This window comes from Achromobacter sp. 1014246743 (genome assembly GCF_059760725.1).
This window is the reverse complement of sequence record NZ_JCBANA010000018.1, coordinates 1-56,977: the sequence shown is the minus strand read 5'-3', so window position 1 is coordinate 56,977 and position 56,977 is coordinate 1. Positions and strand designations below refer to the sequence as shown.

Genomic DNA, 56,977 nt, shown 5'->3' with positions numbered 1-56,977 from the left:
TGACGCTGCGCGCCTGGTACTTGCACATCGACGGCGGCGGCAGGCTGGAACGGCTGTTCAACGACCCTGAACGTCTCAAGCCCTATCACCTGCCGCCGGACGGCACGCTGGAGCGCGATGCCTATCCGTTCCTGGTGTTCGACGACGGCCCGCGGTTGCGGCTGGGCGCCATCACCCGGGAATTCTGGGACGTGGTGCGCTTTATGGACAACGCGCAACATGGCTGATCCGATGCGTGACCTGACTTTCAGGCTGGCCCCGGCGCTGGCCGCCACGCTGCTCGCGCTTGTCCCGACGCCGAGCTGGGCCGCCTGCCCGCCGCTCACCGCGCCGTTCAACACCGACCCTGCCGCCGAAGGCCTGCGCGCCCAGCCCCTGGCGTTGCTCCTGGACGGCGAAGGCATCCTGCTGGGCCTGCGCGGTGAACGCGTGCCGGCCCGCAGTGAATTGATCTCGGTCGCCAACGACGGCGACCCCACCCCGCGCTTCTGGACCGAGGCCGTGGACTGGCGCGTCTACGCCAGCGCCGCCGGGCAGCCGGCCACCGCCGTGCTGCAACGCGACGCGGATGGCCGCCTGTGCCGCATCGACCGCAACGAGATCGTGCGCGGCCGTCTGCTGGATGCCGGCGGCTACCGGCTGGCCTATGACGCCCAGGGGCGCCTGTCCGCCTACGCCGAGTTTTCGCCCGGCCACCACCTGGTGCGCCAGGCCTGCGTGACCCGCGATGCGCACGGCGCCATCAACGCCGTGTACGCCGATCAGTGCGACGCCACGCCCACGCGCCCCGTCTATTTCGTTCGCGGCGACGACGGCCAGCTGCTGCGCACCATCGACCTGCGCGCCGGCACGGCCGGCGCGGTGGTGCGTGACTTGAATGCGGATGGCACGGTGCGCGCCCTGTACCGCTCGCGGCCCGATCCCGACCGGCCCGACGCGCTGCTTACCTACGCCGTGCCGCCTTCGAAGGCGGACCGCGTGCTGGCGGTGCCGGCCGGTGCCTCGCCCATCGTCACCACCGAGGTCCCCGACGAGCCTTGGCGCGTGGTGCGCGTGCCAGCCGACACGCTCGACGACGACGCCTTGCCCTCTTGGGACCCCGCCGTGCAGACCGTGCTGCTGCAAGGCCGCAGCAACGCGCAGGGCCAGGTCGTGCTGGCGCCTGAGCAGATCGCGCCGTTTCACCAGGCGCTGCGCGAAACACCCGGCCGGGTGTTCCTGTATGTGCATGACATGACCCGCTTCCTGCCGGTCACGGCGCTCGGTGACAAGACCTGGCAAGCGTGCATCGACCCGTCACGGCGCGACGCCCAGGCCTGCGAATAGAGTCTGGGGGTTCGCGTCAGACCGCCTGGGTTTCGACCGTCAGGTGCGACAGCCCGGTGATATGCGCCAGCCGAGCCTTGTAGTACGCGCTGTCGCGAGGCTGGCGCACCGCCAGCGACACGATCGCCGCGAAATGGCCCGGCCCGACCTGCCATACGTGCAGGTCGGCGATCTGGCAATCACCCGCCCGTAACGCCTGGTCGATCTGCCGGCGAATTTCACCGCCTTCGACCGGCGCGTCCAGCAGCACATTGCCCGCGTCCCGGATCAACGACCACGACCAGCGCGCGATCACCACGGCGCCGACCACGCCCATCGCCGGGTCGGCCCATTGCCAGCCGTAACTGCGCCCGGCCAGCAGCGCACCGATGGCGAGCACCGAGGTCAGTGCGTCGGCCAGTACGTGGACGTAGGCGGCGCGGAAGTTGTTGTCGTGGCCGGATTTGGCGTGGGCGTGCGCGTTTTCCTGGCTGTGGGCATCATGTTCGTCGTGGACGTGCACGTCGGCATGAGCGTGGTTATCCTCGTGAGCATGGCCGTGCTTGTCATCATGGGCGTGCCCATGATCATGCGAATGCGCCTGCGACCGCGCATGGGCATGCCCATGTCCATGATGCGCCCCATGCGACCCACGCAGCAGCCACGCCGACACCAGGTTCACCGCCAGGCCCGCGGCTGCCACGGCAATGGCTTGATCAAAGTCGATATCCACCGGATTGGCCAGCCGGACCACGCTTTCCCAGCCGATGAACAGCGCAATCAGCGCCAGGACCACGGCGCTGGCAAAGCCCGCCAGGTCGCCCAGCTTGCCGGTGCCAAACGTGAAGCGCGGATTCCTGGCCTGCCGGCGCGCGTAACCGTAGGCCAGCGCCGTGATGAGCATTGCCCCCGCGTGCGTGGACATATGCCAGCCGTCGGCGACCAGCGCCATCGACCCGTAAAGATTGCCAGCAATGATTTCGACAACCATCATGGCGGCAGTCAGCGCAATTACGAACCACACTCGGCGTTCGTTGCGTTGGTGGTCCTGGCCCAGGAACAAGTGATCGTGAGTGGTGGAGGGATGCATGGGAGGCTCCTGGTGTCCGCGACGCCCCGCCCGGAAAACGGGCGCGCCGCGCGTGGGGACGGCTGCCAGGTCAGCGGCAGCCGCTATTTCAGGTAGGCCCGGATCACGTCCATCATTTCCGCCGCGCCCTGCTCGCGCTCTGCCTCGGTCGCCGCATGAACGACGTGCTCGTCCAGGTGCCCCTGCATGACTTCGGCCGTCAGGCCGTTGAGCGCGCCGCGGGCGGAGGCCAGTTGGCGCAGGACTTCGCCGCAGGCCGTTTCGGCCTCCAGCGCCCGCTCCAGGCCGTCCAGCTGGCCCCGGATGCGGCGCACGCGCGCAATCAGCTTTTCCTTCTGGCGGATGGTGTGTGCCATGGTCTACCTGTTCAATATAATATGGGGGACTATATTATGCTAGTCCCAAAAAACCTGCAATTCCCAGGGCAATGGCCGGCCATCGTTGGGGCGGGCCTGAGCCCGCCCCCATTTTCCATCAGAACCGGTAACGCACGTCCAGCATGCCCGAGTGCTGCTGGTTGCCTTCGCCAAACTGGCCGCCGTAGCTCACACCCACGGTGGTGCGCTTGCTGACCGCCATGTTCACGCCCAGCTCGACCAGCGCGGCATCGCGCGCGATCGGCACGCCGTTGGTGGTGAAGGACTGGCCGCCCTGCACGAACGACATCGTGCTGGCCGGATCGACGTCGCCGAAGGCATGGCGCCAGCCCAGCGTGCCGAACAGCTGGCCCTGCGCGCCGGCGCTGTCGAAGGCGCTGCGCGCGTGCAGGCCGAGCGTGGTGGTGGTGACGTTGTTGCGGCCGGCATCGCCGCGCAGTGCGGCGTCGCCGCCCGACTCGGTGAAGCCCTGCGTGCGCAGGCTGCTGAAGCCGGCGCCCACGAATGGTTCCAGCGTGACGCGGTCGGTCAGCGGCATGGCGTAGCCGAGCTCGCCGAACACCTGGCTGGTGTTGCCGTCGTAGTCGGCCTTCAGCGTCTGCGGCAGGCCGGCGGCGTTCGCGTAGCGCTGGGTCTTCATGTCGTGCCAGGTGTAGGACGCGCCCAGGCTCAGATTGAGCTTGGCGCTGCCGGCGTCGAACGCCTTGCCGCCATAGACGGTCACGCTGTAGCTGTCGGCCTGCGAGCTGGACGCGCGGTCGCCGGTGCGGCTGCGGCTGTTGGCAAAGCCCAAGGCCCCGCCCAGGCGCCAGCCGCCGCCGACGGCCACATCGCCGCCCACGGACACGCCGCTGTCGCTCTGCGTGGTGCGGGCCGCGTTGCCGTTGCCGCTCAGCGAGCTCCAGTTGCCAAAGACCTGCGCCCACAGCGGCTGCGCCGACGATTGCGGCAAGGCGGCCGCGTTGCCCAGGCCCAGTTGGGCAGTGGGCACGCCAGGCAGCATGCCTGCCGCCAGGTTGGCGCGCAGGCGGTTCATCGGCACCTGCACGAAGGTGTTGGCCACCCCCTGCGCCACCGACACGTTGGTCGCGTGGGCCTCGCCGGACAGGGCGTTGAAGACATCGAGCGGCTCACCGGTGGACAGGTTCAACACGCGAAGGCGCAATGGGCTATTGGCAGGCAGGCTTTGCAGCGCATCCGCCACCGAACGCTGGTTGCTGGTGACGGCAACGTCGGCGAACTGGATCGGACGCGTGCCGCCGCCGCTCTCGCCATTGCCGCCATTGCCGTTTCCGTTGTTGCCGCCCGTGCCGCCGTTGCCGGTGTCCGGCACCTGTTTGAGCTGCATCGACAGGTCCACCTGGTTCGCGCCATACGCCAGCGACGGCGTCAGGAAGGCCAGGTTGCTGGACACATCGCCAAAGCGGCCTTGCACGCCCGCGCCCGCGGTCAGGATCGTATAGGTCGTGGACGGCGCATAGGAGCCGTTCTGGCCCACGTGCAGCACCGAGCCGGCCAGGCTGGCGATGCCGCCGACATGAACGGCGCTGTGCTGGCCATCGGCCGTCGCGGCCACGCGCAGCGACGAGCCCGGCTGCATGCTCAGGTTGCCCTGTACGTTCAACGTGCCAAACGGCGTGGCGGCATTGCCCGGCGCCAAGGTGGCGCCCCCGCCCAGCATCAGATGGTTCAGCGTGCCGGTGCCCGACACCGTGTTGTCCTGCGCGGTCGTGATCACCGTGCCGCCGAGCTTGCCGTCGACCTGCAGCCCGCCCGTCGACATCAGCGTCGTGCCGGTGAACGCGCTGCTGTCGCCCGTCAGGGCCAGCGTGCCGGCGCCCACCTTGAAGACCGAGCCCGTGCCGGCGAATGCCCCCGCGAACGTCGAATCGGTCGCGCGGTTGAAGGTCAGGCTGCCGTTGTTGATGACGGTGCCGCCCAGCGTGCCGCTGTTGGCGCCGTCGCCGACCTGCAGCGAACCCGAGGCGATGGTGGTGATGCCGGTGAACGTGCTGTTGCCCGTCAGCACCAGCGTGCCGGTGCCTTCCTGGCGCAGGTTGCCCGAGCCCGAAATGGCGCCGTCGTAGACCACGCGATCGCTGCGCTTGAAGGCCAGCGTGCCGCCGGCCTGGACGTCGGCGTTGCCGGCGATGCTGCCCGACGTGGCGCCATCGCCCACCTGCAGCTTGCCCGCGGCCACGGTGGTGGAGCCCAGGTAGGTGTTGGCGCCGGTCAGCACCAGCGTGCCCGCGCCCAGCTTGGTCAGGCCGCCGTTGCCCGACAGCGATTGCGACACCGTGAAGGTGTTGGCGACGTCGGCAATGTCCAGCCCGCCGCCCGCCGTGCCCAGCGAGATCGCGCGGGCCGTGTTCTGGAAGGCCGTGCCGGTGACGCGCAGCGTGCCGCCCTGGAAGTCCAGGCCGCCCAGGGCCGTGCCCAGGTTGGCATCGGACGACACCGACAGCGTGCCCGCGGACAAGCGCGTCTGGGCGTAGCTGTTGGCGCCGTTGAGCACCAGCGTGCCCGCGCCCGTCTTGTTCAGGCCATTGCCGGCGATGGTGTTGTCCAATGTCGTGGTCCAGCCCGCCGACGGCGCGCTGCCGTCGCCCACGCGCACCTCGCTCAATGCACCGGCAGACGGCGCCACCAGGTTGAGCGCGTCGCCGTTCAGGCGGTAGCCATCGGCGATGAACTGCGCACCGCTGGCGTCGACATCGCCCTGCGCCGCATCCACCGTGACCGTGCCCGGTGCGCCGCCGAAGATGGCAAAACCGTTCGAGGGCGAGAACGCCGAGGTCAAGGCGGCCGTGGCGTCCGTCCAGTTGGCGCTGGTGCGGGACCAGGTGCCGGACCCGCCACCGAACTGCGAGGGCGTGGCCTGCCTGTCGGCGTTCCAGATGTTGAGCATCAGGTTGCCTGAATTGATCAGGTTGACCTGCTTGGCGGAACCCAGGTACTGCACGGTCTGCCCGGCCGGCAAGCCGGTGATACCGTTGTTGGCTATTGTCAGCGCCCCGGCGTAGTCGAACAGGCGATACACCCCGACGCCGAAGCCGCCCGCGTCGTTGGCATTGAGCTGGGCGCCGTTCAGGGTCAGGTCACCATTGACCTGCACACTGTGGCCCGCGCCGGCCGCGCCGGAAGTGCCCGGCGCGCCGAAGGAATAATCCATCTGGCTGCCCGATGCCAGCGTCAGATTGCCATTGATGGTGAAGGTGCCGCCAGGCGCCCCCGGCGTCAGGCGGCCGCCGGACTGCACGGTGACGTTGCCGAGCACCTGGCCGAAGCCGCCGATCGACGCACCGCTGGCCACGGTGACCGCGCTTTGCAGGATGGCGCCGGCATTGGCAGATGCGCCCCCCACCCACAGGGTGCCGCCGTTCACCTGGGTCGGGCCGGAATAGATATTGACGCCGTTCAGGGTCAGGGCGGCGGCCGTATTCTTGGTCAAGCCGCCAATGCCGGTAATCATGCCGTCGTAGGCGCCGGCGCCAAGCGTCAGTGTGTCGGCCCCAAGGGTCACCACGCTGCCGACGGCGCCGTCCAGCTTGCCGAAACTGACATTCGAGGCCGCCGAAAGGTCGAGCAGGCCCTGGGCCCCCACCGTCACTGGGGACACGGCCGCCAGGCTGCCCATCCCGCTCAGCGCCAGTATGCCGGACTGGATCTCGACGCCGCCCGTGAAGGTATTGATGCCGGTGAGGGTCTGCTTCAGCAGTCCGGTCTTGATCAAGCCGCCCGTGCCGTCGATCATGCCGCCAAAGACCGCCGCGCTCGTGTTCTGCAGCGTCAACGTATTGGCGCCCAACGACACCACGCCTCCCGAGCCGGCCAGGCCGTTGACGGTCTGGCCGGAGCCGCTCGAGATATCCAGCACCGCCCCCGCGTTCAACGTCACGCGCGACGATCCGGCCAGCGAACCGCCCGGCGCGACCCGCAGGACGCCGGCCTCGATGGCGGTGTTGCCCTGGTGATTGAGCGTGGCGGCAATCGACAGCGTGCCGCTCCCTTGTTTGGACAGGTCGCCCGTGCCGGACATCATGCCCGCATAGGTGCCATTGGCCGCGCTGGAAAAGACGACCGTGCCGTTATTGACGAACGAACCTCTCAGGCTGTTGGCATCCCCCTTCAGCGTGGCGCCCGACATGACCGTCGTCCCGCCAGCGTAGTCGTTCGAGCCGGTCAGCGTGACCACACCGGTGCTCGCCACCGTCAGGCGGCCACTGCCGGTCAACAGGCCCGACAGCGTGAAGTCCTGGTTGCCGCCCGCCGTCAGCCCGCCAGCCCCGAGCACGAAGGTATTGCCCACCGACACGCCCGCGCTCGACGCGCCGACGCCCCCGCCGGCCGCCGAGATCTGGCCGGTGCCCAGGCCGCCGCTGTTGTCGACCAGCACCGTGCCGCCATTGAGCGCAATCGTGCTGCCCGCGGGCAGCAGCGCACCGCCCGACAGGCTCCACGTGCCGCCGGTCACGGTCAGGCTGTTGAAATTCACGTAGGTGCCGGCGGTGACAGAGGTCGTCAGGCCGCGGTTGGCGGTATCGGCGAACCTCAGCGAGTTGGAGCCGCCCGCGCCGCCATCCACGGTACCGGGCGCCGCGAACGTCAGCCCCGGCACCGCGGCGACCGTGATGGGAATCGTCGCGCCGCTCAGGCCAGGGGCGCCGATCGACGAGCCGGACTCCGCCACAAAGAGGTTGTTGCTGTTCGCGCCCATCGACACGCTGCCGTTGATGATGCCGGCGTTGGTGAACCGATTGCTCGAGCCCGTGGCCGCTTCGAAGGCAACGCGGCCGGTGACGGTCCCGGTGGCGCCGTTGGTGAAGTTGGCCACGCCGCCGCCGTAGATCGCCACGGCCGCGATATCCGCGCCGGCCCGGGTGCCGTTGGCGAGGACCTTGGCGGAGATGGTGCCGTTGTTGGTGACGATGGTCTGGCCGCCCTCGCCGTTGTGGACGGCCAGCGCCATGCCCGTCAGGTCGGCCATTTGCGCCGAGTAGCTGTCGGTGCCCGAACCCCGGATCAATCCGGAGGCTTCGTTGCGTACGTTATAGATGCTGAACCCGGGCGTCGACGCTTCGGGCAGGCCGAGCACCAGGCCCGACGACAGGGCGGACAGGCCGTCGCCCAACACGTGCGCGTCGATCTTGCCGAGGTTGGTCACGGACAGATTGCTGCCTTGCAATAGCATGGCCGTGCCGCCCGTGCCCAGCAGGACGCCTACCGAGCCGCTTTCGCTCAGTGACACGCTCAAGTTGTTGACCGCGTTGGAGTAATAAGGCATCAAGGGATTGGCCGACGTGGTGCACGTTACCGTCAGACCCGCCGTGGAGCACGCCGCCAGGGACGCAGGCCCCCAACCTGCCAGACCCAGGCCCAGGGCCGCGGCGACCGCGTGCAAGCGCCACCGCACCGGTGCGTACACCGCCGCTGGCGCCGCGCCCCCGCGCGGCTGGGCCGCCAGTTCCGACACGGGCTGCCACATGCGCATAGCGCGGTTCCATACCAAGCGGTACACGTGATTCAAGGCCTGATCCTCCTGGGGTGCGGCAATCGATGCTGGGGCGTTCGCGACGCGAAATGACAATGGGCGGCGACGGCGATAGCGCCATCGGCTTGCGCCAGGGGCGTGACTATAACGCCTTGCAATTATTTTTTACAATTTGGCTTGCAAACAGGGCTAACGCCCCCCCCGGGCATGCCACTGCAGGCGGATGCCGGGGTGATCGCGTCACCAATCCTACCGGTGAGTAACATGCAAGCCGAATCGGTTCCCTGCCGCAAAAAGCCCTCGGCCGATGGCGCGCTGGCGCGCGGCATCGGCCGACATGGCTATCTCTGTATCGGCAGGGGTGTGCCCGCCACCCCGCCGGGGGGGTCAGGCGGCCTGCCGCGCCGCCGCCGCGTCCGGGTCCCAGCGGCGGCCCGGTACCGCGGCCAGCAGCGCGCGGGTGTAGGGATGCGCGGGGGCCGCGAAGACCTCCGCGCAGGGCCCTTGTTCGACCACCTGGCCGTTCTTCATGACGGCGATGTGGTCGCAGACCTGCGCGGCCACGCGCAGGTCGTGGGTGATGAAGACGATGGACAGGCCCAGTTGTTCGCGCAGGCGGGCCAACAGGGCCAGCACCTGGGCCTGCACCGACACATCCAGCGCCGATACCGGTTCGTCGGCGATCAGCACCCGCGGCCGCATCGCCAGCGCCCGGGCCAGCCCGACACGCTGGCGCTGGCCGCCGGAAAACTCGTGCGGATAGCGGCGCAGGGCGTCCGGCGACAGGCCCACCAATTCGAACAATTCGCGCGCCTGCGCCCAGGCCTCGCGCCGCGCCATGCCATGCACGATGGGGCCGCGCGCCACGATCTCGCCCACGCGCTGGCGCGGGTTCAAGGAACCGTAGGGGTCCTGGAACACCATCTGCACGCGCCGCGCGTGCTCGCGCCGGGCGCGGCTGCCTTTGAACGTCACGGTGTCGCCGGCCAGCGTGATGGCGCCGGCATCGGGCGCCAGCAAACCCAGCAGGGTGCGCGCCAGGGTCGACTTGCCCGAACCGCTTTCACCGACGATGCCCAGCGTGCTGCCTTCGCGCAGCGCCAGCGTCACGTCGTCCAGTGCCTGCGTGACGCGGCCCGGCTGGCCGAACCAGCCGCGCTTGCGATAGGTCTTGGACAACGCCTGGGTGGTCAGGATATTGGGTGCATCCGCCGCCACGGCTTGCCGGCTGGCGACGGGTGCCAGCGGCGGCACGGCGGCGATCAGTGCGCGGGTGTAGGGATGGCGCGGGCGTTCGAGCACCTCGTCGGCCGCACCGCTTTCCACCAACACGCCGCGCTGCATGACGGCAACGCGGTCGGCAATTTCCGCCACCACGCCAAAGTCGTGCGTGATGAACAGCACCGCGGTGCCGCGACGCCGCTGCAAGTCGTGAATCAGGTGCAGGATCTGCGCCTGCGTGGTGACGTCCAGCGCGGTGGTCGGCTCATCGGCGATCAGCAGCGCGGGCTCCAGGGCCAGCGCCATGGCGATCATGGCGCGCTGGCGCTGGCCGCCAGACAGTTCGTGCGGGTAGGCGCCCAGCGCATGCGCCGGATCCGGCAGGCGCACGGATTCCAGCAGTTCCAGCGTGCGACGGCGGATCTCGCCACCCGCCAGGCGGGTATGGGTGCGGAACACTTCGGCAATCTGGTCGCCGATGGTGCGCAAGGGGTTCAGCGCCGTCATCGGTTCCTGGAAGATCATGCCGATGCGATGGCCGCGCAGGCGCCGCAGCGCGTCAGGAGGCAGGCGCAGCAGGTCCTGCCCTTGCCACAGCACCTGGCCGCCGCTGGCGCGCACGCCCTGCGGCAACAGGCCCAGGATGGCGCCCGCGGTCAGCGACTTGCCGGATCCGCTTTCGCCGACCACGCAGACGATTTCGCCGGCGTTCACCGACAGGGACAGGTCGTGCAGCGCGTGCGGGCGGTCGGCGCCCGCCGGCAGGTCGACGGTGAGGTTCTGGATGCGGAGCAATTCGGTCATGAGACCGCCGATGGTAAGACGCTGCGGGCGCACGCCTAACGACCGTTCGGCGATAAGCAAATCACCGCTCGGAATCCGCATATCGACATGCGGAAAACGTCCTTCTGGTCGCCGCCTCAACTGCTTAGGATCAGTGTTTTGCATACCCGGCGCCCCGGCGCCCCGCGTTTCCTCTTCGCATTCTCTCTTTCCGCCCCCATGTCCCTATCCCCTTCCGAGACCGCCTCGACGGCGCCGGTTCGCGTTGCCGTCGACGTCGGCGGCACGTTTACCGACATCGTCCTTGAACAAGAACCCCGCCGCTGGTCCACCAAGCTGCTGACCACGCCCGACACGCCCGAAACCGCCGTGCTGCAAGGCATCGAAGCGCTGCTGGACCAGGCCGGGCTGGCCTGGCCGCAGGTCAGCCTGCTGATCCTGGGCACCACCCTGGCCACCAACGCGCTGATCGAACGCAAGGGCGCGCGCACCGCGCTGCTGACGACGGCCGGCTTTCGCGACCTGGTCGAAATCGGCCTGGAAGACCGCTTTGCGCAGTACGACATCTTCCTGGACAAGCCCGAACCGCTGGTGCCGCGCCCCTGGCGCCATGGCATCACCGAACGCGTGGACGCCCACGGCCAGGTGCTGACGCCGCTGGACGAAGCCCAGGTGGTGGCGCTGGCCGGCGAGCTGACCCGAGCCGGCGTCGAAAGCGTGGCCGTCTGCCTGCTGCACAGCTACGCCTACCCCGACCACGAACGCCGCATCCGCGAGCTGCTGCGCGAACATGCTCCGCAGCTGTGGGTGTCGCTGTCGTCCGACGTGTGCGCCGAAATCCGCGAATACCCGCGCCTGTCCACCGTCAGCGCCAATGCCTATGTGCAGCCCCAGGTGTCCGGCTACCTGCGTCGCCTGAACGAGGCCGCGCGCCAACGCGGCCTGCGCGGCGAGCCGTTCCTGATGACGTCCGGCGGCTCGATCGCCACCTTGCAGACTGGCGTGGACGAACCCGTGCGCCTGGTGGAATCCGGCCCGGCCGGCGGCGCGATCCTGGCGCAGCACATCGCCGAGCAGACCGGCGCCGCCCGCGCGCTGTCGTTCGACATGGGCGGCACCACCGCCAAGATCTGCTACATCGACGACTTTGAACCACAGGTGAGCCGCAGCTTCGAATTCGGCCGCGTGCACCGCCACCTGAAGGGCTCCGGCCTGCCTATCCGCATCCCGGTCATCGAGATGGTCGAGATCGGCGCGGGCGGCGGCTCGATCGCGCGCGTCAACCACCTGGGCGTGGTGCAGGTCGGCCCCGACAGCGCCGGCTCGTCGCCCGGCCCGGCCGCCTACGGCAACGGCGGCGAACTGCCGACGGTGACCGATGCGCACGCCTTGATCGGCACCGTCACCCCCGACCGCTTCGCCGTGGGCAAGGTCAGCCTGCAGCCCGAACGCGCACGCCACGCCATCGAGACCCACCTGGCCGCGGCCGCCGGCCTGGACGGCCCGCAGGCCGCGCAGGCCATCATCGACGTGGTGACCGAGAACATGGCCAACGCCGCACGCGTACACGCATCGGAACTGGGCAAGGCCGCCGAGGAACACACGTTGATCGCCTTTGGCGGCGCGGCGCCCCTGCATGCCGCGCGGCTGGCGCGCAAGCTGGGCATCGGCCGCGTCATCATCCCGGAATCGGCCGGCGTGGGCTCGGCGGTGGGCTTCCTGTGGGCGCCCATTGCCTACCAGGCGGTGCGCAGCTTTCATCAACGCCTGGCCACGATCGACCACGCTGCCGTGCAGCGCCTGCTGGACGAACTGACCGCGGGGGTGGACACCGTCGTGCGCCGCGCCGCGCCCGATGCGCCGCTCACCCACAAGCGCGTGGTGTTCATGCGCTACAGCGGCCAGGGCCACGAGATCCCCGTCGACCTGCCGGACGGTCCCTTCGATGCCGCCGCCAGCCGCCAGCTGGACGTCGCGTTCGCCGAACGCTATGCACAGCTCTATGGCCGCAGCCTGCCGCACGTGGCGCCCGAAACCGTCAGCTGGTCGGTCGCCGCCCAGGCCGGCGCGCGCCGCGAGCGGCCGCGCGACCACATCGCCAGCGGCCCGGCCACCGCGGCGCGCTCGTCCGGCACGCGCGCGCTGTACGACTTCGAGCAGAACCGCTGGGCCGACGTGCCCACCTATGAGCGCCAGGCGCTGGACGCGCAGCAGAAGCTGAGCGGCCCCGCGCTGGTCGTCGAAGACGAGACCACCACCTTTGTGCCCTCGGGCTTCGAGGCGCGGCGCAGCCGGCTCGGCTCGCTGGTGCTGGACGACATCCAGGCGGCCTCCGCGCCGCGCGCCGGAAAGGAACACGCAGCATGAGTACGCAACAACACACGCCCCAGGAACGCATCCGCTTCCAGCTGGCCTGGAACCGCCTCTTGTCGGTGGTGGAAGAACAGGCCCAGGTCCTGATCCGCTCGGCCTTCGGCACCGCCACGCGCGAAGCGGGTGACCTGTCCGCCGGCGTCTTCCTGCCGGATGGGCGGATGATCGCCCAGGCCGTCACCGGCACGCCGGGCCACGTCAACGCCATGGCCGAGTCGGTCAAGCACTTCCTGAAAGTGTTCCCGCCCGACACGCTGAAAGACGGCGACGTGCTGCTGACCAACGACCCCTGGAAAGGCACCGGCCACCTGTTCGACATGACCATGGTGTCGCCGGTGTTCCACGACGGCGCGCTGGTGGCGCTGTTTGCCTCGACCCTGCACGTGATCGACATCGGCGGCATCGGCAGCAGCGCCGACGGGCTGGAGGTCTATCACGAAGGCCTGTTCCTGCCGATCCTGCGGTTCTTCCACCAGCACCAGGTCGACCCCGGCGTGCTGGCCATCATCCGCGCCAACGTGCGCGAACCCGAACAGGTCGAAGGCGACCTGTATGCGCTGGTGGCCTGCAACGATATCGGCGGACGACGCCTGAAGTCGCTGCTGACGGAATTCCGGCTGGCCGACCTGGACGCGCTGGGCGGCTACATCATCGAGCAATCGGCCAGGGCGATGCGCGAGGCGATCGCGCAATGGCCCCAGGGCACCTGGCACAACACGCTGGTGATCGACGGCTACGACGCGCCCATCACGCTGGAGGCCAGCGTCACCGTGCAGGCCGGCAAGATCCTGGTGGACTTCGACGGCACCTCGCCCAGCGTCACGCGCGGCATCAACGTGGTCAAGGCCTACACCGACGCCTACACCTCGTTCGGCATCCGCTGCCTGATCGGCGCCGACGTGCCCAACAACGCCGGCTCGCTGTCGCTGGTGGAGGTGTCCGCGCCCGAAGGCTCCATCCTGAACGCGCGCTTTCCCGCCGCGGTCACCGCCCGCCACATCATCGGGCAGATGCTGCCCGACGTGGTCTTCGGCGCCCTGCGCCAGGCCCGCGCCGACCAGGTGCCCGCCGAAGGCGCCTCGTCGCTGTGGAACCTGCACCTGGTGGGCGGCGAGCCGCTGGCCGGCGCCACGCAGGCAGAACAACAAAGCCTCTTGGCCGGCCGGCGTTTCAATGCCACCAGCTTTTCTACCGGCGGCACCGGCGCGCGGCCCGGCAAGGATGGCCTGTCGGTCACCTCCTACCCCAGCGGCGTGCGCAACGTGTCGCTTGAAATCCTGGAAAGCGCCAACCCGCTGGTGTTCGAGCAAAAGGAATACCGCCAGGATTCCGGCGGCCCGGGCACGGTACGCGGCGGCCTGGGCCAGACTATCGTGGTGCGCCACGCCGATCCGCAGGCCGGCATGATCATCGCCGCCGCCTTTGACCGCGTGGTGCATCCGGCCCGCGGCGCGCTCGGCGGCCAGGCCGGCGCGGGCGGCAAGCTGGAGCTGTCGTCCGGCGCCGTGCTGCGCGCCAAGGGCCGCCAGCTGATTCCGGCTGGCGAACGCCTGGTGGTGCACACCCCCGGCGGCGGCGGGCTGGGCGATCCTGCCGAACGCCCCGACGCCCGCCTGCAACGCGACGTGCAGTACGGCCTGGTCAGCGCCGCGCAGGCCGAAGACGCCTATGGCCGACCCGTCGCCCCCACCTGATCCCTTGAACCCCGGCCCGTCGCGCCCGTGCGCCGGGCGCCCCTCCTCTTTCACGACGACCATGACACCGCAACGCCGTCCCTTCCTGAAACTGCTGCTCTCCGGCCTGCTGCTGGCCGCCGCGCCCTACGCCCACGCCGAGCCCACTCGCGGCGGCACGCTGACCCTGCTGCTGCCGTCCGAACCCACCGCGCTGGTCACCGTGGGCAACGTCGCCACGCCCATCCTCAGCGTCAGCGCCAAGGTCACCGAAGGCCTGCTGAAATACGACTACGACCTGAAACCCGAGCCGCAGCTGGCCACCGCCTGGACCATCAGCCCAGATGGCACGGTCTACACCTTCACGCTGCGCCAGGGCGTGACGTGGCATGACGGCAAGCCGTTCACGTCGGCCGACGTGGCCTTCTCGATCGACCTGCTCAAGAAAATCCACCCGCGCGGGCGTAATACCTTCGCCAACGTCACTGCCATCGAAACGCCCGACGACCACACCGTGGTGCTGCGCCTGTCCAAGCCCGCGCCCTACCTGATCCGCGCCTTCGTCGCCACCGAAACGCCGATCGTCCCCAAGCACATCTACCAAGGCACCGACCCGCTGACCAACCCGGCCACGTCGGCGCCGATCGGCACCGGCCCCTACAAGTTCAAGGAATGGGTGCGCGGCAGCCACATCGTGTATGAGCGCAACCCCGACTACTGGGATAAGCCCAAGCCCTACATCGACCGCCTGATCGTGCGCGTGGTGGCCGACCCCGCCGCCGCGGCCATCGCCTTCGAGACCGGCACGGCGGACCTGGGCTACCGCACGCCGGTTCCGCTGGCCGACCTGGCGCGCCTGAAGGCCGTGCCGACGCTGCGTTTCGAGACCAAGGGCAACAGCTATTCCTACAACGTCACGCGGCTGGAATTCAACCTGGACGACCCGTTCTTCAAGAACGAGAAAGTGCGCCAGGCCGTGGCCCACGCCGTCGACCGCAACGTCATCCTGAAGGTCGTGAACTATGGCGTCGGCCAGGTGGCGTACTCGCCCATCGCGCCCGGCCTGAAGGCGTACAACGACCCGGCCGTCACGCCCTACCCCTTCGACCTGAAGCGCGCCAACGCGCTGCTGGACGAAGCCGGCTACCCCAAGGGCGCCGACGGCGTGCGCTACCGCGTGACGCTGGACTACAACCCGATCGGCGCCGACGGCCCGCGCCTGGCCGACTACCTGCGCACCACGCTGGCGCGCGTCGGCATCGCCGTGACCGTCCGCGCGCAGGACGCGTCGGCCTTCATCAAGCGCGTCTACACCGACCGCGACTTCTCGTTCACCACCAACGGCGCCAGCAACCTGTTCGACCCCACCGTGGGCGTGCAGCGCCTGTACTGGTCAAAGAACTTCATCAAGGGGGTGCCCTTCTCCAACGGCACGCACTACAACAACCCCAAGGTGGACGAACTGCTGGAAGCGGCCGCCGTCGAAAACGACCCGACCCGCCGGGTGCAGCTGTTCAAGGAATTCCAGCAGATCGTGGCCCGCGAGGTGCCCGACCTGAACCTGTACCAGCCGGAATTCATCACCATCGCCAACCAGCGCGTGCACGACCACTCGCTGACGGCCGACGGCGTGGAATCCAACCTGGCCGACGTCTACCTGCAACCATGAGCGCACGCACCCTGCGCGTCCTGGGACGCTCGCTGCTGCAGGCCGTGCCCACGGTCATCGGCGTCGTCCTGCTCAGCTTCTTCCTGCTGCAGGCCGTGCCGGGCGATGCCGCCGACGTGATCGCGGCCGAGTCCGGCTCGGCCACCGAAGCCAGCATGGCGGCGCTGCGCACGCACTTCGGGCTGGACCAGCCCGTGCTGCAGCAGCTGGGCGACTACCTGCGCAACCTGGCCACGCTGAACCTGGGGGTGTCGCCGCGCTACAACCTGCCGGTGTCGGACCTGATCTTCAGCCGGCTGGGCAACACCGTGCTGCTGATGGGCAGCGCACTGGCCTGCGCCCTGGCCGCCGGCATCGCGCTGGGCGCGCTGATGGCCAGCGTTGCCGGCCGCTGGCTGGACCGGGCCTTGTCGCTGGCCGCGCTGCTGCTGTATTCCACGCCCGGCTTCTGGCTGGGCCTGATGGCCATCATCCTGCTGTCGGTCAAGCTGGGCTGGCTGCCACCGGGCGGCGTGTCCACCATCGGCTCGGGCGCCACGGGTCTTGCGCACGCGCTGGACGTGGCGCGCCACCTGGTGCTGCCGACGCTGGCGCTGGCCAGCTTCTATGTCGCCATCTTCGCGCGGCTCACGCGCGCCTCGATGCTGGAAGTCAACCGCCAGGACTTCGTGCGCACCGCCCACGCCAAGGGCCTGACGCCGCGCGCGGTGGCGCTGCGCCACGTGCTGCGCAACGCGCTCATTCCCGTCACCACCGTGGCGGGGTTGAACGTCGGCACGTTGCTGGGCGGCGCGGTGGTGGTCGAGACCGTGTTCAGCTGGCCCGGCCTGGGCCGCCTGGCCTATGACTCCGTCATGGGTCGCGACTACGTCGTGCTGCTGGGCATCCTGGTGCTGTCGTCGCTGCTGGTCATCGTGGCCAACATCCTGGTCGACCTGCTGCAGACCGTGCTGGACCCGCGCATCCGCGCGCGCTGAACGGCGCATGCTGCTTGCCCTGGTCTCTTGTGTCCCGTCCTACGACGCCGCTTCTTTCCTGAGTTCCCTCATGTCCGCTTCTATCGAATCCGCGCCGGGCGCCCCGCCCGCCCGACTGCCCTGGCGCCGCCGCGGCGCCCTGGGCCGCCTGCTCGCCAACCCTGCCGCGGTTGCGGGCGGCGTGCTGCTGCTGTTGATCCTGCTGGCCGCGGTGACCGCCCCGTGGGTGTTTCCGAACGACCCGCTCGACATGGTCGGCCCCCCCATCCTGTGGCCCGGCCAGGACCCCGGCTTCTGGCTGGGCACAGACACCATGGGCCGCGACGTGGCCGCGGGCCTGGCGCACGGCGCGCGGGTCTCGCTGACGGTGGGCTTTACCGCAGCGCTGCTCAGCCTGGTCATCGGCATCGCGGTCGGCTCGGCTGCGGGCTATTTCGGCGGCTGGGTCGATGTGGCGCTGATGCGCGTCACCGAACTGCTGCAGACCATTCCGTCGTTCCTGCTCGTGGTGGTCATCGTCGCCATCGCCCGGCCGTCGGTGGCGGTGATCGCGCTGTCCATCGGCGTGGCGTCCTGGCCCGTGATCGCGCGGCTGGTGCGCGCCGAATTCCGCACCCTGCGCGAATCGGAATTCGTGCAGGCCGCGCGCAGCCTGGGCTACAGCCATGCGCGCATCGCCCTGCTCGAAATCCTGCCCAACGCCCTGCCGCCCGTCATCGTGACGACCTCGGTGCTGGTCGCCAACGCCATCCTGATGGAATCGGCCTTGTCGTTCATGAACATGGGCGACCCCAACGCCGTGTCGTGGGGCAGCATGATCGGCAGCGCCCGCGAAATGCTGCGCACCGCCTGGTACCTGACCGCGCTGCCGGGCGTATCCATCATCCTGACCGTGCTGTCGCTGAACCTGCTGGGCGATGCGCTGAACGACGCCTTCAATCCCCGGCTATCCCGGTAGGCCCGAAACTGAAGTAGACAAAACATTCTAGAAAATTTATTCTAGATGGATTCTTTGTCTATGTCGTTTCCGATGCCACCCAACGCTGCCAACGCCAAGCCCACCAGCGCCGAACTCGACGTGCTGCGCGCGCTCTGGGAAACCGGCCCCGCCACCGTCAAGCAGGTCCACGCCGCCATGGCCGCTCAGCGCGACGACCTGACCTACGCCAACGTGCTGCGGCAGATGCAGCTCATGCACGGCAAGGGCCTGCTGACGTGCGACGAAAGCGAGCGTTCCCACGTCTATGCGGCGGCGCAAAGCCAGGCCGCCACGCAGGGCGGCCTGGTCAAGGACCTGATCCGCCGCGCCTTCGCCGGCTCGGGCAAGGCGCTGGTGCTGGCGGCGCTGCGCGACGGCCACGTCAGCAAGAAAGACCGCGCCGAAATCGAAGCCTTGCTGCGTAAAGACAAGCCGTGAACGCGTTCCTGCTTGACACGGCCTGGGCCATCGGCGGCAGCCTGCCGGCCGTAGCCTGGAAGATCCTGTGCATCCATGCCGTCGCCGCGGGCCTGCTGGCGCTGGCCCGCCCCTGCGACAATCGGCTGCGCTACGCGCTGCTATGCGCCAGCCTGATCGCCTGCGTGGCGATGCTGGCCGTCGACGTGACGGCAGCCTGGCGCGCGCTGCCGGCCGCGGGCAATGGCACGCACGCACAGGCGTTCGCCGCGCCGGCGGCGGCCACGTGGCCACTCTGGCTGGCGCTGGCCTGGCTGATCGGCAGCCTCGTCGCGTCGGTGCGTGTCTTGCTGGGCATCGGCTGGCTGCGCAGCCAATTGCGCCGCAGCCAGGTGTGGGCCGACCCCGCCTGGCAGGCCCGCGCCGCCGACCTGTCGCGCCGCCTGGGCCTGGCGCGCGGCGTCAGCCTGCGCGTGGCGCATCACCTGGCCACGCCCGTCACCGCCGGCTGGCTCAAGCCCGTGGTGCTGATGCCCGCCACGCTGGTGACCGGCATGCCGGCCGATCTGCTCGAAGCCCTGCTGGCGCATGAACTCGCCCACGTACGGCGCCACGATTACCTGGTGAACCTGCTGCAGCACGCCGCCGAGGCGCTGCTGTTCTTTCACCCCTCGGTATGGTGGCTGTCGCGTCGCCTGCGCATCGAACGCGAGCGCATTGCCGACGCCATGGCCGCCTCGGTGCTGCCCAGCCCCTTGACGCTAGCCCGCGCCTTGCATGGGTTGAGCGACGCCCCCCGCCCACCCGCGGCGGTCGCCCCCGGCGCGCGTGACGGCGATCTGCTGGACCGCATCCGCCGCCTGGCCGCGCCCGCCAGCGTGCCCGCGCGGCGCACGGCCGCCGGGCCCATCCTGGCGATGACACTGGCGCTGACGGGGTTCATTGCCTGGCCCGCGCTGCAAGCGGCCCGGCCCGGTCAAGCGCCCACGGCCACCGAGGCCCGCCACATCCTGGCCCAGCTACCCGGCGTCCAGGCCCTGATCGCCTCCAGCGGTGCCACGCACGTGCTGCTGCAGGACGACGCGTCCGGCGCCACCTTGCTCGGCCGTGCCGAGAACGACGCCGTGCCCATCGCGTCGCTGACCAAGCTGATGACCGCCATGGTCGTGCTGGACACCGCGCCCGACCTGGACCGCCGCATCGTGATCGACGAACAGGACGCGCAGGCTACCGCGGCATCCGCCTCGGCCCTGCCGGTGGGCACCGCCACCACGCTGGACACTCTGCTGAAACTGGCGCTGATGTCTTCCGACAACCGCGCCGCCCATGCGCTGGCGCGCAGCTACCCGGGCGGCGAAACCGCATTCAGAATCGCCTTGCAGCGCAAGACCGCCGCACTGCACCTGCAACACACGACGCTGGAAGAACCCACCGGCCTGTCGGGCGCCAACCGCGCCAGCGCCGTGGACATCGGCAAGATCATGGCCGCCGCGTCCGCCTACCCGCAGATTGCCCGCGACACCACCGCGCTGGCCGAGACCGTCGCCACGGCCGGCGCCTCGCTGCACTACCGCAATACCAATCCGCTGGTCGGCGCGCGGGGCTGGGACATTCGCCTGTCCAAGACCGGGGCCTCGACCGAGGCGGGCCGCTGCCTGGCCATGCGACTGCATATCGACGACCGCGACCTGACGCTGGTCTTGCTCAATGGGCGCGCGCCTGCCGCCTGAGCGTTCGCTTTTTTCCCCTGATGACTGCATCGATCATGACCGTTCGACTCTCCCGCCACGCCCTGGGCGTCGCCTTTTCCCTGACGGCTTTGGCCACCGCGCCAACCCAGGCACGTGAACTCTGCACCGTGGTGGCCGATGCTGCCACGGGCAAGATCGTGTTCCAGCAAGGCACGCCCGAGGCCTGCGGCGCGCGCTACACGCCCGCCTCGACCTTCAAGCTTGCCATCGCCCTGATGGGCGCGGACGCCGGCATCCTGCAAGGCCCGCACGCGCCCGTGCTGGACTACCAGCCTGACTACCCCGACTGGGGCGGCGACGCCTGGCGCCAGCCCACCGACCCGGCGCGCTGGATCACCTATTCCGTGGTCTGGTATTCGCAGCAGGTCGCGCAGCGCCTGGGACCGCAGCGCTTCCAGCAGTACACGTCCGCCTTCCACTACGGCAATGAAGACGTGTCGGGCGAACCCGGCAAGCACAACGGCCTGCAAGGCGCCTGGATCATCTCGTCGCTGCGCATCTCGCCGCTGGAGCAGTTGGGCTTTCTGCGCCAGGTCGTCAATCGGCAACTGCCCATCAAGCCCGCCGCCTACGAACTGGCCGACACCCTGTTCGAGGCCGGCAGCGCCGACGGCTGGCGCCTTTACGGCAAGACCGGCACCGGGTCGCCCGGCAACGCCGGCGTCTACACCCCCGCCAACGCCTACGGCTGGTTCGTCGGCTGGGCCCGCAAGGACGGCCGCCAGCTCGTGTTCGCCCGCCTGATCCAGGACGAGCAAGCCACGCGGCCCAACGCCGGCCTGCGGGCGCGCGACGAACTGATCCGCCAGTGGCCGGGGCTGAGCGCCCCGGCGGCGCAGAAGTAGGCCCCGCCCATGCTGACCGATGCGCGCGAGGGCGGCATCGACACGCTGCGCGGCGTGTCGATCCTGCTGGTGCTGCTGCACCACTTCAATATCGCCTATCCCCTGCAAGACACCCTGCTGGCCGGCCTGCTGGGCTGGCCGCTGCTGCACGCCATCGCACGCAACGGCAACTATGGGGTGACGATGTTCTTCGTCATTTCCGGTTTTCTGGTCACGCGCAACGCGCTGGACCGCTGGGGCAGCCTGGACGCCGTGCGGCTCGCGCCCTTCTACGGGCTGCGGCTGGCGCGCATCGTGCCGACGCTGCTGCTGACGTTGATCGTGGTGGACGCCCTGGCGCTGGCGGGCGTCGCGCTGTTTGACAACCGGCCGGCCGCCGCCGTGTCGTTGTGGACGACCAATCTCGCCGCGCTGACCGGCTGGATGAACGTGCTGGTGATCCGCGAGGGGTGGCTCAACTACGCCTTGGGCGTGATGTGGTCGCTGTCGGTGGAACTGGCCTTCTATCTGCTCTTCCCTCTGGCGTGCCTGCTGCTGCGCCGCGCGTGGATGCGCGGCGCGCTCGCGGCGGCGCTCATCATCGCCGGCCCGCTCTATCGCCTGGCGCACCAGGACGGCAGCGAGGCCTATCTGTATGGCTACCTGGCCTGCTTCGACGCCATCGCCATTGGTGGCGTCGCCGCCGTCCTGGCCCGTCGGCATCCGCCCGCCTTCCTGCAACGAGGGCTTGTGCGCGCAGCGGTCGGCATCGCCATGCTGCTGCTCTACCTGGCCTGGCCGATCAGCGCCAGCAACGTGTTGGGCGCCAGCGCGATGGCGCTGGGCACGGCCGTGCTGCTGCTGCGGCCGGCGACCGACCGGCCGCGCCCCGCGTTTGCGCTGCGCCTGCTCGGGCGCTGCGGCCGCGATTGCTACGAGATCTACCTGTTGCATCTGGTCGTGCTGGGCCTGCTGCGCACGGCGTGGCCGCCCGCCCTGATGCACGGCGATGCCAGACTGGCCTTGCTGTGCGCCTACCTGCTGGGGTCCTGCGTGATCGGCGCCCTCGTCGCGCATTGCTATTCGACCCCGGCGAACCGGACTTTGCGGCGGGTTTTCGGTATGGCGCGCGCACCGGCCGTTACCTCAGGCACAAAAACGTAACGGCCATGACGAACGCCAAGGCGTCATATCCGCTATAAATAAGGGTCAAAAAATAACGGTGCCAGGCTTCGCCCCTCGCGATCCGACACCATTATTTCCCTTCTTTTCCAGAATTGCCCCTTGCCATGCCCCGACTGCCGGACCTGTTGCGCCCCCTTGGCCGGATACTGCTTTTCACGCTGGCCGCCCTGATCAGCCCCCACGCGCTTGCTGCGCCGCCCACGCTGGCGCAATGCCACGGCATCAAGGACCTGGCCTTCGTCGCCCACCTGGACGACGACCTGCTGTTCATGAACCCCGACATCGCCTCGAACGTGGCGGCGGGCGGCTGCGTGCGGGTGGTCTACCTGACCGCCAGTGACGCGGGCGAAGGCGACACCTACATGCTGGGGCGCGAACGCGGCGTACGCGCCGCCTACGCCTACATGGCCGGCAAGCCCGATCAATGGAAGGAAGACACCGGCATCGTCGCCGGCCGCCGCATCGCCCGCTTCACCCTGGAAGGCGACCCGCGCGTGCAGCTCTGGCACATGCGCTTGAAGGACCCCTGGCTCGGCAAGGGCTGGGGCAGCCTCACGCCGCTCAGCCGCACCGAATCCGAACCTGGCCAAAGCGTCGACACCCTCGGCCCCTACCCGGAAACCTACACCCGCGAACAACTGGTCGACACGCTTGCCGAACTGATCCGCCAGTACGCGCCCACCACCGTGCGCCACCTGGACGACACCATCGCCGTCCCCTACACCCAGCTGTGCTGGCGCTGCGCCGGCCACGGCCACCCCGACCACATCGCCAGCGCGCGGCTGGTGCGCGCGGCCATGCTGCGCGTGCCCGGCAACTACGCCGAAACCGGCTACATCGACTACCCCAGCCAGGAACGCGCCACCAACCTGGCCGACGCCGAGATCGCCAGCAAGTCGGTGATCTTCCAGCACTACGCCTGGAACGACTATCACTATTGCGCCGGCCCCACCGGCTGCAAGGAACCCGCCGGCCCCGCGGCCGCCTGGGTCCAGCGCGCCTACTACGTGTCGCGCCAGGACATGCCGCCGCAGATCTATCCGGACGGGCGCGGCGGCCTGGTCGTGTTTGCGGCGGGCGAGACCAATGCCGCCGTCAACCGCTGGGACGCCGGCCAACACCGCTGGCAAAGCCTGGGCGGGCGCACCAGCGGGCCGCTGGTGTCATTCACCCACGCCGACGGCACCGCCGGCCTGATGGCGCGCGACCCGCTGGGCGGCGTCTGGGCCAACAAGCAGCGCCATGACGGCACCTGGCAGGGCTGGCAGGCGCTGGCCGGCATCCGCGTCACGCAGATTCCGGCCGTGGCACCGCGCGGCGAAGCCGCCGCCGTGGCGTTGGGTTACGACGGCCGGCTGCACTGGATCGCGCCCACCGGCATCGACGGCAGCTGGAGCCCCTGGCAGGAACTGCCGCCGCTGGATGGCGCCACCGGCGCCCCCGCGGTCGTGCGCGGCGACGACGGCCGCTACATCGTCTTTGCGTCGGCCGGCGCCGGCCAACTGTTCTACACGCGCCAACTGCCCGCCGCCAAAGGCCAGCGCCCCGACTGGCAACACTGGCGCCGCGTGCCGGCCCCCGAAGCGGCCGGCGGCCTGGCCGCGATCCGCAACCACGAACATCGCGTCGAACTCTATTTCCGCCAGCGCGCCGGCAACCACCTGACGCGCCTGGAAGAAACCGGCGACACCACCGACCTCACCATGGACTGGAGCGCGCCCACCGACCTGGGCGTGCCCTACATCGGCCGCCCCGCCATCGATGCCGACGCGCAGGGCAATGTGGTGCTGGCCATCCTGGAACGCGCCAACGGCCCGCTCTGGCTGGTCGAACACGGCAAGCCCGCCAAACTGGACGCCGAAGCCGCCTCGCCGCCCGCGATGCACCTGATCGACGGCACGGTCTACATCGTCGCCCGCAGCACCGGCGGCCCGCAGCGCTACCAGGTGCTGTCACGGCGCGACGGCCAGTGGGCCACCGCCCTGACGCTGGACGGCGTGCCCGCCACCGGCGGCGGCCCCTTCGCCGCGGTCGCCGCGCGCCCGGCCGACCTGCCCAACCTGGGCGCCAACCCGCCCGGCAACACCGTGGTGGTGCGCCCGTCTCCCCACGAGCCGGGCACGCTGACGCAGGAACGCATGCCGACGCAGACCTCGCGCACGGTGACGCCGACCCGGGTGCAGTGACGCAAGGGGCGCATCGACATGGCGCCCCGTTTTCGAATCAGGGTGCGTTGCCTGCCAGCGGATTCGGCAGCTGGTATATCCGGCCCGACGCCCCCGACAGCGCCGTCGCGTACACCGTCTTCTGGTCGCGCGACAGCGCCAGGTTGGAATGGTGTTCGCCCGGCAGCGCCACACTGGCCATCAATCCACCCTGGTCGTCCAGCACCCACATGCCGCCGCCGTTATACAGCGCCACGAACAGGTGGCCGCCGGCGTCGCTGCGGATGCCGTCCGGCGTGTGGCGATAGGCCTGCCCGCCAGGCGCCAGCGCGTCCAGGTCCGCGAACCGCGCGCGCCCTTCCAGCGTGCCGTTCCGATGCACGTCAAAGCGCAGGATGCCGTCGGTGGTGCTTTCGCCCACGTACAGGATGCTGCCGTCGGGCGACAGGGCGATGCCGTTGGCGTTGCGGATGTTGTCGGCCACGGCCACCGGTGCGCCGCCCTGCGGCGCCAGGTAGAACACCTTGCCCAGCCACGAATCGTCGCCCGACGCAGTGAAGTACACGCCGCCGCGGGCGTCGGCGACCAGGTCGTTGGGCCGGTAGAAGGGTTCGCCTTTCGAGCCACGCTCGAACGTCCGCTGCTTCACGCCTTCCCGTGATATCTGCTGCACCGTGCCGCTGTCGTAGCAGGCGACCAGCAGCGCGTCGGGCGTGGCCACCAGGCCGTTGGCGCCGCAGCCCGGCAAGCGGGCGACGACGGCCGGGCCGGAGGGCGTCAGCCGATTGACGGTCGAGGCCTGGTAGTCGACGAAGTACAGCGTGTCCTGCACCAGCACGGTGCCTTCCGGAAAGCCGATACCGTCCGCCACCGGCGTCGCGCTGGCCGCGGCATCGACGTCCAGCGGCGTCTTGTTGGCCGAGGTGTCGCTCGTCACGAGCGCCGAGTTGGCGGGCGCCTCGTCCGCCCACGCGGAAACAGGCGATGCCAGGAAAAATGCGATGACTGCCGCGGATAGCCGCATATTCAGGTCCTTTACAGGCGATCGACCCTGGCCGCGCACACCGCGATGCGACGCATCGCTTTCCCTTTGCCGCAAGCCACCTGATCGCCTGGCATCCGACCGCCAGGCCAGCCATGAAGTTCCGTCTTCGCAGCGGTTTCCGCGCGGCGCCGGCCCCGTACAAACCCGACGGTTGCCCGGGCCAGCGGGCCCGCCAAGTGCCTGTATTATTGGGGGCCACTTTATTTGGGGGCCACTGGCTACCCCGTCACGTGGCACCCGCCCCTACCCGTCGCCTCATGCGGCTGCACCTATCTGACCCCGGATATCCGCCATGGCTGATCCGCTTCGTCTGCAGGCTTTGATACAGGATTGCGCGCGCGGCCAGGAATCCGCGCTGGCCGAACTCTATCGCCAAACGTCCCCGCATCTGTTTGCGCTTGCCGTACGTATATTGCGACGAAGCGACTGGGCGGAGGAAGTCCTCCAGGACAGCTTCATCAATATCTGGCGCAATGCCTCCCGCTATGCTTCGGAACAGAGCCAAGTCATGACCTGGATGACCCGCATCGTGCGCAACCGCTGTATCGACCTGCTGCGCAGGCCGAACCTGGAGCGCCCGGACGCCGACGGCGAACTGACGCTGGCGTGGGCGGACGACGCCCCCGGCCCGTTCGAACGGCTGCAAACCGACCAGGACGCCCGCCGGCTGGCCGACTGCCTGAAGCAACTCGAAGGGCAGCAACGCGCCGCCATCGCGCTGTCCTTCTTCGATGACCTGAGCCACAGCGAGATCGCCCAGCGCATGCAGACGCCGCTGGGCACGATCAAGAGCTGGGTGCGCCGCGGCATGGAACGGCTCAAGAGGTGCCTGTCATGAACTACCGCGATCCGCAATTGCGCTCCCGCCTGGCGGCCGACTATGTGGCCGGCGCCATGCGTGGCGGCGCCCGCCGCCGTTTCGAAGGGTTGATGGCCGCCGATGCCAACCTGCGCCGCCAGGTGCGCGAGTGGGAAAACGACATCTATCCCCTGCTCTGGTCGCTGCCGGCCAGGACGCCGCCCGCCCGCGTCTGGCGCGCCATCCAGTCCCGCCTGCGCCCGGGTGCAGGTCCGTGGTGGCAAGGCCTGGCATTCTGGCGCGTGGCCAGCGGCGCACTGGCCGCCCTGCTGGTGGCCGGCGTGGTCTTCTACCCCATGCAGGTCGACCGCGCCGCGCGGGCGCAGCTCATGGCCGTACTGCAAAGCCCCGAAGCGCAAGCCATGCTGGTGGTGCGCGCCGACGAAGCCGGCGGCCTGCACATCCATGCGTTGCAGAACCTGGCCACCCGCGCGGGCGGCAAGGCCCTGGAACTCTGGGCCATTCCGCCCGGCCAGGCGCCACAGTCGGTCGGCCTGGTGTCGCCCGAAGGCCTGACCGCGCTGCGGCGCGCGCAGGGCCTGGCGGGCGTGCAGCAACTGGCCATCACGCTGGAACCGCCCGGCGGCTCGCCCAGTGGCAAACCCACCGGCCCCGTCATCATGAGCGGCGACGTGCTGAAGATCTGAGCTGCATCCAGTGCGGGCTTCGGCCCGTATAGAGGGGTGTCCCCGTTGCGGAGCACCCCATGTCTTCCTGGATCGGTCCCGGCCCGCGTGGCCTCTTTGACATCCTGCTGGTCGCCGGCCTGGCGCTGGCCTTGCTGGCCGCCTGCTCGCCCCTGACTCTGCTGAACGGCGCGGTGCCGGACGACGCCAGCCAGGCCACCCGCGGGCTGGCCTACGGCGCGCTGCCGCGCCAGCGCCTGGATATCTACGCGCCCCCGGACGCCGCCCGCGCGCCGGTGGTGGTGTTCTTCTACGGCGGCAGCTGGCGCAGCGGCGAGCGGGCCGACTACCGCTTTGCGGGCGACGCGCTGGCTTCCCGCGGCATCGTCGCCGTGATCGCCGACTACCGCCTGTACCCCGAAGCCCGCTACCCCGCGTTTCTGCAGGACGCCGCGCAAGTGGTGGCCTGGACGCAGCAGCACATCGGCGCCTATGGCGGCGACCCCGGGCGGGTCTTCGTGGCCGGCCACAGCGCAGGCGGCTACATCGCCGCCATGCTGGCGCTGGATGCACGCTGGCTGCGCGGGGCCGGCACGGCGCCCGCCACCCTGGCGGGCTGGATCGGACTGGCCGGCCCGTATGATTTCCTGCCCATCGTCGCGCGCGACGTGCGGCCGGTGTTCCTGTTTCCCGATACGCCGACCGACTCGCAACCGATCCATCACGTCAGCGCGGACGCGCCACCGGGCCTGCTGCTGGCCGGGGCCGCCGACAGCACGGTCGACCCGCAGCGCAACAGCGCCAGCCTGGCGCTCGCCCTGCGCGCGGCCGGCGCCTGCGCCCATCTCATCGAATACCCCGACCTGGGCCACAAGCTGCTGGTCGGCGCCTTGTCGCGCCCGCTGCGCTGGCGCGCACCGGTGCTGGATGACGTCAGCGCGTTCGTCGCCTCGCCCTGCACCGCCCAAGGAGAATGACGATGCGTCCCTGGCTGCTACTGCTGCTGATCGGGGCGCCCATCGCCGCCCCGGCCCAGAACGAACACTACGTGGGCATCGCCTACGCTCCGCATGGCGGCGCCGAACGCTATCGCGAAGAACACTGGGTGGTGCGCGACGACACGCAACAAGAGCGGCTGGTGCTGTACCGCTGCCCAGACGGCGCGGCCTTCGCACGCAAGTGGGTGCGCGGCGCCCTTGATGACCCGGCCCCCGACTTTGCGCTGTTCGACCAGCGCGAGGGCTACCGCGAAGGCGCCAGCCTGCGCAATGGCGAGCGCTACGTCTATGTGCAAGCCCGTGCCGGGGCGGCCATGCAAAGCCAGAAGCTGCCGGCCGCGGCGGACCCGGTGATCGACGCCGGCTTCGACGCCTGGCTGCGCCAGCATTGGGACGCGCCCACCGCGCCCTTGCAGTTCCTGCTGCCCAGCCGGCTGGCCTGGGTGCCACTGGAGGTACAGGCGCGCGACCTGCCCGACGCCCGCGAACGCACCTTCCGCCTGCGGCTGGACGCCTGGTACGGCTTTGCCGCGCCGCCGCTGCGCGTCACCTACGACCGCGACAGCCGCCGGCTGCGCCGCTTCGAAGGCGTGAGCAACCTGCGCGACGGCAACGGCGGCACGCAGACCGTGCGCATCGAATTCCCGCCGGAAGCGATCCTGCCCGCGCCCACCAGGCAGGACCTGGACGCCGCGTCCGCCACGCCGTTGACGGGCCGGTGCGACTAAGGCAAGTCGACCTAGGGTTTACACCAATGCATCTGGTTTGGCGCCCCGCCCGTATATCCCGGCAAGGCTTGAACAGGACACGATGATGCGCCCCGAATTCACTGGCTGGACCGCCTCGATACGCCGCTGGGTAGACACCCAGGCCCAGGGCGTGCCCGCGGGCAATCCCGACCGCATTGACTGGACCCGGGCCCTGCCCTTTGCGCTGCTGCACCTGGGTTGCCTGGGCGCGCTGTGGACCGGCGTGTCGCCGGTGGCCCTGGCGGTGGCCGCGGCGCTGTATGCCGTGCGCATGTTTGCCCTGACCGGCTTCTACCACCGCTATTTCTCGCACCGCACCTTCCGCACGTCGCGCGGCATGCAGTTGGTGTTTGCCATCCTGGGCGCCTCTTGCGCCCAGCGCGGGCCGCTGTGGTGGGCGGCCCACCATCGCCACCACCACCGCCACGCCGATGACGAACAGGACCTGCATTCGCCCGCCCGGCACGGCTTCTGGTGGAGCCACATGGGCTGGTTCCTGACGCCGCGCGCCTTCGCCACCGACCTGGCGCGCGTGCCGGACCTGCGCCGCTTTCCCGAACTGCGCTGGCTGGACCGTTTCGACGCCGCCGTCCCCGTCGCCCTGGCACTGCTGTGCTACGGCCTGGGCGCCCTGCTCGAACGCACGGCGCCGGGCCTGGGCACCAACGGGCCGCAGATGCTGGTGTGGGGCTTCGTCATCTCGACGGTGGTGCTGTTCCACGCCACGGTCACCATCAATTCGCTGGCACACCGCTACGGCAAGCGCCGCTACGACACCGCGGACGACAGCCGCAACAACGCCTGGCTGGCGCTGCTGACCTTCGGCGAAGGCTGGCACAACAACCACCATTTCTATCCCGGCTCGGCCCGCCAGGGGTTCCGCGCCCGTGAAATCGACATCACCTGGTATGGCCTGCGCCTCCTGGCGGCCACCGGCCTGATCTGGGACCTGAAAGCCGTGCCGGCCTGGGTGCTGGCGCGCGCCAAGGAGTGAAGATGCGCATCGCCATCATCGGTTCGGGCATCGCGGGGCTGGTCTGCGCCTGGAAGCTGGGCCGCGACCACGACGTGACCCTGTACGAGGCCAACGACTACCTGGGCGGCCACACGCATACCCACGCGGTCGAGCAGGACGGTCAGTCCTTTGCCGTGGACAGCGGCTTCATCGTGCACAACCCGATGAACTATCCGCACTTCACGGCCCTGCTCGACGAGCTGGGCGTGGCCTCGCAGCCCACCACCATGAGCTTCTCGGTGCACAAAGAAGGCAACGGGCTGGAATACAACGCCACCACGCTCGACACGCTGTTCTGCCAGCGCCGCAATCTGCTGTCGCCGCGCTTTCTGGGCATGGTGCGCGACCTGATGCGCTTTTACCGCGAAGCGCCTGCGCTGCTGGCGAGCAATGACCCCGGGCCCACGCTGGGCGACTACCTGGAACAGCAGCGCTACGGCAACGCCTTCCGCACCGACCACCTGATCCCGATGGCCTCGGCGCTGTGGTCCGCGCCCGCGGCCCGCATCCTGGAATTTCCGGCGCGCTACCTGGTGCAGTTCATGGCCAACCACCAGATGCTGCAGGTCAACCGACGGCCCGAATGGCGTGTCGTGCAGGGCGGATCAAGCACCTATATCCGCGCGCTGCGCGAGCGCTGGAACGTGCGGGTGCGCTTGAACTGCCCGGTGCACGCGGTGACGCGCCAGGCCGGCGGCGTGACGGTGACTTCCCGCGATGGCCAGCCGCACTACGACAACGTGATCTTCGCCTGCCACAGCGACCAGGCCTTGCGGCTGCTGGCGGACCCGACATCGGCCGAACAAGCGGTGCTGGGCGCGATTCCCTACCAGTACAACGACGTCGTCCTGCACACGGACGCACGCCTGCTGCCGCGCCGCCGCAAGGCCTGGGCCGCCTGGAACGCCTACGTGCCGGCGGACCCCTCGGCGCCCTGCTCGGTCAGCTATTGCATGAACCTGCTGCAAGGGCTGTCGTCGCGCCTGCCGTTCATCGTGACGCTCAATCGCAGCGAAGCCATCGACCCGGCGCACGTGCTGGCCCGCATGCGCTACCACCATCCCGTCTACACGCTGGCGTCGGTGGCCGCGCAGGCCCGACGCGACGAGATCTCCGGCCAGCATCGCTGCTGGTACGCCGGCGCCTACTGGGGCTGGGGCTTCCATGAAGACGGCGTGGCCAGCGCGCTGGACGTCGTACGCGGTATCCAGTCGCGCGCCGCGCCCTTGTCATGGGTGGCGGCATGAATCGCCACAGCGCCGTCTATGAAGGCCGCGTGACGCACCAGCGCCACGTGCCGCATGCGCACGGCTTCAGTTACCGCATGGCGCAGCTCTACCTGGACCTGGACGAAATCGACCAGGTCTTCGAGAACCGCTGGCTGTGGTCGGCCCAACGGCCCAACCTGGCCGAATGGCGGCGCAGCGACTACCTGGACGGCGATGCCGGCCTGCCCCTCGCCCACGCCGTGCGCGCCCGCTTGCGCACCGTCCTGGGCGAGGCGCCCACCGGCCCGATCCGGCTGCTGGCGCATCCGCGCTATGCCGGCTACGTGTTCAACCCGGTCAGCTTCTACTACTGCTTCGAAGCCGATGGCGTGACGCTGGCCGCCATCGTGGCCGAAATCACCAACACGCCCTGGAAGCAGCGCCACTGCATCGTGCTGCCGACGGCCACCGCCGAGCGCCACGGCCCATCGCTGGCCTGGCGGTTCGACAAGCGCTTCCATGTGTCGCCCTTCATGCCGATGGACTGCGCCTACGACTGGCGCTTCAGCCCGCCCGGCGACGACCTGCGGGTGCACATGCGCGTCAGCCGCCACGACCAGGTGCAGTTCGACGCCCACCTGGCCTTGCAGCGCCGCGATCTGGACGGCGCGGCGCTGGCACGGCTGCTGTGGCGCTTCCCGCTGATGACGCTGCAAGTGATCGGCGGCATCCATTGGCAGGCGCTGCGCCTGTGGCTCAAGCGCAACCCCATCCACGACCATCCCCGCACGCCCAACGGAGAACCGCAATGAAAGCCATGACGCCATCCGAACACGCCGCCGTGGCGGCCAGCCGCCCCGTCGGCGCACTGGACCGCCTGCTGCGCAAACGCCTGTTCGCCAGCCTCGCCCAACTGACCGGCGGCCGGCTGGCCATCGAAGACAGCCTGGGCGGCGCCACGCTGGGCCAGGGCTCGGCGGTGGTGCGCCTGACCATCCGCGACATGGCCTTCTACCGGCTGGTGGCCACGCAAGGCAGCGTGGGCGCCGGCGAAGCCTTTGGCGACGGCATGTGGACGTGCGATGACCTGGTCAGCCTGGTGCGCCTGCTGGTGCGCAACCGCGACACGCTGGACGCCATGGAATCGGGCCTGGCACGGCTGGCCGGCTGGGCGCTCAAGCGCTGGCACGCCGCCAACCGCAATACCCCCGAAGGCAGCCGCCGCAACATCGCCGCCCACTACGACCTGGGCAACGACTTCTTCTCGCTGTTCCTGTCGCCCGACCTGATGTATTCCTCGGCGCTGTGGGTGGACCCTGACGACACGCTGGAAGAGGCCTCGCGCCGCAAGCTGGAGGTCATCTGCCGCAAGCTCGACCTGCAGGCCGACGACCGCGTGGTGGAAATCGGCAGCGGCTGGGGCGGCTTTGCCATCCATGCCGCGCGCCACTACGGCTGCCACGTCACCACGGCCACCATCTCGCGCGAGCAGCACGACCTGGCAACCGAACGCGTGCGCGCCGCCGGCCTGCAAGACCGCGTCAGCGTGGTACTGCAAGACTATCGCGACCTGCAGGGCCAGTACGACAAGGTGGTCTCCATCGAAATGATCGAAGCCATCGGCGCGCAGTATCTGGAGACCTACTTCGGCAAGGTCGCCAGCCTGCTCACCCCGCGGGGCCGCGCGCTGATCCAGGCCATCACCATCGAAGACCACCGCTACCAGCAGGCGCTGGGCTCGGTGGATTTCATCAAGCGCCACATCTTCCCGGGCAGCTTCATTCCGTCCATCGACGCCATGCTGCGCGCCAAGACCCGCGCCTGCGACCTGGCGCTGGTGCACCTGGAAGACTTCGGCCATTCCTATGCCCTGACCTTGCAGGCCTGGCGCGAACGCTTCCTGGCGCACCTGCCCGAAGTGCGGGTGCAGGGCTTTGACGCGCGCTTTTGCCGCCTGTGGGAGTTCTACCTGGCCTACTGCGAAGGCGGCTTTCGCGAGCGTTCCATCGGCGTGTCGCACCTGCTGCTGACGCATCCCGGCGCGCGCAGCGCCGGTGAACGCTGGGTGCAGGGAGACGTGTGATGCGCTTCTGGGCCAACCTGCTCGGTTACCAGGCGGTCTGGTTCAGCGCCGTCATCGGCGCTGGCCGCGGCCTGGCCTGGCCGGGCGTGGTGGCCGCGCTGCTGTTCGTGGCGGCGCAGCTGGTCTGGTCGCGCACCTGGCAGGCCGACCTGAAGCTGGCGCTGGCCGCGCTGCTGTGCGGCTGCCTGCTGGACGGCAGCCTGTCGGCGCTGGGCTGGTCGGTCTATGCCGCCAGCGCCTGGCCTGCGCCGCTGTGGATCCTGGCGCTGTGGGCCGCCTTTGCCCTGACCTTGAACCATTCCCTGGCCTACCTGCGCCCGCGCCCCTGGCTGGCCTGCGCGTTCGGCGCCCTCGGCGGGCCCCTGGCCTACTGGGGCGCGGCGCGCGGCTGGCAGGCCGTGCAGTTCGACGCACCCGCCTGGCGTGCCGTGGCCGCACTGGCGCTGGGCTGGGGCCTGATCCTGCCCGCGCTGACCACCCGCGCCTGGCGCTGGACAAGGGGGGCAACATGAGTCCCTGGCACCAATGGCTGGTGATTGCCGCCGGCATGATCGTCGCGATGGCACTGGCCTGGCGCTGGCAGCGCCGTCATGCCAACGCCGGCATCGTCGACGTGGTCTGGGCGCTGGGCATGGGCGCCAGCGCCGTGCTCGTCGCCGCCACCGGCATGGGCGCCGCCTTGCCGCGGGCGTGCCTGGCCATCATGGCAGGCGTCTGGTCGCTGCGCCTGGCGTCGCATCTGTGGCGCCGCGTGCGCCAGGAAGAAGACGGACGCTATCGCGCCCTGCGCGAGCGCTGGCATGGCCACCAGGGCAAGTTCTTCGGCCTGTTCATGTTCCAGGCGGGCCTGGTGATGCTGTTCTGCCTGCCCTTCCTGGCGGTGGGCGTCAGCCCGGCGCAGGGCGGCGCGGTTGCGCTGGGCGTGGCGATCTGGCTGGCCGCGCTGACCGGCGAAATCATCGCCGACCGGCAGCTGGACCGCTTTCGCGACGACCCCGCGCATCGCGGCCAGACCTGCCGCGCCGGCCTGTGGCGCTATTCGCGCCACCCCAACTATTTCTTCGAATGGTGCCATTGGTTCGGCTACGTGGCGCTGGCCTGGGGCTCGCCCCTGCCCTGGCTGGCGTGGCTGGGCCCGGCGCTGATGTTCGTGTTCCTGCGCTGGATCAGCGGCATTCCCTTCACCGAGCAGCAGGCCCTGCGCACGCGCGGCGACGACTACCGCGATTACCAGCGCCGCACCTCGGCCTTCTTCCCGTGGTTTCCCAAATCCTGACGAGGCTCGCCATGAATACCGCCACCCTGCAAGACGCCCTGCTCGCAGCCGACCGCCCCGCTCCCGGCCTGCTGGGCCTGGCCGAACGCGGCCTGGTGCCCGACGCGCTGCTGCGCCTGGGCATCCGCCGCCTGTGCGCCCAGCGCCTGGCCGCCGAATACGCCGGCGGCATCGACGCCTGGACCGCGCGCGACCAGCAACTGATCGCACGCCTGCGCACCAGCCCCGTCGCCATCCACACCGACGCCGCCAACGCCCAGCACTACGAACTGCCCACCGCCTTCTTCCAGCTGTGCCTGGGCGCCCGCATGAAATATTCCGGCTGCTACTACCCCACCGGCGCCGAAACGCTGGACCAGGCCGAAGTCGCCATGCTGCGCCTGTACAGCGAACGCGCCGAACTCGCCAATGGCCAGGACATCCTGGAACTGGGCTGCGGCTGGGGCTCGCTGACGCTGTGGATGGCCGAGCACTACCCCAACGCCCGCATCACCGCCGTATCGAACTCGGCCACCCAACGCCAGCACATCGAAGCGCGCTGCCGCGAACGCGGCTGGCAGCATGTGCGCGTCATCACCTGCGACGTCAACGTGCTGGCACTGCCTGCCGGCGCCTACGACCGCTGCGTCTCGGTGGAAATGTTCGAGCACATGCGCAACTACCAGGACCTGATGGCCCGCATCGGACAATGGCTGCGACCCGGCGGCAAACTGTTCGTGCACATCTTCGCCCACCGCGAACGCGCCTACCCGTTCGAGACCGAAGGCGCCGACAACTGGATGGGCCGGCATTTCTTCACGGGCGGCATCATGCCCGCGGCCGACACGCTGCTGCACTTCCAGCGCGACCTGCAGCTGGAAGAAAGATGGTTCGTGGACGGCACCCACTACGAACGCACGGCCAACCACTGGCTGGCCAACCAGGATGCCCACGGCGCAGCAGCTCGCGCCGTGCTGAGCCAGGCCTACGGCCCGCGTCTGGCCGACCTGTGGCACCAACGCTGGCGCATGTTCTGGATGGCCTGCGCCGAGCTGTTCGGCTACGAGGCAGGCCAGCAATGGGGCGTGGGCCACTACCGGTTCACCCGCCCTTGAGGAGACGACCATGTTGCGCGCCCTGTCCGCCGCCCTCGCAGCCATCCTGACCGGCTGCGCCGCGCCCCCGCCCATGCCGCCGGTCAGCCGCGTGGACCTGGACCGCTTCATGGGCGATTGGTACGTCATCGCCCATATCCCCAGCTGGCCCGAACGCCATGCCTACGACGCCGTGGAAAGCTACCGCCGCTTGTCCGACGGCCGCATCCAGACCGACTTCCGCTACCGCAAAGGCAGCTTCGAGGCCGATGTCAGCACCATGCATCCCGTGGCCACCGTCAGGCCGGACACCGGCAACGCGGTGTGGGGCATGCAGTTCATCTGGCCGATCCAGGCGGAATACGTCATTGCCTACCTGGACGACGCCTACCAGACCACCATCATCGGCCGCTCCAAGCGCGACTATGTGTGGATCATGGCACGCGTGCCGTGCCTGAGCGACGAGACCTACGCGGCGCTGGCCGCCAAGGTCACCGAACTGGGCTACACGGAAAGCTTGCGCAAGGTGCCGCAGCGCTGCGGCTGATCCACGGCCGCGGCGCTGCCTCCGGCGGGATCACCGGAAGGCGGCGCGTTCTCGGTATGCAGGGACGCACCCCTCTACTTGCGCGACAGCGGCACGCCCCACACCGGATCCTGCATGCCCTGCTTGCCCAGCGGCGTGATCTGCATGGGGATCATCCGGGACAGCATCTCGCGCTGCGGGTCGCTGATGTTGGTGCGCTGGGCAAACAGCTTCTGCGCAAAATCCATCGGCGCCGGCCAGGTGTAGACGGTCAGGTTTTCCAGCGGGCACTCGATCATCTTGGGATCGACCGCGCGGCAGCCCGACTGCGTGTACTGGTAGCTGGGCGTCTTCATGTGCATGCGCTGGCTCAGCACCAGTTGGCCGCCCTTGAGCGTGAAGCTGGCCAGGGCCTGCTTGGGCGGGATGCGCGCTTGTACCTTGATGGCGGGAATGTCCCGGTACGCCGTGTCTTCGTAGTACCCCGCCCGCACGCCCGGCGTGGTTTCGGTGTATTGCTCTTCGCCCCAGGCCACGCACGCGCCCGAGCCGCGGTGCACGGCCGTGCAGACCGTGCGCGTCTTGAGCTGGGACCCCGTGGACCCTTCGTGCCAGTTGGTTTCTTTGTAGAACTCGCGGTACAGCTCGGGCGACAGGTAAGCCGTGCCGTTGGCGCCACGGCCCGAACCGACCGCGCCGCGCGGGGCGCCCACCTGGTCCAGCAAGGCATTGAGCTTGTAGTCGTCGCCGCCGGTCAGCAGGTATTTGCCGGGCGGCAGGATGTGCACCTCGAACGCTTTGAACAGATACGTTTCCGCCTTGTCCCGTTTCAGCGAGTTGTTCTGGAACTTGCGGCCGAACGTGATTCGCGGGTCCTTCTCGAACATCCAGACCGTGTTGCCCGTCCACTGCGTCATGGTCATGGCGTCTTTCAGCGTGGCGTGCGGCATCAGGTCGGCCACCAGCACCACGGCCATGTCGTCCTTGAGCGCCTCGTTGATCAGGTCCAGCAGCTGTCCGTAGCGCGGATCGTCCATGGTGCCCTCCCCGTTGGAATTCGGCAGGTTCACGCAGCCGGACAGGGCAAGCGTAAGCGCCAGGGCGGACAGGGCAAGGCGCGGGCGCGATGGCATCATGGTTCGGTCCTTGAAAGAAAGCTGAATGGAGCCGGCATACTACTGATTCGAGGTCGGATCGCAATAGCTCGCCTGCCTGCTGAAACAAGATCCGGCACCTGCCACCGGGGCAGCGGCAGGGTGCATAGCCGCTGTCCAGGTCCGGCACGCCAATGCGTCTGCGGGCCACACCGGGGTTCGCTCCTTCGTGGCCGTGATGGCGCACGGCCGAGAGCCGAAAATTATTGTTGCGATTGTTTCCAGTCGCGGCCCTGCCCCACGCCCAGCAACCGCCATCCGTCGGCCGTCGCCACCAACTGGTCCGCCAGGGCCAGATTATCCAGGAACGCCGTGTCATGCGAAGCGACCAGCATGGCGCCCGGATAGCGCGACAGCATCGTCTCCAGCGCCTGCAGCGACGGCAGGTCCAGATGGTTGCTGGGCTCATCCAGCAGCAATAGCTGCGGCGGCGGGTCGGCATACAGCACGCAGGCCAGCGCGGCCTTCAGGCGCTCGCCGCCGCTGAGCAGGCTGCTGGGCACGGTCACCTTGTCCGCGTCCAGCCCCAGTTGCGCCAGGCGCATGCGCAGCTCGCCTTCGCTCAGGAGACGGTTGGCTTCGCTGGCTTGAGCCAGCACCGATCGGGCAGGGTCCAGATTGCCCAACGCCTGATCCAGGTAGACGCGGGCCGGCGTGACCGTGCAGGTTCCCGCGCGCGGCGCCAGCTGCCCCGCCAGCACTTTCAGCAAGGTGGATTTGCCGCTGCCATTGGGACCGATCACGCCAATACGCTGCTGCCCCCGTACTTGCAGGCTCAGCCGCCGGTTGGCAGCGGGCACGAAGGGCAGTTCGACCGCATCCAGCATCGCCACCTGCCGCTGCGCCACGCCGGCATCGAGCCCGGCGTGCAGATGAATGCTCAAGCCCTCGTCGACCTGCTGCGCCGCCTCGTGCACCCGCTGCGTCAGTTCAAGCTGCGCAGCGGCGTGTTGCTTGCGCAGCTTGCCGGTCGATTGTTCGCTGCGCGCTTTCTGGCGCCCCAGCAGGATCTTGGCCTGGTTGGCCTCTTTGCCGCTGCGCGTGCCGCGCGCCTGCCGTTTTTCCTGGCGCTCGCGCTGTTCCTGCAGAGCCCGCGCCTCGCGCTGGCGATCCCACTTTGCCCGCTCCAGTTCCGCCACCGCGCGTTGCTGTTCGTGCGCCTTGGCCCGCGCGTAGAACGCATAGTTGCCGCCATGACTGTGCAAGCCCAAGGGGGACAATTCCACAATGCGGTCCATCGTGTCCAGCAGCTGCCTGTCGTGGCTGATCACCAGCAGGCCACGCGGCCATTGCGCCAATTGCGTGATCAAGGCCTGCCGGCTGGGCTGGTCCAGGTGGTTGGTGGGCTCGTCCAGGATCAGGAAGTCGGCATCCGACAACAAGGCGCCGATCAGGGCGACCCGGGTGCGCTCGCCGCCGCTCAGCAGATGGGCCGGCGTCTGCGCATCCAGATGCGCCAGGCCGTGCTGTTCCAGCGCCCGCCGCAGTTGCCGCGCGACGTCCCAGCGATCCCCGACCGCATCGTAGTCTTCGTGCGCCGCGCTGCCGGCCTCGATGCGCCGCAGCGCGGCAAGCACGCGCTGCACGCCCGCCAGGTCGGCCACGGTGGCATCGTCCGCCACGGCGTCGACCTGTTGGGCCAGGTAGTGCACGCTGCCCGCCGCCACGCGGCGTCCTTGTGACGGTATCACCTGCCCCGCCAGGATGCGGGCCAGGACGGACTTGCCCACGCCATTGCGCCCGACCAGGCCGGTATGGCGCAGGTCGAAGGTGTCGTTCAGGTCGGAAAAAAGAGAAGTGCCATCCGGCAAAGCGTATGAAACGCCTTCCAGGGCGAGATGAAAATTCGCCATGCGCAGTGGGTTTCCAAAGATGCAAAGAGCTCCCCCGCGGTTGGGGGCAGTGGAGATTTGCCGTCATGACAACGGCCGCATCAATGGCGCATGGGAAGAGACCCTCGAAAAAAGCAGTGATCGTGAATTGTACCCAGCACAGGCATCACTGCAACCGCGATGCCCGTGCCATCGCAAGCTACTTGCGACGAAAGCTCACCACCTTGCTGGTCAGCTTCTGCACTTCGTCGCCGTCCTGGTTGAACGTCACGCTTTCCACCAGCACGATGCCGCGGTCCGGCTTGCTGCGCGACGGCGTGATGGAAAGAATCGTGCTTTTCACGTGCAGCGTATCGCCAGGGCGCGTCGGGCGGGCCCAGCTGATCTCGGCGCCGGCGCCGATCACGCCATCGGCCAGCGGCATGCTGTCGACCAGCAAGCGCATGGTGATGGCGACGGTATGCCAGCCGCTGGCCGCCAGCCCCTGGAACAGGGAATGGCGCGCCGCGTCCTCGTCCAGGTGGAACGGCTGCGGGTCGAATTCCGAGGCAAAGCGCCGCACCTGAGCGACGTCCAGTTGATGCGTCGCGCTGGTGAACGTGTCGCCCACTGACAGGTCGTCCAGATACAGCGCCGGGGGTGTTGCGGGGGTTGCCATGTACCGTCTCCTTGCTTGCCTGGGGATGTCGCCGATTCTTCTCGGATCGATTATTCAAGTAATCTACCTGGCGAACAAGCCGTTGGGTGGCCCCCGCCGCCACAGTGCGCCAGGCTCGCCCGGCGGCAGGGAATTTCCGTTATGACCACACCAAACGACTGGATCCGGGTACGGCGCGACCACGCGACGGGCATCGAAGTCGTGCATGCCCATTTCCGCGGACACGCCTACGACCCGCACGACCACGACGAGATGCTGGTGGGCGTGACGCTGCAAGGCGTGCAGCAGTTCCAGTGCGCCAGGCGCATCGTCACCAGCACGGTGGGCAACGCCATGCTGATCGAACCCGGCGCCGTGCACGACGGCCACGCCGGCAGCGAGCAGGGCTTCACGTATTCGATGCTGTACCTGCCGCTGGCCTGGGTCAACGCCGCAATGGAGCGGCGCGAACGCAAGCCCGGCCGCCAGGCGTTTTCGATGTTCCGCGCGTCGCTGTCCAACGAACCCGCGCTGATCCACAGCATCGTCGCGGCCCTGCACAGCTTCGACCCGGACGACCTGCAATTGGCGCGCGACGAGGCCCTGGATGCCCTTATCGAACACCTGGCCGCCGACCACGAACGCCTGCTCATCGCCCCCGCCCGCCCCTCGCCGACCCGCGCGCGCCGCGCCCAGGAATACATCGATGCCCACATGGCGCTCGATCTCAGCATGGACCAGGTGGCCGAGCATTCCGGCATGGACCGCTACGCCCTGGCCCGGCAGTTCCGCCGCGAATTCGGCCTGGCGCCGCACGCCTACCTGGTGAACGCCCGGCTGCGGCGGGCGCGCGCACTGCTGGCCCGGGGTATTGCCCCCGCCGAAGTCGCCGCCCAGGTCGGCTTTGCCGACCAGAGCCACCTGGGCCGCTGGTTCAAGCGGGCCTACCGGATCACCCCGGCGAAATACCTGCACAGCGCACAAACGTTCTAGACCCTCGCTGGGGCACTGCGCCACCATGGGCGCTTTTCCCCTAGCGGAGTCTTGACGTGTTTGATACCAAAGTTGCCATCATCGTCCGTAACGACCTGGCCACGTGGCAGCGCCTGAACGTGGTGGCCTTCCTGTCCACCGGCCTGGCGTCCGCCGCGCCCGAGATGCTGGGCGCCCCCTATGTGGACGCCACGGGGCACCCCTATGCCAGCATGTCCGTGCAGCCGATCCTGGTGTTCGAAGGCGACCTGGCCGGTTTGCAGGCCGCGCACCGCACGGCGCGCGCACGCGACATCACCATCGTGCCCTACGTGCATGCCATGTTCGCCACCGGCCACGACGAAGCCAACCGCGAGGTCTTCCGCGCCGAGGACGCCGCCAACATGAACCTGGTCGGCATCGCGGTGCGCGGGCCGAAGAAAGCGGTGGACAAGGCGGTGAAGGGGCTGGCGCTGCATCCGTGACGGCATAATCGAGGGCATGACTCAGCCATCAACAGGAGACTCGCCCGCATGTCCATCATCCGTTCCTGGCGCACATTCATGGCGGCGGCCCTGCTGGCGGTCGCGGAAACCGGCACGGCGGCGCCGGGCGACGCCGGCGCCGACCTGCTGCGGGCCGCGGCCGACGGCGATTCCGCGCGGGTCAAGGCCCTGCTGGCGCAGGGCGCGCCGCTGGAAGCGCGCGACGGCGACGGCAATACGCCGCTGCTGCGCGCCACGCTGGCCAACCACGAGGCCGCGGCCGCGGCGCTGATGGCTGCGGGGGCTGACGTGAACGCCAAGAACCGTCTGCAGGACAGCGCCTATCTCTATGCCGGCGCGCGCGGCCATAACGGCATCCTGGCGCTGACGCTGCGCCATGGCGCCGACCTGCGCAGCACCAACCGCTATGGCGGCACCGCGCTGATTCCGGCGTGCGAGCGTGGCCTGGTCGACACCGTGCGGCTGCTGCTGCAAGCCGGCGTCGACCCCGACCACGTCAACCGGCTGGGGTGGACCGGGCTGCTGGAGGCCATCATCCTGAGCGATGGCGGGCCGGATCACCAGGCCGTGGTCGCGCAGTTGCTCAAGGCCGGGGCCAACGTCAACCTGGCCGATGGCGACGGACGCAGCCCCTTATGGCATGCCCGTCAGCGCGGCCAGGACGCGATCGCCAGGCAGCTGCAGGCCGCTGGCGCACGCTGAGCGCCGTGAAGAAAAGTTGCAAGTCTGGCGGGCGAACGCGCTAGGCGACCAGCACCGCGCGGCCATTGGCGGCGTGGGTTGCGGCGCAGGCCAGGACGTCAGGGCGCCCGCGCAACCGCGACGGCGCCGCCGTTTCCGGCAGCAGGCGGCGCACGGCCGCCAGCACGTCCAGCGGCTCGGCCGGCTTGCGCATGAGCGTCGCGCGGTCGCCGCAGGCCGCGGCAATCTCGTATTCCGGACGGCCGCTCAGCACCAGCACCGGCGTCTCGCTCAGATAGGCGTTCTCACGCATGGCGGTCAGCAGGGCGCCACCGTCCATGCCAGGCATGGAGAAATCGGTGATGACCAGGTCCGGACGCAGGTCCAGCATTTGCTGCAACGCCGTCAGCCCATCGGTATGCGTCGTGACGGCATAGCCTTCATCACTCAGGAATTCGCCCATCAGGGCGACGAGGGTGGGCTGGTCGTCGACCAGGAGGATTTTTTTCATGATGGTTCTGTGGCCGGCACTGCCGCGTTGGCACGTCTGGGCGTCCTGGCGGCAGGCACTGAAGATTGGTGGGGCGTGAATGGCCGAATGCTAGGGCACTGGCGTCGTTCATGTGTGTAGTAATTGTATCCGGACGAAACTCCCGCGTCCGTCCCCTGTATATTTCATGGAGTAGCCAATCGTTGCGCAGTTGCGTCCCTATAATCGTTGCGGCGCCGCCCCCCCCCAATCCGCCCTCCCTCCCCTGACCCGGTCATCCGTTCCCATGCCGAATTCGTCCCAGCCTGCCAGCCGCCACACCTTTCCGCGAACCCTGATGGTCGGCTTCGTGACCGCAGCGTTGGCCACGCTGGTGATCGCCTTCGTCAACGTGCGATCGGCAGACACCCGGATCCAGGCGGTCAACGCGATGAATCGCGTGACCGAGACGCTGCGCCAGCTCAGCCTGTTCAACTCGGCCCTCAAGGATGCCGAGGTCGGCCAGCGCGGCTACCTGCTGACGGGCGACCTGACCTATCTGCAGCCCTACGTGCGCTCGGTCCCGCTGATTCAAGAACGCCTTGCGGTGGTGAAAGAGGCTGCGGCCGCGGACTCGGCGCAGCGCCGGATCGTCAACGACATCGCCGCGATCACGCAGCAGAAGCTGACCGAACTGCGCGAGACGATCGAACTGCGCAAGGCGGGGGACGTGGAAGGCGCCATGGCGGTGGTGCGCACGGATGCGGGCAAGGACGCGATGGACCGGCTGCGCGACCTGGTTGCCGACCTGTATACGCGGCAGATGGGCCAGTTGGAAGACGAGCGCGAAGCCTGGTCCGCCGCCGCCTCCACGTCGGCCTACTATTCGTGGGGCGGATCGCTGCTGCTGCTGGTGCTGATCGTGGCCTCGGCCGCCATGACCATCCGCGAGTACCGCGCCAAGGCGCGCCAGGCCTGGGTCACCACCGGCCTGTCGGGCCTTGGCCTGAGCCTGCGGGGCGACCCGCGGCTGGACGAGATCGGCAAGCGCGCGCTGGACTACCTGGCGCAGTACCTGGATGCCAACGTCGGGGCCGGCTACGTCGTCAACGCCGCCGGCGACGAACTGGAACTGTTCGGCGGCTACGCGCTGCCGGCCGAGCGGCTGGCGCAGAAGATCCCGGCGGCCCAGGGCCTGGCCGGCCAGGTCGCCGCCTCGCGCAAGCTGATGCACGTGCGCAATGTGCCGGCGGGCCACTTTGAAGTCACCTCGGCCACGGGCCGTTCCAACCCGGCCGAACTGGTCCTGGTGCCCGCCATCCAGAATGAGCGCGTGTATGCCGTGATCGAACTGGGCTTCAACCACGCGGTGGGCGAGGCCGAACGCAATCTGCTCGAAGGCGCCTCGGAAATGCTGGCGTCCGCGATCCGCGCGGGGCTGGACCGCACCCGCCTGGAAGCGCTGCTGGCCGAAACCCAACGCCAATCCGAAGAGCTGCAGACCCAGCAGGAAGAACTTCGCGTCAGCAACGAAGAACTGGAACAGCAAAGCCGCATCCTGCAAGAATCGCAGGCGCGCATGGAACTGCAGCAGACCGAGCTCGAACAGACCAACGCCAACCTGGAATCGCAGGCCGAACAGCTGCTGCGGGTGCAGGGCGCGCTGACCGACAAGGCCCGCCTGCTGACCCAGGCCAGCCAGTACAAGAGCGAGTTCCTGGCCAACATGAGCCACGAACTGCGCACGCCGCTGAATTCCACGCTGATCCTGGCCAAGCTGCTGGCTGACAACAAGCCGGGCAACCTGAGCCCGGACCAGGTCAAGTATGCAAACACCATCCACGCTGCGGGCAGCGACCTGCTGGCGCTGATCAACGACATCCTGGACCTGTCCAAGATCGAGGCAGGCCAGGCTACCGTCGAAGTCGAAGAGGTCGCCATTGCCCCCGCACTGGAACGGTTGCTGGATCCGCTGCGGCCCATGGCGCAGGAAAAGCGCCTGTCGCTGGAGCTGGACATCGCGCCGGACGTGCCGGCTTCGCTGCAGACCGACCCGCAACGCCTGGGCCAGGTGCTCAAGAACCTGCTGTCCAATGCCCTGAAGTTCACCGAGCAAGGCTCGGTGCTGCTGAAGGTCGCGCGCGCACCGCGCAACATGCTGTCGTTCGCGGTGCAGGACACTGGCATCGGCGTGCCGGCCGATCAGCAGGAACTGATTTTCGAAGCCTTCCGCCAGGCCGACGGCAGCACGCACCGCAAGCATGGCGGCACGGGCCTGGGGCTGTCGATCTCGCGCGACCTGGCCAAGCTGCTGGGCGGCACGCTGACCCTGGTCAGCACGCCCGGAAAGGGCAGCGTATTCACGCTGCAAGTGCCGCTGCGCCTGCAAGCCGCCACGCCGGCTCACGCGCCGCAGGCCCGCGGCGAGTTCGAAGCGTCGACGATCGTCGCGCAGAAAGCCTCCGCCCCCGCGGCGCCCCCGACGGCGGCGCCCGCTCCGAAGCCGGACGCGAGCCGTGCGCCTGCCGCCAGCCCACCGTCCGGCCGCACCATTCTCGTCATCGAAGACGACGAACGCTTTGCCGACATCCTGGGCGACCTGGCGCGCGAGATGGGCTTTGGCTACATGGCGGCCCACACCGCCAACGACGGCCTGGCCCTCGCGGCGCAGCACCGGCCGGACGCCATCGTGCTGGACATGAACCTGCCCGATTTCTCGGGGCTGGGCGTGCTGGATCAGCTCAAGCGCAACCCCGACACCCGCCACATTCCCGTGCACATCGTCTCGGTGGCCGACTACTCGCAGGAAGCCCTGGGCCGCGGCGCCGTCGGCTACGCGCTCAAGCCGGTCAAGCGTGAAGAACTGGTCCATGCGCTGCAACGCCTGGAAGCCAAGTTCACCCAGAACGTGCGCCGCGTGCTCGTGGTGGAAGACGACGACCGCCAGCGTGACAGCGTGCGCGAGCTGCTGGCCCGCGACGGCGTGCAGATCGTGCCCGCCGCCACCGCCACGGCGGCCCTCACCCTGCTGCGCGAAACCACCTACGACTGCGTGGTGATGGACCTGAACCTGCCCGACATGAGCGGCTACGACCTGCTGCAGGAAATGGCCGAACAGGACAGCGTGTCGTTCCCGCCCGTCATCGTGTACACCGGCCGCGCCCTGTCGCGCGACGAAGAGCAGCACCTGCGCCGCTTCTCCAAGTCCATCATCATCAAGGACGCGCGTTCGCCCGAACGCCTGCTCGACGAGGTCACCCTCTTCCTGCACCAGGTCGAAGCGGACCTGCCGCCGCAGCACCGCCAGATGCTCGAACTGGCCCGCAGCCGCGACACCACGCTGGAAGGCCGCACCGTGCTGGTCGTGGAAGACGACGTACGCAACGTGTTCGCGCTGTCCAGCATCCTGGAGCCCACCGGCCTGCACGTGGAGATCGCGCGCAATGGCCTGGAAGCCCTGACCGCCCTGGAACGCGCCGGTGCGAACGGCCACCGCGCCATCGACCTGGTGCTGATGGACATCATGATGCCCGAGATGGACGGCTACACGGCCATGCGCGAAATCCGCACCCGGCCCGAATGGCGCCGCCTGCCCATCATTGCCCTGACCGCCAAGGCCATGAAGGACGACCAGGAGAAATGCCTGGCCGCCGGCGCCAACGACTACATCGCCAAACCGCTGGACGTAGAGCGCCTGCTGTCGCTGGTGCGCGTCTGGATGCGCAAGTAACACGGCGGCCACGACCATGCCCCACCGGACGCGCGCGCACATCGAAGACATCGAGCAGCGGCTGCTGCTCGATGCGATCTATCACCATTACCACTACGACTTCCGGGCCTACGCGCAGGCCTCGCTCAAGCGGCGCCTGCGCAGCGCGCTGAGCCAGTTCGGCTGCAAGACCCTGTCGCAGTTGCAGGACCGCGTGCTGCACGAACCGGCAGTGTTCACCGGCCTGCTGCAATTCCTGACGGTGCAGGTCAGCGACATGTTCCGCGACCCCAGTTATTTCCTGGCGCTGCGCAACGAGGTCGTGCCGATCTTGCGCACCTATCCGTCGATCAAGGTGTGGGTAGCCGGTTGCAGCGCCGGCGAGGAAGTCTATTCCCTGGCCATCCTGCTGCACGAAGAAGGCCTGCTGGACCGCACGCTGATCTACGCCACCGACATCAATCCACATGCGCTGCGCGCCGCCGAACAAGGCGTGTACGACCTGGAACGGGTGGCCGCCTTCACCGCGAACCACGCCCAGTCCGGCGGCCGCAGTTCGCTGTCCGATTACTACACCGCGCGCTACGGACGGGTCATGTTCGACAAGTCCCTGCGCGAACACATGGTGTTCTCGGACCACAGCCTGGCCACCGACAGCGTCTTCGCCGAAGTGCACCTGGTGTCCTGCCGCAACGTGCTGATCTATTTCGAGCGCGACCTGCAGAACCGCGCGCTGACCCTGTTTCACGACGCGCTGGTGCACCGCGGCTTCATGGGCCTGGGGTCGCGTGAGTCGATCCGGTTCTCGGCCCAGGCCGAGAACTTCGACGACTTCGTGCCGCAGGACCGCATCTACCGCAAGAAGGCCGGGCTGTGAACCCGCGCGCGGCCCATCGCTCGCCCCAGGCGCCCTCCGGCGGCCCGTGGGACGCGATCGTCATCGGCGGTTCCGCGGGGGCCATCGACGCCTTGAACGTTCTCTTGCCCGCCCTGCCGGCCGGCCTGCAGGCGGCGGTGATCGTGGTGCTGCACCTGCCGCGCGACCGCCGCAGCCTGCTGGTCGAGATCTTCCGCGATCGCTGCGTGCTGCCCATACAGGAAGCCGAGGACCAGCAGCCGCTGCAAGCCGGCCACCTGTATTTTGCGCCGCCCGACTATCACCTGCTGGTGGACCAGGGACCGCGGCTGGCGCTGTCCATCGATCCGCCGGTGTATTTCTCGCGGCCGTCCATCGACGTGCTGTTCCATTCCGCCGCCGACAGCTATGGCAAACGGCTGCTGGCCGTGCTGCTGTCTGGCGCCAACGAAGATGGCGCCGATGGCCTGGCCGCCATCCATGCCGCGGGCGGGTACGCCGTGGTGCAGGCGCCGGCCACGGCCTTCATGCGGGCCATGCCCGATGCCGCCCTGGCGCAAACGCCCGCGCTACCCGCGCTGACGCTCGAGGAAATCGCCCAGTTGTTCGCGCGGCTGCCCACCCGGCAGCCTGACCCCAACCTCTTCTGACATCATGATCCTGACACCTGCCAAACCCCCGGACGCCCGTATCAAGTGCCTGCTGGTCGATGACGTGCCAGAGAACCTGGTTGCGCTGGAAGCGCTGCTGGCGAACGACCGTGTCGAGGTATTGAAAGCGCAGTCCGGCCCCCAGGCGCTGGAACTGCTGCTGACCCATCCCGACGTGGCGCTGGCGTTGCTGGACGTGCAGATGCCGGACATGAACGGCTTCGAGCTGGCCGAACTGATCCGCGGCAGCGAACGCACCCGCCACATTCCGCTGATCTTCATTACCGCCGGCTCACGCGAACAGAACTGGCAATTCCGCGGCTACGAGACCGGCGCGGTGGACTTCCTGTACAAGCCCATCGACCCGTACATGCTCAAGACCAAGGCCAGCGTGTTCTTCGAGCTGCATGAACGCCGCCTGGCGCTGGCGCAGCAACTGGAAGAACGCACCGAGGCGCTACGCGTCAATGAGATGTTCATGGCCGTGCTCAGCCACGATCTGCGCACGCCGCTGCAGGCCATCGTGATGGGCGCTTCGCTGCTGCAGCGCCAAAGCGACGACACGCGCGTGGTCAGCCTGTCGCAACGCATGCTGCAAAGCAGTGAGCGCATGAGCCGATTGATCGAAGACCTGCTCGACGTGACCCGCATCCGCCAGGCGGGCGGCCTGACGCTGGCCCCCACGCGCTTCGACCTGCAGGGTCTGGTCAACCGCACGCTGGACGAACTGCGCACCGGCTTTGCCGACCGCCAGATCGAATCCAGCTTCAAGGGCGACCTGACCGGCAACTGGGATGGCGAGCGGCTGGCCCAGGTGCTGGCCAACCTGCTGGGCAACGCCCTGCACCACGGCACCCGCGATGCGCCGGTGCGCGTCGACGTGGACGGCACGGCCGCGGACGCGGTCGTCGTCACCGTCAGCAACGGTGGCACCATCCCGCCCGATCTGCTGCCGCACCTGTTCAACCCCTTTCGCAGCGGCGCCCGGCCGGCGGACACCACGGCCTGGGCCTGGGTCTGTTCATCGCGCAGCAGATCGTGCTGTCGCACGGTGGAAGCATCAACGCCGACTCGCGCAATGGCATCACGCGGTTCTACGTGGCGCTGCCGCGCTGACCCGCGGGTAGCGGGAGAACGCCAGGCCGGCATGCGGCCACGGGGCGTTCCCGCGCGGGTCAGCGCCCGTCGTCTTCGCGCCGCTCGGCCTCTTCCTGCGCCCCGACGTCTTCAAGCTTGACCCGGCTGGTGCTGCCATGCGTGGCCGCGCATTGGCCGGGATTGCCGCTGCTTTTGACGCACTCGGCGAACGCCAGCGCCGCATCCACCGTGGCGAAGTGGTACGAGTGGCCATCGGCGAACGCGATCTTTCCTTCGACTGAACAATCCATGGTGCCTCCTGTTGACGGGAAGGACCATCCTAGCGGTTGTCGCGGCCGAAGTCAGCCGGCCTCACATTTTGAAAATTCGAGCGCGCTTGCTTCGGTAAACAACCCGCAGCGATGCACCGCTACCCCTGCCGCACGCCCATCATGGAACGCGACAGGCGGCTGGCCGCCGCCAGGATGGGTTCTTTCTGCTCCCGCAGCACGGACTCGGTCAGACGCGACAGCGGGCCGGAAATGCAGAGGGCGCCCAGCAGCGTCCAGTTGATGCCGTAGACCGGGGCCGAGATGCTCGACACTTCGGCATCGCGTTCGCCCAGCGAAATCATGTAGCCGGCCCGACGGATCGATTCATAGGGCTCGCCCGCCTCGCCGGTAAAGGCCAGCAGCACCCGGCCCGGGCTGCCGACCTCGAGCGGCAGCGCCGCCCCCACCCTGACGTGATGGCGGATCGACCGGGGGCCTTCCACGCGCGCCACGCAGATCCGCTGGCGGCCTTCGCGCACGTAGAACGTGGCGCTTTCGCCCGTGGCGGCGGACAACTCACGCAGCACCGGCTGCACCACCTCGACCACATTGAACGTGGCCTGGTAGCAGGCCCCCAGCCACCCCGCGGCGCGCGCCAGGCGCCAGGTGCCATCCGGCCGTTGCGCCAGGTAGTCGTCCAGCGCCAGGGTGCGCGCCAGGCGCAGCACGGTGGACCGGTGGCAGCCCGTGCGCCGGCTCAGTTCGGCCAGCGACAGATGCGCGTCTTCGACGCCGAACGCTTCAAGGATGCGCATGGCGCGGCGCACCGCCACCACGCCTTCTTCGGGCGCCCCCGCGTCGACATCGAGATCTTCCGAATCGTTCATTGTGCGAGACATGTTTCATTAGACGAACATGCATTGTATGCCGTGGAACATCGCTCCACAATTCACCCACCAAAAAACAAATCAACGGAGACAACACATGAAGCGAATCGCGCGTTTGCTCGCGGGCATGGCCTTGGTCTGCGCCGCCGGCGCCAGCTTGGCGCAGGGCTACCCCAACAAACCCATCCGGCTGATCGTGCCCTTCCCCCCGGGCGGCGGCACCGACGTCCTGGCCCGCGAGGCCGCCATCAAAGTGGCCGGCAACACGGGCTGGAACATCGTCACCGAGAACCGCCCGGGTTCGGGCGGCAATATCGGCGTGGACACCGTGGCCAAGGCCGCCCCCGACGGCTACACGCTGGTGCTGGGCCAGACCAGCAACCTGGCCATCAACCCCACGCTCTATCCCAACCTGCCCTACGACCCGGAAAAAGACCTGAGCGCGGTCGGCCTGGTCGCCGACGCGCCGCTGGTGATCGTGGTGCCTGCCACGTCGCCCCTCAAGACGCTGGAAGACATGATCGCCGCGGCCAAGGCCAAGCCCGGCCACCTGAATTTCGCGAGTTCGGGCAATGGCACCGTGGCGCACCTGGCCGCGGTGCAGCTGCAGAATGCGGCGGGCATTTCGCTGACCCACGTGCCCTACAAGGGCGCGGCCCAGGCGTCCAACGACCTGATCGGCGGCCAGATCGACATGTACCTGTCGTCGGTGCCGACCCTGATCGGCCATGTGCGCAACGGCAAGATGCGTGCGCTGGCAGTGACCTCGGCGCAGCGCGTGCCCGACATGCCCGACGTTCCCACCATCGCCGAGCGCGGCTTTCCGGGCTTCGAGGCAGTGACCTGGTTTGGCCTGGCCGCGCCGGCCGGCACGCCCAAGGACATCGTCCAGCGCCTGAATGAAGCCTTCAACAAGGCCCTGCAAACCCAGGAACTGGGCGTGAAGTACCAGGAACAGGGCGCCCGCGTGCTGACCGGCACCCCCGAGCAATTTGCCAAGCTGATCCATGACGATCGCATCCGCTGGGGCAAGATCGTCAAGGACTCGGGTGCCCGCGTCGAGTGATACGCCATGGGCGCGACCTTTCCTTTTTCCGCAGGCACGGCCACGCCCCTCGTGGCGCCGCCGCCAGGGGCCTGCGACTGCCACATCCACGCCTATGACGCGCGCTATCCCGCCGTGCCTGGCGCGGCGTTGCGGCCGCCGGACGCCTGCATGCGCCAATACCGCGCGATCCAGGCCCGACTGGGGCTGCAACGCGCGGTGCTGGTCACCCCGTCGACCTACGGCGCCGACAACCGCGCGCTGCTGGACGGCCTGGCCGAACTTGGCGACGACGCCCGCGGCGTGGCCGTCATCGACGGCTCCGAGAGCGACGCGCAGCTGCAAGCCCTGCACGCCGCCGGGGTGCGCGGCATACGGCTGAACCTGTCGCTGGGCGTGGTGGGATCGCAGGACCACCTGCTTCCCCTGGCGCAGCGCGTGGCGCCGCTGGGCTGGCATCTGCAATTGCTGATGCCGCCGGACCAGTTGGCCTCGCTGGCGGTGCTGCTGCCGCGACTGCCCACCCCACTGGTATTCGACCACCTGGCCCGCATCACGCCGGCCCAGGCGGGTTCGCACCCGGCCCATGCCCTGGTGCTGGACCTGCTTCGGGCCGGCCGTGCCTGGGTCAAATTGTCGGGCGGCTACATCGTCAGTGCCCGCCACTCGGTCGAAGACCCGGCGCTGGATGCGCTGGCCCGCAGCTATATCGAGGCCAATCCGGAACGCGTGGTGTGGGGCAGCGATTGGCCGCACGCCTCGGCCACGGCGGGCATGCAGCCTCTGCCCGACGACGCCCGCCAACTGGACCGCCTGAGCGATTGGGCTGGCGGCGCGGCGCGCCTGGCGCAGATTCTTGTGGACAACCCGACTGCGCTGTACGGCTTTGCCGCAACACCCGACAACAAGACCACGGAGACCTCTCATGCATAACCCCGCAGCCCCTGCGCGCCGGCGCTTTCTGGCGGTGGCCGGCGCCCTGGCCGCCAGCGCGACGTTCGGCGCCCGCGCCGCGCAAGACTGGCCGGCCGGCAAAGCCATCACCTGGGTCGTCCCCTACCCCGCGGGCGGCAGCACCGACGTGCTCGGCCGCGCCATTGCCCAGCAACTGGACGCCGAACTGGCCACCCGCGTGATCATCGACAACCGTCCCGGCGCCACCGGCACCATCGGCGCGGCCCGCGTTGCGCGCGCCAATGCCGACGGCTTGACGCTCCTGGGCACCTCCATCGGGCCCCAGGCCATCGCGCCGCACGTGATAGGCAAGCTGACCTACGACCCGGTCGCCGCGTTCGACCCCGTCATCCTGATCGGCACCATTCCCCATCTGCTGGTCGTCGGCCCCGCACAGCCCTACCCCACGCTGGCTGCACTCATCACCGCCGCCAGACGCGCGCCGCACAGCCTGGCCTACGCGTCCGGCGGCACCGGCACCATCCTGCACATGCAGGGCGAACTGCTGCAGCAAAAGAGCGGCGCCACCTTCCTGCATGTGCCCTACAAGGGCGACACCCCGGCGCTGCAGGACACCCTGGCCGGCCAGGTGCAGTTCGCCTTCATTCCCGTCGCGGCGGCGCTGCCCCATGTGAAGGCCGGCGCGTTGCGCGCGCTGGCGATCACCTCGGCGCAGCGACTGCCTGCATTGCCCGACGTGCCCACCGTGGCCCAGGCCGGCTACGACGATTTCGTGGTCGAGCAATGGCAGGCCGTGTTCGCGCCGGCCGGCACGCCGGTCGCCATCATCAACCGCTTGAACGCCGCCATCGGCAAGGCGCTGCAAAGCCCCGCGCTGGCGGCGCAGGCCGGGCAACTGGGTATCACGCTGGCCGGCGGCACGCCACAGGCGCTTGACCAGTTGCGCCGCGCCGACTTCGACAAGTGGGGCAAGGTCATTCGAGACGCTGGCATCAAGCCGGCCTGACCGCCCCCATTCCCTTCCATCATCCCCTTCAGGAACGCTCATGGCCAACCCCGACATCATCAAAGACTTTCCCCGCGTCGACGCGGACACCGTACGCCGCGCGGCGGCGTTGCAACCGGCCATTCTGGCCGACGTGGCCGGCCGGCGCGGCGCGCTGCACGGCCGCATCCGCCCGCTGCATCCGGGCATGAAGCTCGCCGGCACCGCCTTGACGGTGGAAGTGCGTCCGGGCGACAACCTCATGATCCACGCGGCGATCTCGCTGGCCCGGCCCGGTGACGTGCTGGTGATCGACGGCAAGGGCGATCTCAGTTCCGCGCTGATGGGCACCATCATGATGAACGCCTGCCGCAAGCTAGGCATCGCCGGCGTGGTGATCGACGGCGCGGCGCGCGACGCCATCGAGATCATCGAAATGGACTACCCGGTATTTGCCGCGGGCACCAACCCCAATGGCCCGACCAAGAACGTGCCGGGCCGTATCGGCCACCCGGTGTCGGTGGGCGGCGTCACCGTGAACGCGGGCGACTTCATCATCGGCGACGCGGACGGCGTGGTGGTGGTCGAACGCGAGAAGATCACGGGCCTGCTGCCCGCGGCCGAAAAGAAGGTGCGCGACGAAGCCGCGCGCATTGCCGCCATCCAGGCCGGGGACACCGAAGCCAAGTGGCTGAGCGCGGCCCTGCGCGCCGCCGGCGTGCTCAAGGAAGGAGAATCGCTGTGAGCCACCCCGCCAAGCCCGTCGTGCTGGTGACCGCAGCCGACCTTGCGCCGCAGGCGCTGGACCTGCTGCAAGACCATGCCGTGATCTTCGCCGGCAAGACGCCCTCCGAAGACGACATCGTGGCGCTATGCCGCGAACACAATCCGGCCGCCATCATCGTGCGCTACAGCAAGGTGGGCGCGGCGGCGATGGACGCCGCCCCCGCACTGCGCGTGATCTCCAAGCACGGCAGCGGCACCGACACCATCGACAAGGCCGCGGCCGCGCAGCGCGGCATCGCCGTGGTGGCAGCGGTGGGCGTGAACGCGGCGGCGGTCGCCGAGCAGGCGCTGGCGTTGATGATGGCCTGCGCCAAATCCGTCGTGACGCTGGATGCGCGCATGCGCGCCGGGCACTGGGACAAGTCCACGCACAAAAGCCTGGAGCTGGGCGGCAAGACCATCGGCCTGATCGGCCTGGGCGCCATCGGCCGGCGCATGGCCGCCATCGCGCACGGCCTGGACATGCGCGTCATCGGCCATGACCCGTATGCCAAGGACCTGCCGGCCCACATCGAGCCGGTGACCCTGGACGAACTCTGGCCCCAGGCCGACGTGGTATCCCTGCATTGCCCGCTGACCGACGACAACCGCAACCTGATCAACGCCGACACGTTGGCCCGATGCCGGCCCGGCGTGATCCTGGTGAACACGGCACGGGGTGGCCTGGTGGATGAGGACGCGCTGCTGCAGGCCGTGCGTGCGGGTCGCGTCATGGCCGCCGGCCTGGACAGCTTCGCCGTCGAACCCATGGCCGCCGGCCATCCATTCCAGCAGGAAGCGCGCATCATCCTGAGCCCGCACATCGGCGGGGTGACCAGCGCGGCCTACGTCAACATGGGCGTGGCCGCCGCCCGCAACGCGCTGCAGGTGCTGGCGCGCGATCGCGTCGGGCATTGAGAACCCGGCCGACGAACTGGGCCTGATGGCTGACCGGGCCCCGTCAAATCAAAAGGAGGAAGACAACATGACTATCCGCATTCCCTGCCTGCGCACCCGGCGCGCCGCGCTGCTCCTGGCGGCCCTGCTGCCGCTGCTGGCGACGGGCGCTGCCCGCGCCGCCGACACCTGGCCCAGCCGCCCCGTTCGCGTCGTGGTGCCGTATGGCCCCGGCGGCGCGGTCGACGTCGCCACGCGCAAGATGGCCCAGATGCTGTCCACCCAGACCGGCCAGAGCTTCATCGTCGAAAACAAGCCCGGCGCGACCGGCACCATCGGCGCCAGCCAGGTGGCGCGTGCCGCGCCCGACGGCTATACGCTGATTGCCAATGACACGACCTATTCGCTGCTGCCGCACATCTTCAAGCAATTGCCGTTCGATCCTGCCAAGGACCTGCAGCCGGTGTCGGCCTTCGTGTTCGCGCCCATGGCGCTGGCCGTGGCGGCCGACAGCCCGTACCGCACGCTGTCCGACCTGGTCGAACAGGCCCGCCACCAGCCCGACCGCATCACGTATGGTTCCGGCGGCCCCGGCACCACCCCGCACTTCGCCGCGGAGGGGCTGGCCCTGGCCACCGGCGTGAAATTCATGCACGTGCCGTTCAAGGGCGCCGCCGAAGCCACCCAGGCCGTGCTGGGCAAGGTCATCGACTTCCAGTTTGCGTCCACCACCGGCATCATGGGGCCGGTGCAAGGCGGACAATTGCGCCTGCTGGCCGTCAGCGGCGATCAGCGCCTGGACGTGCTGCCCGACGTGCCGACCTTCGCGCAAGCCGGTGTCAAGGACTTCGGCGTGGTCAACTGGACTGGACTGTGGGCGCCGGCCGGCACCCCCGCGGACGTCACCGACCGCCTGCAGCGGGAGGTCGCCCGCGCCATGGCCTCGGAAGAGATGAAGACCTTCGCCGTGAAGATGGGTGCGAACCCGCGCGCCGCCGATGCCGCCGAGTTCCGCCGTATTCTGGCCGACAGCGGCGTGATGTGGGGCAAGGTGGCCCGCAGCATCGGCTTTGACGCGAAATAGCCCCGCCAAGGAGACAGCCATGTTCTACCTGCAAGCGCCCGAGGTGCTGCCGTTCGAAGTCTGGTCGCCGATGCCCGAGACGTTTCGCCGGCCTGCCCGCAGCGACTGGGCCGACGCCAACCGCGGCGGCGTGCCCACCGACTCGTTCCTGGAAGGTCCGGTCTTCGACACGGCCGGCAACCTTTATGTGACCGATATTCCGTGGGGCCGCGTGTTCCGCGTGTCACCCGACCGGGAATGGTCGCTGGTTGCCGAGTACGACGGCGAGCCCAACGGCATGAAGTTCCTGGACGAACGCCGCCTGCTCATCACCGATTACAAGAACGGCCTGATGACGCTGGACGTCGCCAGCGGCCAGGTCACGCCCTATCTGGCGCGCCGCAACAGCGAACGCTTCAAGGGCGTGAACGACCTGGTCTTCGACCCCCAGGGCAACCTGTACTTCACCGACCAGGGCCAGAGCGGCCTGCATGATCCCGGCGGCCGGCTGTATCGGCTGCGGCCCGACGGCCAGCTGGATCTCTTGCTCGGCAACGTGCCCAGCCCCAATGGCGTCGCGTTGTCGCCGGATGGCAAGGTGCTGTACCTGGCCGTCACCCGTGGCAACTGCGTGTGGCGCGTGCCGCTGCTGCCCGATGGCAGTGTCAGCAAGGTCAGCCAGTTCTTCACGTCGTATGGGCCCAGCGGCCCGGACGGATTGGCGGTCGACGTCGAAGGCAACGTCCTGGTGTGCAACCCCGGGCTGGGCTATGTCTGGCTGCTCAACCACCGTGCCGAGCCGCGGATCGTATGGCAAAGCCCCGTGGGCATGTCCACGACCAACCTGGCGTTTGGCGGCCCGGATGGCCGCACGCTGTATTGCACGGAGTCGGTATCGGGATCCATTCTGCGTGCACAGGCGCCGCACGCCGGAATGCCGCTGGCACGCCTGGCCTAGCGGCGGTCAGGCGGTGCGTGCCCGCAAGGCTGCGTCCCCCCGGCGGGGGCCTCAGATAAGCGCCGCCGCCTGCTCGCAGTGCCGCAGCGCCTGGCGCAGCGCCGTATCCACCGACCGCAATGACATGCCCAGCCATGCTGCGGCATCGGCGCGGCTGCGCCCTTCCACCCGCAAGGCGATCAGCACGGCGCGCTGGCGGCGCGGCAATTGGTCCAGGATGCGCGACAACGCGGCCAGGGCCGATCGCCCCTCGCTCACGGCCTGAGGGCCCGGGGTCTCGTCCACCAGTTCCGGCAAGGCGGCGGCCGGGTCGTCCAGGGACAGCCACGACGCCTGGCCACGCAATCGGTCGATCGCCAGATGACAGGCCATGCGGAACACATAGGCGTCGGCCTCGCGCACCTCGGCCAGCACCGGCCGCTGCAACCGCAGCCAGGCCTCGTGCAGGCATTCATGCGCCAGGTCGGCGCAACGGAACCGCCGCACCAGCCGGCCATGCAGCGCAGCGTAGCTGTCGCTCAGGTGATCGCGCAGGCGTGCCGTGCCGTCAGGGTGGCGGGGCGACTCATCGTGCGGACGCGCCGAGTCGTCCAGCGAGGGCATCGATTCGCCGTGCGAGAGCACCGATGCGTCATGCGGGCACACCGGCTGCCGCGCCTGCCGCACGGGCGAGCGCGGCAGGCGCCACGTGTCGACGTCCATCCAGGGCGGCGGCAAGGCGGGCGTCGCCCGCGGGCGCGCGGTCGATAGCGGCGTCATCATCACAGCCCGCCCCGGGTGCTCTGTTTGCGTTCGGGCAGCTGCCGCTGTCCCGCCCTCGGCCACTCGCCCAGGCCCAGGTACCGCACCGGGCCTCCCCCTGCCTCTATTCCCCACCTCACGCGTCGCAGCACACGCATACTGGTTAGA

General features: G+C 69.0%; 49 protein-coding genes and 1 pseudogene (1 of these 50 cut by a window edge). 38 read left to right on the top strand and 12 right to left on the bottom strand.

Translation table 11 applies throughout. The features are described 5' to 3' along the window. Positions 1-227, top strand: partial view of a hypothetical protein gene (locus tag AC6LJ2_RS10020; RefSeq protein ID WP_445657441.1) — the end only. Its footprint begins 418 nt before the window's first position; 227 of the gene's 645 nt are visible here — the last part of the coding sequence; the start codon falls outside the window, past its left edge; the stop codon is at positions 225-227. Then, the gene (locus tag AC6LJ2_RS10015; protein ID WP_498151284.1) at positions 220-1,326 is read left to right on the top strand and encodes a hypothetical protein; all 1,107 of its coding nucleotides are present in this window, start codon (positions 220-222) and stop codon (positions 1,324-1,326) included. Before AC6LJ2_RS10020 ends, AC6LJ2_RS10015 begins: the two co-directional genes overlap by 8 nt. A gap of 16 nt (positions 1,327-1,342) precedes the next feature. Here AC6LJ2_RS10015 and dmeF read toward each other — a convergent pair whose 3' ends face one another. From dmeF to AC6LJ2_RS09995, 4 genes are all read right to left on the bottom strand, one after another. Further along, positions 1,343-2,395, bottom strand: coding sequence for a CDF family Co(II)/Ni(II) efflux transporter DmeF (dmeF, locus tag AC6LJ2_RS10010; protein WP_498151283.1), 1,053 nt, complete (start codon positions 2,393-2,395; stop codon positions 1,343-1,345). A gap of 83 nt (positions 2,396-2,478) precedes the next feature. Next, positions 2,479-2,751 (bottom strand): metal/formaldehyde-sensitive transcriptional repressor, encoded by a 273-nt coding sequence (locus tag AC6LJ2_RS10005; RefSeq protein ID WP_498151282.1) that lies wholly within the window; start codon positions 2,749-2,751, stop codon positions 2,479-2,481. Between the two features lie 118 nt (positions 2,752-2,869). Next, entirely contained in the window at positions 2,870-8,290 is a 5,421-nt protein-coding gene (locus tag AC6LJ2_RS10000; protein ID WP_498151302.1) for an autotransporter domain-containing protein, read from the bottom strand. Positions 8,291-8,650: 360 nt separating this feature from the next. Further along, complete coding sequence (locus AC6LJ2_RS09995) at positions 8,651-10,288, bottom strand: ABC transporter ATP-binding protein (protein WP_498151281.1); 1,638 nt, start codon at positions 10,286-10,288, stop codon at positions 8,651-8,653. A gap of 198 nt (positions 10,289-10,486) precedes the next feature. Here AC6LJ2_RS09995 and AC6LJ2_RS09990 point away from each other — a divergent pair, with 198 nt between their 5' ends. The 10 genes from AC6LJ2_RS09990 to AC6LJ2_RS09945 all read left to right on the top strand — a co-directional run bounded on the left by AC6LJ2_RS09990 (position 10,487) and on the right by AC6LJ2_RS09945 (position 24,301). After that, positions 10,487-12,634 (top strand): hydantoinase/oxoprolinase family protein, encoded by a 2,148-nt coding sequence (locus tag AC6LJ2_RS09990; RefSeq protein ID WP_498151280.1) that lies wholly within the window; start codon positions 10,487-10,489, stop codon positions 12,632-12,634. Further along, positions 12,631-14,334, top strand: a complete 1,704-nt coding sequence (locus AC6LJ2_RS09985) for a hydantoinase B/oxoprolinase family protein (protein ID WP_498151279.1) — start codon at positions 12,631-12,633, stop codon at positions 14,332-14,334. The genes AC6LJ2_RS09990 and AC6LJ2_RS09985 overlap by 4 nt, the downstream gene beginning before the upstream one ends. Before the next feature lie 61 nt (positions 14,335-14,395). After that, on the top strand, positions 14,396-15,982 hold the full coding sequence (locus AC6LJ2_RS09980) for an ABC transporter substrate-binding protein (protein WP_498151278.1): 1,587 nt from the start codon (positions 14,396-14,398) through the stop codon (positions 15,980-15,982). Next, positions 15,979-16,959, top strand: coding sequence for an ABC transporter permease (locus AC6LJ2_RS09975; protein WP_263909954.1), 981 nt, complete (start codon positions 15,979-15,981; stop codon positions 16,957-16,959). The genes AC6LJ2_RS09980 and AC6LJ2_RS09975 overlap by 4 nt, the downstream gene beginning before the upstream one ends. 70 nt (positions 16,960-17,029) lie before the next feature. Continuing rightward, positions 17,030-17,917 (top strand): ABC transporter permease, encoded by an 888-nt coding sequence (locus AC6LJ2_RS09970; RefSeq protein WP_445657447.1) that lies wholly within the window; start codon positions 17,030-17,032, stop codon positions 17,915-17,917. A 60-nt stretch (positions 17,918-17,977) separates the two neighbouring features. Continuing rightward, positions 17,978-18,376 (top strand): BlaI/MecI/CopY family transcriptional regulator, encoded by a 399-nt coding sequence (locus AC6LJ2_RS09965; RefSeq protein WP_498151277.1) that lies wholly within the window; start codon positions 17,978-17,980, stop codon positions 18,374-18,376. After that, positions 18,373-20,085, top strand: a complete 1,713-nt coding sequence (locus AC6LJ2_RS09960) for a M56 family metallopeptidase (protein WP_498151276.1) — start codon at positions 18,373-18,375, stop codon at positions 20,083-20,085. Before AC6LJ2_RS09965 ends, AC6LJ2_RS09960 begins: the two co-directional genes overlap by 4 nt. A gap of 35 nt (positions 20,086-20,120) precedes the next feature. Further along, positions 20,121-20,951, top strand: a complete 831-nt coding sequence (gene blaOXA, locus AC6LJ2_RS09955) for a class D beta-lactamase (RefSeq protein WP_263909948.1) — start codon at positions 20,121-20,123, stop codon at positions 20,949-20,951. A 9-nt stretch (positions 20,952-20,960) separates the two neighbouring features. Continuing rightward, a complete protein-coding gene (locus AC6LJ2_RS09950) occupies positions 20,961-22,094 on the top strand; it encodes an acyltransferase family protein (protein WP_498151275.1) in 1,134 nt (377 codons plus the stop codon). A gap of 125 nt (positions 22,095-22,219) precedes the next feature. Then, entirely contained in the window at positions 22,220-24,301 is a 2,082-nt protein-coding gene (locus AC6LJ2_RS09945; protein ID WP_445657451.1) for a DUF8189 domain-containing protein, read from the top strand. A gap of 37 nt (positions 24,302-24,338) precedes the next feature. Here AC6LJ2_RS09945 and AC6LJ2_RS09940 read toward each other — a convergent pair whose 3' ends face one another. After that, positions 24,339-25,304: an SMP-30/gluconolactonase/LRE family protein gene (locus tag AC6LJ2_RS09940; RefSeq protein ID WP_498151274.1), complete on the bottom strand. Its 966-nt coding sequence runs from the start codon at positions 25,302-25,304 to the stop codon at positions 24,339-24,341. 313 nt (positions 25,305-25,617) lie between these two features. Between AC6LJ2_RS09940 and AC6LJ2_RS09935 the strand changes: the two genes are divergently transcribed. The 12 genes from AC6LJ2_RS09935 to AC6LJ2_RS09880 all read left to right on the top strand — a co-directional run bounded on the left by AC6LJ2_RS09935 (position 25,618) and on the right by AC6LJ2_RS09880 (position 35,759). Further along, on the top strand, positions 25,618-26,163 hold the full coding sequence (locus tag AC6LJ2_RS09935) for an RNA polymerase sigma factor (RefSeq protein WP_263909939.1): 546 nt from the start codon (positions 25,618-25,620) through the stop codon (positions 26,161-26,163). Beyond that, a complete protein-coding gene (locus AC6LJ2_RS09930; protein ID WP_498151273.1) occupies positions 26,160-26,831 on the top strand; it encodes an anti-sigma factor in 672 nt (223 codons plus the stop codon). Before AC6LJ2_RS09935 ends, AC6LJ2_RS09930 begins: the two co-directional genes overlap by 4 nt. Before the next feature lie 59 nt (positions 26,832-26,890). After that, positions 26,891-27,787, top strand: coding sequence for an alpha/beta hydrolase (locus AC6LJ2_RS09925; protein WP_498151272.1), 897 nt, complete (start codon positions 26,891-26,893; stop codon positions 27,785-27,787). Positions 27,788-27,789: 2 nt separating this feature from the next. Then, positions 27,790-28,536, top strand: coding sequence for a hypothetical protein (locus AC6LJ2_RS09920; RefSeq protein WP_498151271.1), 747 nt, complete (start codon positions 27,790-27,792; stop codon positions 28,534-28,536). Between the two features lie 82 nt (positions 28,537-28,618). Continuing rightward, positions 28,619-29,551, top strand: coding sequence for an acyl-CoA desaturase (locus tag AC6LJ2_RS09915; protein ID WP_498151270.1), 933 nt, complete (start codon positions 28,619-28,621; stop codon positions 29,549-29,551). 2 nt (positions 29,552-29,553) lie between these two features. After that, on the top strand, positions 29,554-30,819 hold the full coding sequence (locus tag AC6LJ2_RS09910) for an NAD(P)/FAD-dependent oxidoreductase (RefSeq protein WP_498151269.1): 1,266 nt from the start codon (positions 29,554-29,556) through the stop codon (positions 30,817-30,819). After that, a complete protein-coding gene (locus AC6LJ2_RS09905; protein ID WP_498151268.1) occupies positions 30,816-31,592 on the top strand; it encodes a DUF1365 domain-containing protein in 777 nt (258 codons plus the stop codon). Before AC6LJ2_RS09910 ends, AC6LJ2_RS09905 begins: the two co-directional genes overlap by 4 nt. After that, entirely contained in the window at positions 31,589-32,863 is a 1,275-nt protein-coding gene (locus tag AC6LJ2_RS09900) for a class I SAM-dependent methyltransferase (protein ID WP_498151267.1), read from the top strand. The genes AC6LJ2_RS09905 and AC6LJ2_RS09900 overlap by 4 nt, the downstream gene beginning before the upstream one ends. Further along, a complete protein-coding gene (locus AC6LJ2_RS09895) occupies positions 32,863-33,375 on the top strand; it encodes a DUF2878 domain-containing protein (RefSeq protein ID WP_498151266.1) in 513 nt (170 codons plus the stop codon). The genes AC6LJ2_RS09900 and AC6LJ2_RS09895 overlap by 1 nt, the downstream gene beginning before the upstream one ends. Further along, a complete protein-coding gene (locus tag AC6LJ2_RS09890; protein ID WP_498151265.1) occupies positions 33,372-34,139 on the top strand; it encodes a DUF1295 domain-containing protein in 768 nt (255 codons plus the stop codon). The genes AC6LJ2_RS09895 and AC6LJ2_RS09890 overlap by 4 nt, the downstream gene beginning before the upstream one ends. 11 nt (positions 34,140-34,150) lie before the next feature. Then, positions 34,151-35,233, top strand: coding sequence for an SAM-dependent methyltransferase (locus AC6LJ2_RS09885; RefSeq protein WP_498151264.1), 1,083 nt, complete (start codon positions 34,151-34,153; stop codon positions 35,231-35,233). 10 nt (positions 35,234-35,243) lie between these two features. Then, positions 35,244-35,759, top strand: coding sequence for a lipocalin family protein (locus tag AC6LJ2_RS09880; RefSeq protein WP_263909920.1), 516 nt, complete (start codon positions 35,244-35,246; stop codon positions 35,757-35,759). A 74-nt stretch (positions 35,760-35,833) separates the two neighbouring features. Here AC6LJ2_RS09880 and AC6LJ2_RS09875 read toward each other — a convergent pair whose 3' ends face one another. The 3 genes from AC6LJ2_RS09875 to AC6LJ2_RS09865 form a co-directional block, all read right to left on the bottom strand. Next, the gene (locus AC6LJ2_RS09875) at positions 35,834-36,874 is read right to left on the bottom strand and encodes a hypothetical protein (protein ID WP_498151263.1); all 1,041 of its coding nucleotides are present in this window, start codon (positions 36,872-36,874) and stop codon (positions 35,834-35,836) included. Between the two features lie 221 nt (positions 36,875-37,095). Next, positions 37,096-38,745 carry an ABC-F family ATP-binding cassette domain-containing protein gene (locus tag AC6LJ2_RS09870; RefSeq protein ID WP_498151262.1) on the bottom strand — a complete coding sequence of 550 codons (1,650 nt, stop codon included), beginning with the start codon at positions 38,743-38,745 and terminating at the stop codon, positions 37,096-37,098. A gap of 178 nt (positions 38,746-38,923) precedes the next feature. Next, positions 38,924-39,382 (bottom strand): MaoC family dehydratase, encoded by a 459-nt coding sequence (locus tag AC6LJ2_RS09865; protein WP_498151261.1) that lies wholly within the window; start codon positions 39,380-39,382, stop codon positions 38,924-38,926. Between the two features lie 141 nt (positions 39,383-39,523). Here AC6LJ2_RS09865 and AC6LJ2_RS09860 point away from each other — a divergent pair, with 141 nt between their 5' ends. From AC6LJ2_RS09860 to AC6LJ2_RS09850, 3 genes are read left to right on the top strand one after another with little or no spacing between them, the layout of a single operon-like run. Then, positions 39,524-40,354: an AraC family transcriptional regulator gene (locus AC6LJ2_RS09860; protein ID WP_498151260.1), complete on the top strand. Its 831-nt coding sequence runs from the start codon at positions 39,524-39,526 to the stop codon at positions 40,352-40,354. 56 nt (positions 40,355-40,410) lie between these two features. Next, positions 40,411-40,818: a DUF2000 domain-containing protein gene (locus AC6LJ2_RS09855; RefSeq protein ID WP_263909910.1), complete on the top strand. Its 408-nt coding sequence runs from the start codon at positions 40,411-40,413 to the stop codon at positions 40,816-40,818. Positions 40,819-40,866: 48 nt separating this feature from the next. Beyond that, positions 40,867-41,541, top strand: coding sequence for an ankyrin repeat domain-containing protein (locus tag AC6LJ2_RS09850; protein ID WP_498151259.1), 675 nt, complete (start codon positions 40,867-40,869; stop codon positions 41,539-41,541). Between the two features lie 40 nt (positions 41,542-41,581). On the opposite strand, the gene AC6LJ2_RS09845 is transcribed toward AC6LJ2_RS09850, so the two are convergent. Next, entirely contained in the window at positions 41,582-42,031 is a 450-nt protein-coding gene (locus AC6LJ2_RS09845; protein WP_263909907.1) for a response regulator, read from the bottom strand. A 265-nt stretch (positions 42,032-42,296) separates the two neighbouring features. Here AC6LJ2_RS09845 and AC6LJ2_RS09840 point away from each other — a divergent pair, with 265 nt between their 5' ends. From AC6LJ2_RS09840 to AC6LJ2_RS09825, 4 genes and pseudogenes are all read left to right on the top strand, one after another. Then, positions 42,297-45,719 carry a response regulator gene (locus AC6LJ2_RS09840; RefSeq protein ID WP_498151258.1) on the top strand — a complete coding sequence of 1,141 codons (3,423 nt, stop codon included), beginning with the start codon at positions 42,297-42,299 and terminating at the stop codon, positions 45,717-45,719. A 16-nt stretch (positions 45,720-45,735) separates the two neighbouring features. Beyond that, a complete protein-coding gene (locus AC6LJ2_RS09835) occupies positions 45,736-46,575 on the top strand; it encodes a CheR family methyltransferase (protein ID WP_263909903.1) in 840 nt (279 codons plus the stop codon). Next, positions 46,572-47,204, top strand: a complete 633-nt coding sequence (locus AC6LJ2_RS09830; RefSeq protein ID WP_498151257.1) for a chemotaxis protein CheB — start codon at positions 46,572-46,574, stop codon at positions 47,202-47,204. Before AC6LJ2_RS09835 ends, AC6LJ2_RS09830 begins: the two co-directional genes overlap by 4 nt. A 4-nt stretch (positions 47,205-47,208) precedes the next feature. Continuing rightward, positions 47,209-48,320: pseudogene (locus AC6LJ2_RS09825) on the top strand (hybrid sensor histidine kinase/response regulator). A gap of 59 nt (positions 48,321-48,379) precedes the next feature. Here the strand turns inward: AC6LJ2_RS09825 and AC6LJ2_RS09820 are convergent. Next, positions 48,380-48,592, bottom strand: coding sequence for a hypothetical protein (locus AC6LJ2_RS09820; RefSeq protein ID WP_263909897.1), 213 nt, complete (start codon positions 48,590-48,592; stop codon positions 48,380-48,382). A gap of 119 nt (positions 48,593-48,711) precedes the next feature. Further along, positions 48,712-49,440: an IclR family transcriptional regulator gene (locus AC6LJ2_RS09815; protein WP_263909895.1), complete on the bottom strand. Its 729-nt coding sequence runs from the start codon at positions 49,438-49,440 to the stop codon at positions 48,712-48,714. Positions 49,441-49,537: 97 nt separating this feature from the next. Between AC6LJ2_RS09815 and AC6LJ2_RS09810 the strand changes: the two genes are divergently transcribed. The 7 genes from AC6LJ2_RS09810 (at position 49,538) to AC6LJ2_RS09780 (ending at position 56,068) form a co-directional block, all read left to right on the top strand. Further along, positions 49,538-50,506 carry a Bug family tripartite tricarboxylate transporter substrate binding protein gene (locus tag AC6LJ2_RS09810; protein ID WP_445657469.1) on the top strand — a complete coding sequence of 323 codons (969 nt, stop codon included), beginning with the start codon at positions 49,538-49,540 and terminating at the stop codon, positions 50,504-50,506. A 6-nt stretch (positions 50,507-50,512) separates the two neighbouring features. Beyond that, positions 50,513-51,418: an amidohydrolase family protein gene (locus AC6LJ2_RS09805; protein ID WP_498151256.1), complete on the top strand. Its 906-nt coding sequence runs from the start codon at positions 50,513-50,515 to the stop codon at positions 51,416-51,418. Then, positions 51,411-52,406 carry a Bug family tripartite tricarboxylate transporter substrate binding protein gene (locus tag AC6LJ2_RS09800; protein ID WP_498151255.1) on the top strand — a complete coding sequence of 332 codons (996 nt, stop codon included), beginning with the start codon at positions 51,411-51,413 and terminating at the stop codon, positions 52,404-52,406. The genes AC6LJ2_RS09805 and AC6LJ2_RS09800 overlap by 8 nt, the downstream gene beginning before the upstream one ends. Before the next feature lie 40 nt (positions 52,407-52,446). After that, positions 52,447-53,130, top strand: coding sequence for an RraA family protein (locus AC6LJ2_RS09795; RefSeq protein ID WP_498151254.1), 684 nt, complete (start codon positions 52,447-52,449; stop codon positions 53,128-53,130). Next, positions 53,127-54,068 (top strand): NAD(P)-dependent oxidoreductase, encoded by a 942-nt coding sequence (locus AC6LJ2_RS09790; protein WP_263909886.1) that lies wholly within the window; start codon positions 53,127-53,129, stop codon positions 54,066-54,068. The genes AC6LJ2_RS09795 and AC6LJ2_RS09790 overlap by 4 nt, the downstream gene beginning before the upstream one ends. 67 nt (positions 54,069-54,135) lie before the next feature. Continuing rightward, entirely contained in the window at positions 54,136-55,131 is a 996-nt protein-coding gene (locus tag AC6LJ2_RS09785) for a Bug family tripartite tricarboxylate transporter substrate binding protein (protein ID WP_498151253.1), read from the top strand. 19 nt (positions 55,132-55,150) lie between these two features. Continuing rightward, positions 55,151-56,068, top strand: a complete 918-nt coding sequence (locus tag AC6LJ2_RS09780; RefSeq protein ID WP_445657474.1) for an SMP-30/gluconolactonase/LRE family protein — start codon at positions 55,151-55,153, stop codon at positions 56,066-56,068. Positions 56,069-56,119: 51 nt separating this feature from the next. On the opposite strand, the gene AC6LJ2_RS09775 is transcribed toward AC6LJ2_RS09780, so the two are convergent. Further along, complete coding sequence (locus AC6LJ2_RS09775) at positions 56,120-56,830, bottom strand: RNA polymerase sigma factor (protein ID WP_498151252.1); 711 nt, start codon at positions 56,828-56,830, stop codon at positions 56,120-56,122. Between the last annotated feature and the right edge of the window lie 147 nt (positions 56,831-56,977).

Excerpts from the sequence above, each read along its gene's own strand:
- AC6LJ2_RS10015 (WP_498151284.1), top strand. The coding sequence starts at position 220 with ATGGCTGATCCGATGCGTGACCTGACTTTCAGGCTGGCCCCGGCGCTG.
- AC6LJ2_RS09980 (WP_498151278.1), top strand. The coding sequence starts at position 14,396 with ATGACACCGCAACGCCGTCCCTTCCTGAAACTGCTGCTCTCCGGCCTG.
- AC6LJ2_RS09930 (WP_498151273.1), top strand. The coding sequence starts at position 26,160 with ATGAACTACCGCGATCCGCAATTGCGCTCCCGCCTGGCGGCCGACTAT.
- AC6LJ2_RS09970 (WP_445657447.1), top strand. The coding sequence starts at position 17,030 with ATGTCCGCTTCTATCGAATCCGCGCCGGGCGCCCCGCCCGCCCGACTG.
- AC6LJ2_RS09915 (WP_498151270.1), top strand. The coding sequence starts at position 28,619 with ATGATGCGCCCCGAATTCACTGGCTGGACCGCCTCGATACGCCGCTGG.
- blaOXA (WP_263909948.1), top strand. The coding sequence starts at position 20,121 with ATGACCGTTCGACTCTCCCGCCACGCCCTGGGCGTCGCCTTTTCCCTG.
- AC6LJ2_RS09990 (WP_498151280.1), top strand. The coding sequence starts at position 10,487 with ATGTCCCTATCCCCTTCCGAGACCGCCTCGACGGCGCCGGTTCGCGTT.
- AC6LJ2_RS09905 (WP_498151268.1), top strand. The coding sequence starts at position 30,816 with ATGAATCGCCACAGCGCCGTCTATGAAGGCCGCGTGACGCACCAGCGC.
- AC6LJ2_RS09950 (WP_498151275.1), top strand. The coding sequence starts at position 20,961 with ATGCTGACCGATGCGCGCGAGGGCGGCATCGACACGCTGCGCGGCGTG.
- AC6LJ2_RS09860 (WP_498151260.1), top strand. The coding sequence starts at position 39,524 with ATGACCACACCAAACGACTGGATCCGGGTACGGCGCGACCACGCGACG.
- dmeF (WP_498151283.1), bottom strand. The coding sequence starts at position 2,395 with ATGCATCCCTCCACCACTCACGATCACTTGTTCCTGGGCCAGGACCAC.
- AC6LJ2_RS09820 (WP_263909897.1), bottom strand. The coding sequence starts at position 48,592 with ATGGATTGTTCAGTCGAAGGAAAGATCGCGTTCGCCGATGGCCACTCG.
- AC6LJ2_RS09935 (WP_263909939.1), top strand. The coding sequence starts at position 25,618 with ATGGCTGATCCGCTTCGTCTGCAGGCTTTGATACAGGATTGCGCGCGC.
- AC6LJ2_RS09900 (WP_498151267.1), top strand. The coding sequence starts at position 31,589 with ATGAAAGCCATGACGCCATCCGAACACGCCGCCGTGGCGGCCAGCCGC.
- AC6LJ2_RS09965 (WP_498151277.1), top strand. The coding sequence starts at position 17,978 with ATGTCGTTTCCGATGCCACCCAACGCTGCCAACGCCAAGCCCACCAGC.
- AC6LJ2_RS09805 (WP_498151256.1), top strand. The coding sequence starts at position 50,513 with ATGGGCGCGACCTTTCCTTTTTCCGCAGGCACGGCCACGCCCCTCGTG.
- AC6LJ2_RS09885 (WP_498151264.1), top strand. The coding sequence starts at position 34,151 with ATGAATACCGCCACCCTGCAAGACGCCCTGCTCGCAGCCGACCGCCCC.
- AC6LJ2_RS09865 (WP_498151261.1), bottom strand. The coding sequence starts at position 39,382 with ATGGCAACCCCCGCAACACCCCCGGCGCTGTATCTGGACGACCTGTCA.
- AC6LJ2_RS09850 (WP_498151259.1), top strand. The coding sequence starts at position 40,867 with ATGTCCATCATCCGTTCCTGGCGCACATTCATGGCGGCGGCCCTGCTG.
- AC6LJ2_RS09845 (WP_263909907.1), bottom strand. The coding sequence starts at position 42,031 with ATGAAAAAAATCCTCCTGGTCGACGACCAGCCCACCCTCGTCGCCCTG.
- AC6LJ2_RS09940 (WP_498151274.1), bottom strand. The coding sequence starts at position 25,304 with ATGCGGCTATCCGCGGCAGTCATCGCATTTTTCCTGGCATCGCCTGTT.
- AC6LJ2_RS09985 (WP_498151279.1), top strand. The coding sequence starts at position 12,631 with ATGAGTACGCAACAACACACGCCCCAGGAACGCATCCGCTTCCAGCTG.
- AC6LJ2_RS09895 (WP_498151266.1), top strand. The coding sequence starts at position 32,863 with ATGCGCTTCTGGGCCAACCTGCTCGGTTACCAGGCGGTCTGGTTCAGC.
- AC6LJ2_RS09910 (WP_498151269.1), top strand. The coding sequence starts at position 29,554 with ATGCGCATCGCCATCATCGGTTCGGGCATCGCGGGGCTGGTCTGCGCC.
- AC6LJ2_RS10005 (WP_498151282.1), bottom strand. The coding sequence starts at position 2,751 with ATGGCACACACCATCCGCCAGAAGGAAAAGCTGATTGCGCGCGTGCGC.
- AC6LJ2_RS09840 (WP_498151258.1), top strand. The coding sequence starts at position 42,297 with ATGCCGAATTCGTCCCAGCCTGCCAGCCGCCACACCTTTCCGCGAACC.
- AC6LJ2_RS09945 (WP_445657451.1), top strand. The coding sequence starts at position 22,220 with ATGCCCCGACTGCCGGACCTGTTGCGCCCCCTTGGCCGGATACTGCTT.
- AC6LJ2_RS09835 (WP_263909903.1), top strand. The coding sequence starts at position 45,736 with ATGCCCCACCGGACGCGCGCGCACATCGAAGACATCGAGCAGCGGCTG.
- AC6LJ2_RS09890 (WP_498151265.1), top strand. The coding sequence starts at position 33,372 with ATGAGTCCCTGGCACCAATGGCTGGTGATTGCCGCCGGCATGATCGTC.
- AC6LJ2_RS09785 (WP_498151253.1), top strand. The coding sequence starts at position 54,136 with ATGACTATCCGCATTCCCTGCCTGCGCACCCGGCGCGCCGCGCTGCTC.
- AC6LJ2_RS09925 (WP_498151272.1), top strand. The coding sequence starts at position 26,891 with ATGTCTTCCTGGATCGGTCCCGGCCCGCGTGGCCTCTTTGACATCCTG.
- AC6LJ2_RS09780 (WP_445657474.1), top strand. The coding sequence starts at position 55,151 with ATGTTCTACCTGCAAGCGCCCGAGGTGCTGCCGTTCGAAGTCTGGTCG.
- AC6LJ2_RS09795 (WP_498151254.1), top strand. The coding sequence starts at position 52,447 with ATGGCCAACCCCGACATCATCAAAGACTTTCCCCGCGTCGACGCGGAC.
- AC6LJ2_RS09975 (WP_263909954.1), top strand. The coding sequence starts at position 15,979 with ATGAGCGCACGCACCCTGCGCGTCCTGGGACGCTCGCTGCTGCAGGCC.
- AC6LJ2_RS09815 (WP_263909895.1), bottom strand. The coding sequence starts at position 49,440 with ATGAACGATTCGGAAGATCTCGATGTCGACGCGGGGGCGCCCGAAGAA.
- AC6LJ2_RS09775 (WP_498151252.1), bottom strand. The coding sequence starts at position 56,830 with ATGATGACGCCGCTATCGACCGCGCGCCCGCGGGCGACGCCCGCCTTG.
- AC6LJ2_RS09810 (WP_445657469.1), top strand. The coding sequence starts at position 49,538 with ATGAAGCGAATCGCGCGTTTGCTCGCGGGCATGGCCTTGGTCTGCGCC.
- AC6LJ2_RS09920 (WP_498151271.1), top strand. The coding sequence starts at position 27,790 with ATGCGTCCCTGGCTGCTACTGCTGCTGATCGGGGCGCCCATCGCCGCC.
- AC6LJ2_RS09800 (WP_498151255.1), top strand. The coding sequence starts at position 51,411 with ATGCATAACCCCGCAGCCCCTGCGCGCCGGCGCTTTCTGGCGGTGGCC.
- AC6LJ2_RS09875 (WP_498151263.1), bottom strand. The coding sequence starts at position 36,874 with ATGATGCCATCGCGCCCGCGCCTTGCCCTGTCCGCCCTGGCGCTTACG.
- AC6LJ2_RS09880 (WP_263909920.1), top strand. The coding sequence starts at position 35,244 with ATGTTGCGCGCCCTGTCCGCCGCCCTCGCAGCCATCCTGACCGGCTGC.
- AC6LJ2_RS09870 (WP_498151262.1), bottom strand. The coding sequence starts at position 38,745 with ATGGCGAATTTTCATCTCGCCCTGGAAGGCGTTTCATACGCTTTGCCG.
- AC6LJ2_RS09995 (WP_498151281.1), bottom strand. The coding sequence starts at position 10,288 with ATGACCGAATTGCTCCGCATCCAGAACCTCACCGTCGACCTGCCGGCG.